This is a genomic window from Paenibacillus sp. J22FR21, assembly GCF_056269135.1.
On the sequence record NZ_JBWDNJ010000001.1, the window covers coordinates 799,856 to 856,675 of the forward strand.

General features: G+C 50.0%; 60 protein-coding genes and 1 pseudogene (2 of these 61 only partly in view). 53 read left to right on the forward strand and 8 right to left on the reverse strand.

Going from position 1 to position 56,820, the window contains the following annotated elements:
- From AC0YNS_RS04070 to AC0YNS_RS04130, 13 genes are all read left to right on the forward strand, one after another.
- Window positions 1-938, forward strand: the 3' portion of a protein-coding gene (locus tag AC0YNS_RS04070; protein ID WP_475779730.1) for a spore germination protein. It extends 607 nt beyond the left edge of the window; the window shows 938 of its 1,545 coding nt (coding positions 608-1,545); the start codon falls outside the window, past its left edge; it ends in the stop codon at window positions 936-938.
- Window positions 935-2,044 (forward strand): GerAB/ArcD/ProY family transporter, encoded by a 1,110-nt coding sequence (locus tag AC0YNS_RS04075; RefSeq protein ID WP_475779731.1) that lies wholly within the window; start codon window positions 935-937, stop codon window positions 2,042-2,044. The genes AC0YNS_RS04070 and AC0YNS_RS04075 overlap by 4 nt, the downstream gene beginning before the upstream one ends.
- On the forward strand, window positions 2,041-3,249 hold the full coding sequence (locus tag AC0YNS_RS04080; protein ID WP_475779732.1) for a Ger(x)C family spore germination protein: 1,209 nt from the start codon (window positions 2,041-2,043) through the stop codon (window positions 3,247-3,249). The genes AC0YNS_RS04075 and AC0YNS_RS04080 overlap by 4 nt, the downstream gene beginning before the upstream one ends.
- A gap of 13 nt (window positions 3,250-3,262) precedes the next feature.
- Window positions 3,263-3,484: a hypothetical protein gene (locus tag AC0YNS_RS04085; RefSeq protein WP_475779733.1), complete on the forward strand. Its 222-nt coding sequence runs from the start codon at window positions 3,263-3,265 to the stop codon at window positions 3,482-3,484.
- 195 nt (window positions 3,485-3,679) lie between these two features.
- Window positions 3,680-4,558 carry a GNAT family N-acetyltransferase gene (locus AC0YNS_RS04090; RefSeq protein ID WP_475779734.1) on the forward strand — a complete coding sequence of 293 codons (879 nt, stop codon included), beginning with the start codon at window positions 3,680-3,682 and terminating at the stop codon, window positions 4,556-4,558.
- A gap of 88 nt (window positions 4,559-4,646) precedes the next feature.
- Window positions 4,647-5,207 (forward strand): FAD-dependent oxidoreductase, encoded by a 561-nt coding sequence (locus AC0YNS_RS04095; RefSeq protein WP_475779735.1) that lies wholly within the window; start codon window positions 4,647-4,649, stop codon window positions 5,205-5,207.
- 104 nt (window positions 5,208-5,311) lie between these two features.
- The gene (locus tag AC0YNS_RS04100; protein WP_475779736.1) at window positions 5,312-6,199 is read left to right on the forward strand and encodes a LysM peptidoglycan-binding domain-containing protein; all 888 of its coding nucleotides are present in this window, start codon (window positions 5,312-5,314) and stop codon (window positions 6,197-6,199) included.
- A 121-nt stretch (window positions 6,200-6,320) separates the two neighbouring features.
- A complete protein-coding gene (locus AC0YNS_RS04105; protein ID WP_475779737.1) occupies window positions 6,321-7,046 on the forward strand; it encodes a phytanoyl-CoA dioxygenase family protein in 726 nt (241 codons plus the stop codon).
- Window positions 7,043-7,267 (forward strand): hypothetical protein, encoded by a 225-nt coding sequence (locus AC0YNS_RS04110; protein WP_475779738.1) that lies wholly within the window; start codon window positions 7,043-7,045, stop codon window positions 7,265-7,267. Before AC0YNS_RS04105 ends, AC0YNS_RS04110 begins: the two co-directional genes overlap by 4 nt.
- 70 nt (window positions 7,268-7,337) lie before the next feature.
- A complete protein-coding gene (locus tag AC0YNS_RS04115; protein ID WP_475779739.1) occupies window positions 7,338-8,195 on the forward strand; it encodes a helix-turn-helix domain-containing protein in 858 nt (285 codons plus the stop codon).
- A gap of 107 nt (window positions 8,196-8,302) precedes the next feature.
- The gene (locus AC0YNS_RS04120; protein ID WP_475779740.1) at window positions 8,303-8,965 is read left to right on the forward strand and encodes an MBL fold metallo-hydrolase; all 663 of its coding nucleotides are present in this window, start codon (window positions 8,303-8,305) and stop codon (window positions 8,963-8,965) included.
- Between the two features lie 87 nt (window positions 8,966-9,052).
- On the forward strand, window positions 9,053-9,394 hold the full coding sequence (locus AC0YNS_RS04125) for a DUF1801 domain-containing protein (protein ID WP_475779741.1): 342 nt from the start codon (window positions 9,053-9,055) through the stop codon (window positions 9,392-9,394).
- A gap of 23 nt (window positions 9,395-9,417) precedes the next feature.
- Window positions 9,418-10,074: an HAD hydrolase-like protein gene (locus AC0YNS_RS04130; protein WP_475779742.1), complete on the forward strand. Its 657-nt coding sequence runs from the start codon at window positions 9,418-9,420 to the stop codon at window positions 10,072-10,074.
- A gap of 18 nt (window positions 10,075-10,092) precedes the next feature.
- Here AC0YNS_RS04130 and AC0YNS_RS04135 read toward each other — a convergent pair whose 3' ends face one another.
- Window positions 10,093-10,803, reverse strand: coding sequence for a MerR family DNA-binding transcriptional regulator (locus AC0YNS_RS04135; protein ID WP_475779743.1), 711 nt, complete (start codon window positions 10,801-10,803; stop codon window positions 10,093-10,095).
- Window positions 10,804-11,119: 316 nt separating this feature from the next.
- Here AC0YNS_RS04135 and AC0YNS_RS04140 point away from each other — a divergent pair, with 316 nt between their 5' ends.
- The 6 genes from AC0YNS_RS04140 to AC0YNS_RS04165 all read left to right on the forward strand — a co-directional run bounded on the left by AC0YNS_RS04140 (window position 11,120) and on the right by AC0YNS_RS04165 (window position 15,773).
- Window positions 11,120-11,515, forward strand: a complete 396-nt coding sequence (locus AC0YNS_RS04140) for a MarR family winged helix-turn-helix transcriptional regulator (RefSeq protein WP_475779744.1) — start codon at window positions 11,120-11,122, stop codon at window positions 11,513-11,515.
- Between the two features lie 17 nt (window positions 11,516-11,532).
- Window positions 11,533-13,104: an MDR family MFS transporter gene (locus AC0YNS_RS04145; protein WP_475779745.1), complete on the forward strand. Its 1,572-nt coding sequence runs from the start codon at window positions 11,533-11,535 to the stop codon at window positions 13,102-13,104.
- Window positions 13,105-13,254: 150 nt separating this feature from the next.
- Window positions 13,255-13,983, forward strand: a complete 729-nt coding sequence (locus tag AC0YNS_RS04150) for a hypothetical protein (protein ID WP_475779746.1) — start codon at window positions 13,255-13,257, stop codon at window positions 13,981-13,983.
- Window positions 13,984-14,071: 88 nt separating this feature from the next.
- Complete coding sequence (locus AC0YNS_RS04155) at window positions 14,072-14,596, forward strand: DinB family protein (protein ID WP_475779747.1); 525 nt, start codon at window positions 14,072-14,074, stop codon at window positions 14,594-14,596.
- Between the two features lie 76 nt (window positions 14,597-14,672).
- Window positions 14,673-15,149, forward strand: a complete 477-nt coding sequence (locus tag AC0YNS_RS04160; RefSeq protein WP_475779748.1) for a DinB family protein — start codon at window positions 14,673-14,675, stop codon at window positions 15,147-15,149.
- Between the two features lie 27 nt (window positions 15,150-15,176).
- Window positions 15,177-15,773, forward strand: a complete 597-nt coding sequence (locus AC0YNS_RS04165; protein ID WP_475779749.1) for a YdeI/OmpD-associated family protein — start codon at window positions 15,177-15,179, stop codon at window positions 15,771-15,773.
- On the opposite strand, the gene AC0YNS_RS04170 is transcribed toward AC0YNS_RS04165, so the two are convergent.
- Window positions 15,770-16,144 (reverse strand): MmcQ/YjbR family DNA-binding protein, encoded by a 375-nt coding sequence (locus tag AC0YNS_RS04170; RefSeq protein ID WP_475779750.1) that lies wholly within the window; start codon window positions 16,142-16,144, stop codon window positions 15,770-15,772. The two genes, AC0YNS_RS04165 and AC0YNS_RS04170, sit on opposite strands and share 4 nt — an antisense overlap.
- Window positions 16,145-16,477: 333 nt before the next feature.
- Between AC0YNS_RS04170 and AC0YNS_RS04175 the strand changes: the two genes are divergently transcribed.
- The 4 genes from AC0YNS_RS04175 to rpoN all read left to right on the forward strand — a co-directional run bounded on the left by AC0YNS_RS04175 (window position 16,478) and on the right by rpoN (window position 21,677).
- Entirely contained in the window at window positions 16,478-17,278 is an 801-nt protein-coding gene (locus AC0YNS_RS04175) for a hypothetical protein (RefSeq protein ID WP_475779751.1), read from the forward strand.
- A 211-nt stretch (window positions 17,279-17,489) separates the two neighbouring features.
- Window positions 17,490-18,851 (forward strand): 4-aminobutyrate--2-oxoglutarate transaminase, encoded by a 1,362-nt coding sequence (gabT, locus tag AC0YNS_RS04180; RefSeq protein ID WP_475779752.1) that lies wholly within the window; start codon window positions 17,490-17,492, stop codon window positions 18,849-18,851.
- A 14-nt stretch (window positions 18,852-18,865) separates the two neighbouring features.
- On the forward strand, window positions 18,866-20,293 hold the full coding sequence (locus AC0YNS_RS04185; protein ID WP_475779753.1) for an aldehyde dehydrogenase family protein: 1,428 nt from the start codon (window positions 18,866-18,868) through the stop codon (window positions 20,291-20,293).
- Between the two features lie 49 nt (window positions 20,294-20,342).
- Window positions 20,343-21,677: an RNA polymerase factor sigma-54 gene (rpoN, locus tag AC0YNS_RS04190; RefSeq protein ID WP_475779754.1), complete on the forward strand. Its 1,335-nt coding sequence runs from the start codon at window positions 20,343-20,345 to the stop codon at window positions 21,675-21,677.
- Here rpoN and ablB read toward each other — a convergent pair whose 3' ends face one another.
- Window positions 21,678-22,559 carry a putative beta-lysine N-acetyltransferase gene (ablB, locus tag AC0YNS_RS04195; protein WP_475779755.1) on the reverse strand — a complete coding sequence of 294 codons (882 nt, stop codon included), beginning with the start codon at window positions 22,557-22,559 and terminating at the stop codon, window positions 21,678-21,680.
- Between the two features lie 153 nt (window positions 22,560-22,712).
- Between ablB and AC0YNS_RS04200 the strand changes: the two genes are divergently transcribed.
- From AC0YNS_RS04200 to AC0YNS_RS04215, 4 genes and pseudogenes are all read left to right on the forward strand, one after another.
- Window positions 22,713-24,044: an aspartate aminotransferase family protein gene (locus tag AC0YNS_RS04200; protein ID WP_475779756.1), complete on the forward strand. Its 1,332-nt coding sequence runs from the start codon at window positions 22,713-22,715 to the stop codon at window positions 24,042-24,044.
- Entirely contained in the window at window positions 24,041-24,766 is a 726-nt protein-coding gene (locus tag AC0YNS_RS04205; protein ID WP_475779757.1) for a CoA transferase subunit A, read from the forward strand. The genes AC0YNS_RS04200 and AC0YNS_RS04205 overlap by 4 nt, the downstream gene beginning before the upstream one ends.
- A complete protein-coding gene (locus tag AC0YNS_RS04210) occupies window positions 24,709-25,371 on the forward strand; it encodes a 3-oxoacid CoA-transferase subunit B (protein ID WP_475779758.1) in 663 nt (220 codons plus the stop codon). Before AC0YNS_RS04205 ends, AC0YNS_RS04210 begins: the two co-directional genes overlap by 58 nt.
- 21 nt (window positions 25,372-25,392) lie before the next feature.
- Window positions 25,393-26,649, forward strand: a pseudogene (locus tag AC0YNS_RS04215) (peptidase); the annotation flags it as partial.
- 695 nt (window positions 26,650-27,344) lie between these two features.
- On the opposite strand, the gene kamA reads toward AC0YNS_RS04215, so the two are convergent.
- Together kamA and AC0YNS_RS04225 are read right to left on the reverse strand one after the other, a co-directional pair.
- Window positions 27,345-28,826: a lysine 2,3-aminomutase gene (gene kamA, locus AC0YNS_RS04220; protein ID WP_475780103.1), complete on the reverse strand. Its 1,482-nt coding sequence runs from the start codon at window positions 28,824-28,826 to the stop codon at window positions 27,345-27,347.
- Between the two features lie 156 nt (window positions 28,827-28,982).
- Window positions 28,983-30,398 carry a sigma-54 interaction domain-containing protein gene (locus AC0YNS_RS04225; protein ID WP_475779759.1) on the reverse strand — a complete coding sequence of 472 codons (1,416 nt, stop codon included), beginning with the start codon at window positions 30,396-30,398 and terminating at the stop codon, window positions 28,983-28,985.
- Between the two features lie 135 nt (window positions 30,399-30,533).
- Here AC0YNS_RS04225 and AC0YNS_RS04230 point away from each other — a divergent pair, with 135 nt between their 5' ends.
- The 5 genes from AC0YNS_RS04230 (at window position 30,534) to AC0YNS_RS04250 (ending at window position 34,948) form a co-directional block, all read left to right on the forward strand.
- Window positions 30,534-30,824: a hypothetical protein gene (locus tag AC0YNS_RS04230; RefSeq protein ID WP_475779760.1), complete on the forward strand. Its 291-nt coding sequence runs from the start codon at window positions 30,534-30,536 to the stop codon at window positions 30,822-30,824.
- A gap of 143 nt (window positions 30,825-30,967) precedes the next feature.
- Window positions 30,968-32,662: a M3 family oligoendopeptidase gene (locus tag AC0YNS_RS04235; RefSeq protein ID WP_475779761.1), complete on the forward strand. Its 1,695-nt coding sequence runs from the start codon at window positions 30,968-30,970 to the stop codon at window positions 32,660-32,662.
- 184 nt (window positions 32,663-32,846) lie between these two features.
- Window positions 32,847-33,623, forward strand: a complete 777-nt coding sequence (locus tag AC0YNS_RS04240; protein ID WP_475779762.1) for an RNA polymerase sigma factor — start codon at window positions 32,847-32,849, stop codon at window positions 33,621-33,623.
- A 5-nt stretch (window positions 33,624-33,628) separates the two neighbouring features.
- A complete protein-coding gene (locus tag AC0YNS_RS04245) occupies window positions 33,629-34,612 on the forward strand; it encodes a hypothetical protein (protein ID WP_475779763.1) in 984 nt (327 codons plus the stop codon).
- Window positions 34,613-34,720: 108 nt separating this feature from the next.
- Window positions 34,721-34,948: a hypothetical protein gene (locus AC0YNS_RS04250; RefSeq protein WP_475779764.1), complete on the forward strand. Its 228-nt coding sequence runs from the start codon at window positions 34,721-34,723 to the stop codon at window positions 34,946-34,948.
- A gap of 4 nt (window positions 34,949-34,952) precedes the next feature.
- On the opposite strand, the gene AC0YNS_RS04255 is transcribed toward AC0YNS_RS04250, so the two are convergent.
- Complete coding sequence (locus AC0YNS_RS04255; protein WP_475779765.1) at window positions 34,953-35,705, reverse strand: SDR family NAD(P)-dependent oxidoreductase; 753 nt, start codon at window positions 35,703-35,705, stop codon at window positions 34,953-34,955.
- Between the two features lie 155 nt (window positions 35,706-35,860).
- Complete coding sequence (locus AC0YNS_RS04260) at window positions 35,861-36,031, reverse strand: hypothetical protein (protein WP_475779766.1); 171 nt, start codon at window positions 36,029-36,031, stop codon at window positions 35,861-35,863.
- A 157-nt stretch (window positions 36,032-36,188) separates the two neighbouring features.
- On the opposite strand from AC0YNS_RS04260, the gene AC0YNS_RS04265 reads away from it, so the two are divergent.
- The 14 genes from AC0YNS_RS04265 to AC0YNS_RS04330 all read left to right on the forward strand — a co-directional run bounded on the left by AC0YNS_RS04265 (window position 36,189) and on the right by AC0YNS_RS04330 (window position 49,795).
- Window positions 36,189-36,956 carry a gluconate 2-dehydrogenase subunit 3 family protein gene (locus tag AC0YNS_RS04265; protein WP_475779767.1) on the forward strand — a complete coding sequence of 256 codons (768 nt, stop codon included), beginning with the start codon at window positions 36,189-36,191 and terminating at the stop codon, window positions 36,954-36,956.
- A gap of 12 nt (window positions 36,957-36,968) precedes the next feature.
- Window positions 36,969-38,690 carry a GMC family oxidoreductase gene (locus AC0YNS_RS04270; protein ID WP_475779768.1) on the forward strand — a complete coding sequence of 574 codons (1,722 nt, stop codon included), beginning with the start codon at window positions 36,969-36,971 and terminating at the stop codon, window positions 38,688-38,690.
- Window positions 38,687-39,451: a twin-arginine translocase subunit TatC gene (gene tatC / locus AC0YNS_RS04275; protein WP_256208267.1), complete on the forward strand. Its 765-nt coding sequence runs from the start codon at window positions 38,687-38,689 to the stop codon at window positions 39,449-39,451. Before AC0YNS_RS04270 ends, tatC begins: the two co-directional genes overlap by 4 nt.
- 27 nt (window positions 39,452-39,478) lie before the next feature.
- On the forward strand, window positions 39,479-39,676 hold the full coding sequence (gene tatA, locus AC0YNS_RS04280; RefSeq protein ID WP_090975971.1) for a twin-arginine translocase TatA/TatE family subunit: 198 nt from the start codon (window positions 39,479-39,481) through the stop codon (window positions 39,674-39,676).
- A 20-nt stretch (window positions 39,677-39,696) separates the two neighbouring features.
- Entirely contained in the window at window positions 39,697-40,125 is a 429-nt protein-coding gene (locus tag AC0YNS_RS04285) for a cupredoxin domain-containing protein (RefSeq protein ID WP_475779769.1), read from the forward strand.
- A gap of 145 nt (window positions 40,126-40,270) precedes the next feature.
- The gene (locus AC0YNS_RS04290) at window positions 40,271-40,720 is read left to right on the forward strand and encodes a MerR family transcriptional regulator (RefSeq protein ID WP_475779770.1); all 450 of its coding nucleotides are present in this window, start codon (window positions 40,271-40,273) and stop codon (window positions 40,718-40,720) included.
- 19 nt (window positions 40,721-40,739) lie between these two features.
- The gene (locus AC0YNS_RS04295) at window positions 40,740-42,185 is read left to right on the forward strand and encodes an MFS transporter (RefSeq protein ID WP_475779771.1); all 1,446 of its coding nucleotides are present in this window, start codon (window positions 40,740-40,742) and stop codon (window positions 42,183-42,185) included.
- Between the two features lie 20 nt (window positions 42,186-42,205).
- The gene (locus tag AC0YNS_RS04300) at window positions 42,206-43,117 is read left to right on the forward strand and encodes a DMT family transporter (protein WP_475779772.1); all 912 of its coding nucleotides are present in this window, start codon (window positions 42,206-42,208) and stop codon (window positions 43,115-43,117) included.
- A 374-nt stretch (window positions 43,118-43,491) separates the two neighbouring features.
- Window positions 43,492-43,929, forward strand: a complete 438-nt coding sequence (locus AC0YNS_RS04305; protein ID WP_475779773.1) for a DUF1761 domain-containing protein — start codon at window positions 43,492-43,494, stop codon at window positions 43,927-43,929.
- 162 nt (window positions 43,930-44,091) lie between these two features.
- Window positions 44,092-46,587, forward strand: coding sequence for a WG repeat-containing protein (locus AC0YNS_RS04310; RefSeq protein WP_475779774.1), 2,496 nt, complete (start codon window positions 44,092-44,094; stop codon window positions 46,585-46,587).
- Window positions 46,588-46,738: 151 nt separating this feature from the next.
- Window positions 46,739-46,945 carry a cysteine-rich CWC family protein gene (locus AC0YNS_RS04315; RefSeq protein WP_475779775.1) on the forward strand — a complete coding sequence of 69 codons (207 nt, stop codon included), beginning with the start codon at window positions 46,739-46,741 and terminating at the stop codon, window positions 46,943-46,945.
- Window positions 46,946-46,994: 49 nt separating this feature from the next.
- On the forward strand, window positions 46,995-47,783 hold the full coding sequence (locus tag AC0YNS_RS04320) for a class I SAM-dependent methyltransferase (RefSeq protein ID WP_475779776.1): 789 nt from the start codon (window positions 46,995-46,997) through the stop codon (window positions 47,781-47,783).
- Window positions 47,784-48,261: 478 nt separating this feature from the next.
- A complete protein-coding gene (locus AC0YNS_RS04325) occupies window positions 48,262-49,098 on the forward strand; it encodes a phytanoyl-CoA dioxygenase family protein (protein WP_475779777.1) in 837 nt (278 codons plus the stop codon).
- A 73-nt stretch (window positions 49,099-49,171) separates the two neighbouring features.
- A complete protein-coding gene (locus AC0YNS_RS04330) occupies window positions 49,172-49,795 on the forward strand; it encodes a polysaccharide deacetylase family protein (RefSeq protein WP_475779778.1) in 624 nt (207 codons plus the stop codon).
- A 7-nt stretch (window positions 49,796-49,802) separates the two neighbouring features.
- On the opposite strand, the gene AC0YNS_RS04335 is transcribed toward AC0YNS_RS04330, so the two are convergent.
- Window positions 49,803-50,687 (reverse strand): LysR family transcriptional regulator, encoded by an 885-nt coding sequence (locus AC0YNS_RS04335; RefSeq protein WP_475779779.1) that lies wholly within the window; start codon window positions 50,685-50,687, stop codon window positions 49,803-49,805.
- A gap of 109 nt (window positions 50,688-50,796) precedes the next feature.
- Here AC0YNS_RS04335 and aroA point away from each other — a divergent pair, with 109 nt between their 5' ends.
- The 7 genes from aroA to AC0YNS_RS04370 form a co-directional block, all read left to right on the forward strand.
- On the forward strand, window positions 50,797-52,143 hold the full coding sequence (gene aroA, locus AC0YNS_RS04340; RefSeq protein WP_475779780.1) for a 3-phosphoshikimate 1-carboxyvinyltransferase: 1,347 nt from the start codon (window positions 50,797-50,799) through the stop codon (window positions 52,141-52,143).
- Between the two features lie 18 nt (window positions 52,144-52,161).
- On the forward strand, window positions 52,162-53,217 hold the full coding sequence (gene aroC / locus AC0YNS_RS04345; RefSeq protein ID WP_475779781.1) for a chorismate synthase: 1,056 nt from the start codon (window positions 52,162-52,164) through the stop codon (window positions 53,215-53,217).
- A 45-nt stretch (window positions 53,218-53,262) separates the two neighbouring features.
- A complete protein-coding gene (locus AC0YNS_RS04350) occupies window positions 53,263-53,829 on the forward strand; it encodes a GNAT family N-acetyltransferase (RefSeq protein WP_475779782.1) in 567 nt (188 codons plus the stop codon).
- Window positions 53,830-53,953: 124 nt separating this feature from the next.
- On the forward strand, window positions 53,954-54,982 hold the full coding sequence (locus AC0YNS_RS04355; protein WP_475779783.1) for an ABC transporter ATP-binding protein: 1,029 nt from the start codon (window positions 53,954-53,956) through the stop codon (window positions 54,980-54,982).
- Window positions 54,979-55,788, forward strand: a complete 810-nt coding sequence (locus AC0YNS_RS04360) for an ABC transporter permease (RefSeq protein ID WP_475779784.1) — start codon at window positions 54,979-54,981, stop codon at window positions 55,786-55,788. The genes AC0YNS_RS04355 and AC0YNS_RS04360 overlap by 4 nt, the downstream gene beginning before the upstream one ends.
- Before the next feature lie 2 nt (window positions 55,789-55,790).
- Window positions 55,791-56,594 (forward strand): ABC transporter permease, encoded by an 804-nt coding sequence (locus tag AC0YNS_RS04365; protein ID WP_475779785.1) that lies wholly within the window; start codon window positions 55,791-55,793, stop codon window positions 56,592-56,594.
- Between the two features lie 140 nt (window positions 56,595-56,734).
- Window positions 56,735-56,820, forward strand: partial view of a DUF2332 domain-containing protein gene (locus AC0YNS_RS04370; RefSeq protein WP_475779786.1) — the 5' portion only. Its footprint extends 940 nt past the window's final position; 86 of the gene's 1,026 nt are visible here — the first part of the coding sequence; its start codon is at window positions 56,735-56,737; the stop codon falls past the right edge of the window.

Here is a 56,820-nt window from a genome sequence, read left to right on the forward strand (position 1 = left end):
ATTCTGCCTTAGTGAGTGAGATAACTGCGCGTTTAAAGCAAATTGACGTTGACGGGATTTTGGAAAGCGGTTATCTTGAAGAATTTCTGGAAGGAAACCCTTATTCCCCGTTTCCTCAATTTATTGCTACCGAACGCCCAGACGTAACTTGCTCGAATTTATTAGAAGGGCGCGTTGCAATACTGGTGGACGGGACACCATTCACGATAATCGCGCCGACAACGTTCTTTTCCTTGCTGCAGTCGCCGGAGGACTATAATAATAGGTTCATAATCGGCACGATGGTTCGCTGGCTTCGTTACCTCTTCATCGGAATCAGTTTGTTAGGGCCTTCGGCTTATATAGCCATACTTACGTACCATCATGAAATGATCCCCACGATCTTGCTGCTGAGTATTGTGGAATCACGAGAGGATATCCCATTTCCGGCATTAATTGAGGCTTTGTTAATGGAAATCACGTTCGAGGCGCTCCGCGAAGCCGGTTTACGACTTCCCAAACAGGTCGGTCCCGCCGTCAGCATTGTCGGAGCGCTCGTAATTGGACAAGCCGCAACGGCGGCCGGTCTCGTATCATTTCCGATGGTTATGGTCGTAGCCATTACCGGAATCGCTTCTTTCTTAACGCCGCATTACACGCTGGGCATTACGATTCGAATGCTTCGCTTTCCGATTATGTTTATGGCCGGGATGTTGGGTTTACTGGGGATCATTCTCTCGCTCATTCTCATCGTGGTCCATCTGAGCACGCTGCGTTCATTCGGTATTCCATATTTGACGCCGCTCGCGCCATTCAAACCTCACGAACTGAAGGATGTGCTTATTCGTGCTCCCTGGTGGAGGATGACTACCCGTCCGTCCCTGGCCGGCGCAATAAACAAGTATCGACAAGCTCCCGGACAAAGGCGTAACAAGAAAGAAGGGGAGGGGTCGGAATGATTGAAAAAGGCAAAATATCCGCGCTGCAATTGGCTATGATCATGTATCCGGCTATAGTCGCTACCGGCGACCTCATTATTCCAGCCTTTACGGCCAGACTCGCTAAACGGGATTTGTGGATGTCTCCGATTTGGGCGATCGTTGTCGGTTTTATTGTACTATCTATCATGTATCGGCTATATAAGTTATATCCGAACGAGACACTTATTCAACAGCTCGAACGCATATTCGGCAGCGTACTTGGAAAAGCCATCGGAGCTTGTTATCTATTCGCCATTCTTCATATTAACGGAATGATCGTCAGGCAATACGCGGATTTCGTCACGAGTGTTTTTCTGCGCAATACGCCGATTCTGTTTATCATCGCAAGCATGGTGTTGGTTTGCGCGATTACCGTGCGTGGAGGTATCGAAGCGATCGCAAGAAGTGCTCAGATTTTAGTGCCGCTGCTCATCCTTTCCTGGATCATCATTCTCGTCTTGCTCATTCCGGACATGCAGCCTCTTAATCTGCTTCCCGTCTTTGCTAACGGGGTTCAACCGTCGTTGAAGGGTGCAATCCCGACAGGAGGCTGGTTTGCACATTTCGCGCTCGTATCTTTTCTGCTGCCTAATTTGGTTAATCCGCAGAAGGCGATGAAGTGGGGGACTATCGCGGCTGTAGTAATTATGGTTACGCTGGTCTTAATCACGATGGCGACCTTATTTATATTCGGAGACATCACCTCTCAGCTGCAATACCCGGTCATGATGGCCATTCGTTATATTAACGTAGCCGATTTCTTCGAACATGTAGAGGCGATTATGGTGGCAATCTGGGTTATCGGTGCGTTTATTAAAATCTCGATTTACTTTTACGTGTTCGTGCTCGGAACCTCACAGCTGCTTCATTTAACCGAATTCCGTCCGATCGTATTTCCTAGCGGTATCCTGCTGGCCCTGTTCACGCTGTGGGTCTCTCCCAATATTCAAGAGTTCGCTCATTACCTCGGAACGAGTACGCCGTTTGAGAACATGACGTTTGAATTGGTTCTTCCGGCTGGCTTGCTTCTCGCCGCGATCTTGCGAAACAAATTCCAACCGCAAGTAAGGAGGGATGGAGGATGAACGACGCAGGTCGAAGATGCTCCGGCAAATGGCTGCTCTTGTCTGGTTGCGTCATTACCCTTCTCTCTCTCTCCGGTTGCTGGGATCGAAAAGAAGTCAACGATGTGGCGGTCATCCTCGCTACGGGTATCGATAAGAATGAATCCGGCGGCCTTGTGCTGTCCGTGCAAGTTTTTGTACCGAAAAAACGGAGCGGCGGCCAGGAAAACTCGCGATCAGGCGGGGGGGCACCCTCGACTTATGTGAGATCGGCCACCGGAGTGACGGAGGCTGATGCCTTCTCAAAGTTGCAAGAAATGTTCCCTCGCGATGCCATTTGGGGACATGACAAGATTCTGATATTTAGCGAGAAGGTCGCCAAGGAAGGCATTCGCGATACCGTCGACGTCAAGATGCGGTTTCCGGATGCTCGGATGCGATTGAAAATTTTTATCAGCGACGGAACAGCGAAGAGCGTACTTGCGCAGCAGCCTCCGCTAGAACAAAGCACAGCTAGCACGCTGCGGGCAATGACCAAGCTCCATTCCGTCATGGACGTGCCGATCAAATCGTTGGCACAAATGCTGGCCGGTAAATCCGGAGCAGCCGCATTACCGCTAGTTAAGAATCTCCCATCGGAGCAACCGTCGAGCCCTAATCAGTCAACACCGTACGTGAAGGGGACAGCCGTTCTCAAAGATGGCAGGATGATTGGGAAAATTGACGATGAATTAACCAGGTCGCTTCTCTTGCTTAGAAACGAATTAAGAACGAATATCTTAACGTTTGCTCCAAAAGAAGGGAAAGGCATGGTATCGCTGTCTTTAATAAGAAGTCATACTACAATGCGGCCTCGAATCAGCAATAAGAAGTGGAGCATGACAGCCAAAATCAACATCGAGGCGAGGCTAGTCGAAAGCACAAATGCCATTTCTTATAGAAACCCGCAATTAGCAAAACAATTGGAAGGTGAACTAAGCGAATATGTTGAAGGCCAAATAAAGTACCTATTTCAGCGAGTCCAATTGGAATTGCAGTCGGACATCTTTGAATTCGCCGAAATCTTTTACAGGAAATACCCGAACGAGTGGGAGCGCAATAAGGTGAATTGGGACGAGAAATTTCCGGAAGTCCAAGTTCACGTTCAAGTGGTTTCAAAAATCGTTACGCCAGGGTTAGTGGATGCTGGCGTCAACCGACCTGAAAACGAAGTGAAGAAGAAATAAAGGGGAAACCGCCATGAAATTGGGTTCTTTATTAGGGATCACGGTAATTTTCGTCATCATGATTGTAATGGAATGGCCAAAACTGCGACACCTCCGAAGAGAAAGAACCGCATTTGCCGCTCTTACGGCCATCGGATACATGCTTGCCTTGCTGCTGCTCTATTACCCGGAGGTACCTGGTCCAACGCAAATGTTCGAAACGTTCTATAAACCTTTGATCAGCATTCTGGAATAGAAATATGGTATAAATACAGCCAATAGTTAATCCATTTTGTGTGCTATGATGGAGATATTTGGAACGCTGCTTTCCGGATAATCAATCATCGGTAGAGGTGGGAACCAATGACGATTACGATTAGGGTAAACGGGGTATTAAGAAAGAGCGAGCGAAGCCCGAGGTCCTTGACTTATTTAAGAGAGGGGTATTAGCATGATTACGTTTAACCGCTTTAGTCAGCTTCCGGCTAACGAGATCGTCACACTATGGAACAAAGGCTTCGAAGGGTATTTCACGAATGCAGCCATGGATCTTGATCGATTTATGTCACGAACGGTCAATGAAGGGCTCTCTCTGGAGCATTCGCTGGCGATGATAATTGACAGCGAACCTGCCGGATTTGTGATGAACGGCTTTCGGACTGTCAATGGAGTGAAAACAGCTTGGAATGGCGGTACAGGAATTGCTCCCGCTCATCGAGGTAAAGGGTACGGAAAACAGCTTATGGCGCACAATGTACAGCTGTATCGGGAACAGAATGTGAATCATGCCTTGCTCGAAGCGATTATACAGAATGAACCGGCGATCAAGCTTTATCAAAGTGCCGGTTATCAAATAACAGGACAATTAGTTTGTTCCACACAGGAAGACGCTTTAGATCCCAGCATACTGCTGCCTAGCTTCCCGCAACGGTTTGTAATCAGGCATGCGAAACCGCGCGACGTCAGAATGCTCTCCTTCTATAATCACGATGCAGCTTGGCAGACAGGCTGGCAAAATCAGAATGATGGAGAATGCTGCATTATCGCAGATGGAGAAGATCTGGTGGGCTATGCGCTATTCAAACGAAATTACAGCGAAGACGGATTTCTGAATTCAATCGTGCTCTATCAATGCGAAGCAGCGCCGAGCAGGTCGGATTCCGGCAAGATTCTCAAAGCATTGCTCAAAGAAGTATTCAGTCCGCTGGAAATGCCTTATAAACGAATGACGTTGAATATCAGGCATACTAATGCGGAGCTTCTCGAGCTGCTTGATCGCCTTGGCTTCAAGCCATATATCGAACAAGTTCATATGTCGCTCCGGCTATAATGGACAACTTGCAACCGCTCTATCGAATGGCTTATGATTGTTTAGAAATGCTGCAATCATCTGTAATCATATGAAGGAGTGATTATTCGTGTTTGACATTATCATTATCGGAGCAGGCCCTGCAGGAGCTAGTGCAGGATTATTCGCAGCTAAGGCTGGCAAGAAGACACTTCTGATCGACAGCGATAAGAGCATGACGAAGAAGGCATGGATCGAGAATCATTACGGTTTGCTGGAAACGACAGGTCCAGAGCTCGTGGAAATCGGCAAGAAGCAAGCGGTTAAATTCGGTGCAGAGCTGATTCAAGATACAGTAGTCAATGTTACGAAGAGTGAGAACGGATTCAGCGTAGCGACGGAATCGCAGCAATTCGAAGGCAGTCATGTTATTGTGGCGACAGGGATCTCAACAGATCTGGCTGAGAAGATCGGTTTGTCGGTAAAAGAAGGCACTGAGCCGCGTATCAAACAAGTATTCGATGTGGATGCGAGCGGTAAATCGAACGTTGCCGGCGTCTGGGTTGCTGGTACAGCGGCCGGAGTCAGTGTGCATACGATCATCACTGCAGGCGACGGCGCTAAAGTTGCTATTAACGTAATCAGTGAGCTAAACGGCACGCGTTACGTGGATCATGATTTGTTGAAATAAATGTAGCTGAACCTGATAGATAATCAACAAAAGGAACTACCCTGAGCGGTAGTTCCTTTTGTTTGTGCGCCTGAATACGTATAGGCATGAGGGGAGAGAGTCGCATGATCTATGTCGTACAAGGTGGAGACACGTTAGAGCGAATAGCCGATCGCTTCGGATCAAGTGTCGCTCGGCTGATGGAAGTGAATGTGATCTGTGACCCGCAATGGATTGTGGTAGGTCAACCGCTGCTGATCCCGGATGCAGGGATCGACTATCAAAGAGCAGGCGGATATCCCTATTATGTCGTTCAATATGGCGATACGCTAACCTGCTTATCGCCTCAGTTTCATCAAACACCGGCAGCATTTGCGGCTAGTAATCGACTTCCGATAGCAGCGCCTTTAACGGTTGGTAGTGAGCTTCTTGCTGGCTTCTCTGTGCCGGATCCGGCACGTTTAGCTTCCGAATGGGAACAAACCGCCACATCAGCAGCGTGTGATCTTAATTCCATGCAGCAGCATGGCATCTACTATATCGGTTCCTTTCAATGGGAGACACTCGGAGAATCGGCGGTTCCGTACCTTATGCCGCTGTTGAAACACGCCTGTGAGACGGTTCGGTATTACGCTGTAATGAGCTTAGGACGTATCGCAACAGGTGATGCAACTCGAGCTGCATTAGAATCGGCTGTACAAGATCAAACGCCGTATGTGTCAGAGCTTGCGAAGCTGGCTTTGCGCCGAGCGAAATTAGTGCCTGAGGTGACCAAACGGGTGCATCTCTTAACAGCGGATCAACGTTTGTATTCGGAACCTAACGGGAGTTCTGCTTCAATTCCACTTCCGGCTGGTACGGAGATCTTCTCGATGAGATGGAACATACCCAGCAGTACGAATGAAGAAGGTCCAAGAGGCGGATTGGAATATTACGATCAAGTGCAGGTTCGGAGCACCGGTCAGGTCGGTTATTTGGGCCGGGTTGGTTTCAACGATGCACAGATGATTTAATCGGAACGGGATGGTGGAAAAAGTACAATAACTACTGGAATCCGTTCATTGTCCGATATGCGCAACTCCTTGATAATAAAGGTAAACCAGCTTCATCCACTATCGAGGAGTGAAATGAACTATGCTGAATGCGGAACAGTTGAAGCAGTATCATGAACTGGGTTATGTCATCTTTGATCGCTTATTCACAGCCGAAGAAATGGACCGAATACGCGCCATTATTGACGTGTTTGATTGGGAAGGCGAAGAGGCGCTTAAGAAGGGCAGCAAAGGGTTCAACAACATTCCGAATCAAATCAATTTCACCTGTAATTTGGCCAGACGGCATGAGGAGCTTGAGAAATTTATCGGCGATCAGCGTTTTGTCGATCTGACCACTAGCGTATTAGGCGGTGACATTCGGCTGTATTGGGATCAATCCGTCTATAAACGTCCGGAAGCGAAGAAAGACTTCCCATGGCATCAGGATAACGGTTATGTACCGACTGATCCCGTTCATTATATGACCTGCTGGCTGGCGCTCGACGATGCCACGATAGAGAATGGCTGCATCTATATTCAGCCCGGCTCGCATCTGCAAGGTTATGTCGAGCATGTGCAGACGGACACAGGCTGGCAGTGTTATTTTGGCGAAGACCCCGGTCAACCGGTTCCCCTGCCTAAAGGCAGCATGGTGATCTTCCATTCGCTTCTCTTTCACCGCAGTACGCCTAATCAAAGTGACAGCACGCGCAAAGCCTATGTCATACAATATTCAGTAGAAGGCGCCAAGAATCCGGTGACGGGCAAAGTGTTCGACAATGGGCCGCTCATCGCTCAAGACGGTAGAGCGCTGATTGCCAAATGAGTGCCGTCATCGTCGTTTGTCTGCGGAATTTACAGGAGAATCGTCACGGTACAATGCTTGATCAGCTCGTCCTAGATGGCCATGATGTCTCGTTGTCTCATTGCCTGAATCAGTGCGTGGGCTGCAGAAGGGGACCGGCACTCTCCATCGATGGCTCCTGGATCGGTGCTGCCGATGAAGCGGCGCTTCGAAACGAGGTTGACGCGAGGCTGCCGAAATAACGTTTCCAAACTATACTACGGCTGGTGTAAACTAGGAGTATACTAGCTGATAGGATTGGCGGGGGAACCGGTGGAAACCAGATCGCTTACAAGCACTAGCTTCGATCAGTGGCAGGTCAACGTCTACATGGTCGATGAAGGTAAATACGAGACGCTAAATCATCAGCACATCATATATCCGAATTGGGTCATCAGCCATGTGCGGCAAGGCCAAGTGATTACAACGACGAATGGCGAACAGCACAAGGTACGTGAAGGAGGGGTTATGCTGCACCCTCCTTTTTTGCCGTTCTCCGAACGAGCGGACCAGTCCGGTTTGCATGAGTGGGTATCAGTTCAGGTTCAAACAAGCTATAACGTAGACCTGTTCCAGCTCTATCAAGTTCAGCCCGTGGTACAGCTGCTCGATGCGGAGGCGTATAGTCTCGTGTTCCAATCCATGCTTCGCACTTGGAAGAGCAGCTCATCCTTTCGCGAAGTGTCCCTCGCAGCAGACATGCTTCGATTGTCTACGATGATTCTCGAGAGCTGGGAAGCGCATGGTAGAATCGGACGCAGCGAAGCCTATTCCGCGAAGTATGACAGGTTCTTCCCAATCATTCGTTATATGGCGGACCATATGGCGATGAAGCTTTCTCGGGATATGCTGGCGGAGAGGGTACATTTGAATACGAATTATTTGGACCGGGCCTTCCATGAAGCTTACGGGATTAACCCGATGCAGATGCTCAGGCAGATGAGGCTGAATAAAGTGAAGCGTCTGCTTGAGACGACAGAAGAGCCGCTCAGCCAGCTGGCGCAATTATGCGGATTAGGTGACGCTGCCTACTTGAGCCGTCAGTTCGTGAAAACCTTCGGCATGACACCGGGCAAATACAAGCAGACGATTCGCTCCGCACAATCGAATTTTATGGCGGATAAGAAATAAAGAACCGGTGAAGCAAAAGTAACTGACTTTTGTTCACGCGGCACAAGTGGTACGATAATTAGGAAGAGTTTACAAGTTTGCAAAGTTGAGAGGAGTGGCAAGTAACAATGGAGAAATCAGGAATCAAGGCGCTTCAGCTAAATATGCTGGTGAATGCGAATGACTTCATTGTCCACGCTGCTATCGTATGGGACGAGCAGGAGCTTATCCTTGTGGATACCGGAATTCCCGGACAAGTAGACGTGATTCGTGACGCGTTGGCGAAGGAAGGCTTCAATCTGGATGATCTGACCCAAATCATCATCACTCACCAGGATCGTGATCATATTGGCTCGCTTCCGGAGCTTGTGGAATTGTTTGAGGGGCGCGTTGAAGTGCTTGCTCACGAAGTTGGAGTCCCTTACATTGCCGGTGAGCTTCCGCTTCTGAAGAGCAAGACTCTGGTGCCTCCGGTTAAGGTGAATACCGTTCTGAACGATGGGGAGCTGCTGCCTGTTGCCGGTGGTTTGCAAGTCATCTATACACCGGGACATTCGCCGGATCACATCGCGCTCTATCACATCCCAAGCAAGACGCTGGTTACAGGCGACTCGTTGACCTCAAACGAAGGCGTGCTGATGCCGCCGGCCGCAAACTTTACCCCGGACTGGGAGACGGCGATGGAGTCGGTTAAGAAATTCCAGAAGCTTGATATTGCAACAATGATCACCTATCATGGCGGCGTTTGTACGGATAATCTGCAAGAGCGATTGGCGGATATCGTGAAATGAATCCACAAATGATCATGATCATAAATTTCATTCCGTTCATACGGGGAACATGCAAGTGTCCGAATAATAGGGAGGAGATGTGTGGAAATGAATCAAGAAGTGAGCAGCTTTATTGAGGAATTGAAACAACCATGGCAGGCGGAGGCTTGTAATCAACTTCGTCAGATGGTTCATCAAACCGTGCCGGCGATCGATGAGCGTATCCAGTACAAGAAGCCGCATTTTCTGAAGGACGGCAAATACGCAGCAGTCATCAGCACGGCCAAAGATACGGTGACGTTCATGATCTTCAATACGACAAACGTTGATCTGTCTGGAGGTAAATTCGAAGGACCTGTAGAGCGAAGATGGATGAAATTTCGTGAAGGGGATCCGATTGATTTGCCACTACTAGCTAAGGTGCTGACCGAGGCGTCGAACACATTATAGGCGAGAGAGAGCGTGCACTCATCATGTATAAGGCGATATTGTTCGATCTAGACGGAACGCTTACCGATCCGAAGCAAGGAATAACCCGAGCCGTACAGTATGCGCTGGCGAAATACAAGATTATCGAAGATAATTTGGATCTGCTGGAGCCGTTTATCGGGCCGCCGCTTGCGAATTCTTTTCAAGAACGATACGGTTTCTCAGCGTCAGAAGCACGAACGGCGGTGGATTACTATCGCGAATATTTTACGGATAAAGGGATCTATGAGAATGAGTTGTATGGCGGTATACGAGAGCTGCTCGAACTGTTAGTAGAGCAGAAGAGGACTATCATCATTGCAACGTCCAAACCTACTGTATTTGCGGAGAAAATAGTAAGCTACTTCGAGATCGATTCTTATTTCGACTATGTCTGTGGCAGCAATCTCGATGGCACGATGTCGGATAAAAGTGAAATTATCGCGCATATTCTGCAATCGCAGCAGCTTACAGCGGCATCAGCGATAATGATCGGTGATCGCAAGCATGACTTGATCGGCGCTCAGCGTAACGGAGTTGCTTCTATTGGAGTAGGGTACGGCTATGGAAGCGAAGAAGAATTGCAGGCGCATTCGCCGGAGTATTATGTACGGAATGTGCGGGAGCTGCAAGAGTTGTTTCAGCATGCAACAGCCGTTTAAGTCTCGCCTTGGACTCCGTCAATCGATTAGCTTAATTGCTCTGCATAACTCAACCAACTGATGAACAGCTTGAAATTGATTCCGAATTCGCGCATGAATGCCTTGGATTGCGGTCTCCGTCAGCTTCATGGCTTGCTCGACGCTCTGGTGCTCTACGGCATGAACGATATCCTTCAAGTTACGGAGCAGATACACGGTGCTTCTCAGCGTTCTGATAATCAGGATCTGGCGGATATGCAGAGCGGTGTACAGCCGATAGCCGTTGTCTGAGTCGCGTAATGGTGTGAGGAGCTCTTCCTTCTCCCAGTGACGCAGAGCAGCTGTCGTAACGCCGGCTAGAGCAGCCGCTTCTCCAATCGACATGGGATTCTTCCTTCTTGTATCAACGAAATCCGGCAATGCCAGCTGATGAAGCAGCTCCAAGGTCTGATCCGCTGCAGTCTTATCCTGCTGCAGGAGAGCTTGCTCCTTGTTCACGAGCCAGAACGCGGCATTCATCTGGCCTGCCTGAATGTGACGAAGAACATCACAGGTGACGGCAACGCCGAAACCGGCAAACATCGTTCGTAAGCACCGGAAATAAGCCAAATGGATATCCGTATAGAGACGGTAGCCGTTAGCGCCGCGTTCCGGAGCCGGAACAACACCCCAAGACTCATAATGTCGCAGCGCGCTTGTACTGAGGTTCAGCGCTCGGGCAATTTCGATTGGTTTGTATGTTCGTTGCATCTCTTCACCTCGATTCAAGAGCGTTAATGCTCAATATTACCAGAAGCTTGGAAGACTGGCAATTGCCTGAACGGTCGCTTGAATATGCGATCGTTCAGGCTTTTTGTTTGCTCTTCAACTTGATATGTAAAAATTTTAATATAAATCTATTGACGGCAGCCTCCATTGTGTAGTATTTTCTTAAAGGCCTAATATCTTATTCAGTAAGATAATGAGCAGGTAAGCAACTGATTAAGGAACGTAACGCATTGTTCAGAGCGGAGGGAGAAGGATTACACATTCAGGCGGAAATAAACTAGCCGAGCTTCAGCTCCTCATGGAACGTTTTGCGCAGAGGGCGAAGAATCGGATTAAGCTGCTTGAGAATCCGTTCAACCTCACCAGCGGTCATATCTTCGTATTGATGTATTTGCATCGAACGGGAATTTGCCGGGTGAATGATGTCGTGAAGCTCCTCGGCATTACATCAGGTGCTGCTACGGGATTGACGGATAAGCTTGTTTCACTTAGCCTCATTGAACGGACGAGACCGGAGGATGACCGCAGAGTCGTACAATTAAGCTTAACGGAGAAAGGCAAGGAAACAGTTGAGCTCATCCGTAAACAGCGAATGGAATGGTTCACCGGCTTGATTGGACAGATGGAAGATGATCAGGTAGATCTCATCACGGATGCGTTTAAGCTGCTATTGCAAGCACTCGAGGAAAAATGACAGAAGGAAGTGGTACGATGACAAATTTAAGTCCAAAACAGCTTCGCTGGATCGTGACAGGACTTATGCTTGGCTTGCTGCTCGGATCGCTCGATCAAACGATTGTATCGACGGCCATGCCGCATGTAATTGCTGAGCTCGATGGTTTTAGTCTGTATAGCTGGGTATTTACGATTTATATGTTAACTTCAACAACGGCTGTTCCGATCTTCGGGAAGCTCGCCGATTTGTTCGGCAGAAGACTTGTGTACTTGATCGGGATGGGGTTGTTCCTTGTAGGATCGGCACTTTGCGGTCTGTCGCATAATATGACGGAGCTCATCATTTTCCGTGCGATTCAAGGTATCGGTGCAGGTGCGCTTATGCCAATCGCGATGACCATTATCGGAGACATCTATCCGCCGGACCGTCGCGGCAAAATGCAAGGTATTTTCGGCGCTGTATTCGGATTGTCCAGCGTTCTCGGTCCTGCAGTCGGCGGATTTATCGTTGACCATATTGCTTGGCAGTGGATATTCTACATTAATCTTCCGTTCGGCATATTCGCAGCCATTATTCTATCCATTGCACTGAAAGAATCAAGAAGCTCGGAGAAAAAATCGATCGACTGGGGCGGTGCATCTACGCTCACAGGTGCGGTCGTAGCTTTCTTGCTCGCTATTGAGATGGGCGGAAACGGTACATCCGAAGGCGGCATCACGAAATATCCGTGGGATTCCCCGCAAATCATTGGCTTGTTCGGAGCGAGCCTGCTGCTCATTCTGATTTTCATTTGGATCGAATCCAAAGTGAAGGAACCGATCATTCCACTGAAATTGTTTAAGCTTCAAGCGATTTCGGTTTCCAGTATTGTTGGTTTCATGATGGGCATGGGGATGTTCGGCGCGATAACGTACATTCCGCTGTATTCACAAGCAGTAATAGGGACATCGGCTTCGCACTCCGGTTACATTTTAACTCCGCTCATGCTGTCCTTGATTCTATCCAGCATCCTTGGCGGGATTCTGATTAAGAAGCTGAGCTACCGTACAATCGTAATGTCTGCTATGGCGATTATGACGGTCGGCTACCTGTTCATGTCGCAAATGGATGTGAATACAACCAGTCTGGAACTGATCCTGTACATGATTATTATCGGTTTCGGTATGGGAGCGCTTATGCCTGTACTCACAATCGCAGCTCAAAGCGCGGTTGGCCATGATCTGCGCGGTGTTGCAACTTCGACTACGCAATTCACACGCTCCATTGGCGGTACGGTTGGTGTTGCGATCATGGGCGTTATTATGACGAATCACATGACGAGCGGGCTTAAAGATATTCAAAGTGATTTCACAGATATCCCGGCAGATAAGCTTGCTCAGTTTGCCAATCCGCAATCCTTGCTTCAGCCGGAAGTGAAAGCACAAATTCCGGATAAGCTGCTTGCAGCCTTGCAAGGAATACTGAGCAATGCGATCACATCGGTGTTCGTGATCGGTATTGTAGTTGTCTTGATCGGTTTGGTTGCGGCTATCTTCTTCGGCAAGCTGCGTATGCCTAGAAGTGAAGAGAGCGCGAAAGCTGTCAAAGCTGAACTGAATATGCATTAGCTTCAAGATGGTGGACAGGTGGACAGTTGACAAAACTGTCCACTTTTTTATTTGCACCGATTCAGACACTGACGCTGTTCAAAGCTCTGTACAGAAGAAATGAGTAAAATAAGCGTTTTCCACTGAGACTAATATAGGGGTGTTTAAATATTGGGAAGTCATAAATCCAGAGCTATCCATTATGGTTGGTTAACGCTTTGTATTGTGCTGGCTTGCATTGTCTTTCTGCAGTTTAGAGCGTTGACCAATCAACGTAACGAGCAGCAAGAGATGCAGGTACTCTACGAGGAGAAAACGAATGATTATTTTCTGGAAATGCTTGCGAACTTGAACTCCTTTCAGCCGTTAGTGAAATCCTTGACCGAAATATCAGCTATCCATGATATGAAAGATCGCATTCATAACCAGAAGGTACTCGATCTCGCCAAAGAACAGGCCAGCCAAGTGACCAATCAACTTGTGCAATTGATTCAGGCTGCGGATCTCAAAGAGAAGGACCAGGAACTTCGACATCGAGTCAATAACTTGATTATGACCTCCCAGCAGCAGGAGGATGCAGCGCTTCTGGCTTTTGAAGCCGATCTCTGGAGAACCGTGTATAACACGAGCTCGAGGTACTGGTTAGGAAAGCCGCAGGTGATTGATCAACTATCACTTGAAGCTAATCGTGATGCCGCACTGGAGATGGCTAACCTGGATAAGACCATGCAGCAATTCAAAGAACGCGCGAACGAGATGAGGATGAGTGATCGATACGCAGGCATGCAAGTGGATTTCGTTACGTTATTAAAGAAGGACTTGTTGGAAGGTCTTGTCCCCCATTTGAAGAAGTTGACTGCTGTTAATGAGTCCTTCAACAAACGGAAGTCAGTGGGCTGAATGGATCAGTGGCAAAAAAATCCATACAAACCCTGCGGAAGCTGATATAATACGGCTTATTACTAATTTTCCGAAGAGGTGAGCTGCAATGTACATACCGAAACCTAAAGCGGGAGAATATAACTCCGTATGGGACAATTATTATGCAACGGTCGATGAAGGTGACATCCATCAGCTTCTCATCAATCAAGGGAAGCAAATTTGCGATTTGTATAGTTCACTGACAGAGGAACAAAGTCTGTATCGTTATGCGGAAGGCAAGTGGAGTCTCAAAGACGTGCTGGGTCATATTATCGACACCGAACGCATGATGACTTACCGGATTCTTGTTGCCGGCAGGGGCGATTTGACACCTATGCCAAGGCATGCAGATGTGTATGTGAGTTTGACGAATTTTGATCGTCGTCCGTTAAGTGAACTGATCGAGGAGTACCGCACAGTGAGAGCATCCTCTGCATCGCTGGTAAATGGACTGACGGAGACGGAGATTCAGCAATTCTGCATCCTCAATGAAGTGAAAACGTCGGCTGCTGCCGGTGTGTATTTCATTCTTGGACATGCCCAGCATCATATGAATGTTGTGCATGAACGATATTTACCTCGTTTAACTTAAACTAGGAACCGCCGCGATCATCGTTCGCGGCTTATTTATATTATCGCTAATTCCGGTCATGAAGGAGCATCGTCAAATGCTGAAACTGTTTGAGTACAACTGGCAGGTCCGTGGGGACTGGCTTACATGGTGTGAGAACGTATCTGAAGAGGAATTACTGAAGAAACGTGTAGGTGGAGCAGGCAGTATTCTCTATACGTTGTTTCATATTATCGATGTCGAACACAGCTGGATCAGCAGCTTGCAAGGCGGGACTATGCCGGAGCTGCCGCCTTTTGATGCGTATGCTTCGATCGGTAAAATAAAGGAATTTTCGGCGCAATGTCATGCTGAAATCGCCCCATTCGTATATGGTTGGAATGACAGCTTGGAAGAGAAGATTCTGTCCGATATCAATGATGAAGGTGACACGGAGCGTTTTAAATACGGCGAGATTATGAGACATGTCCTTGCTCATGAAATTCATCATATGGGCCAGTTGTCGATTTGGTCGCGTGAGCTGGGATTGAAGCCGATTACGGCCAATCTCATCCGAAGAGGACTGTTCGAGTAGTATGATGCTGACGAGGAGCGTAAGTGGATGGCCAACAGCAGATTAAATCATAAAGCGGATGTATTTATAAGCAGTTCCAAGAAGTGGCGTGAAGAATATGAGGAGTTACGAAATATCGTTCTGGATTGCGAGCTGACGGAGGATTTCAAATGGATGCATCCTTGTTACACCTTCCAGGACAAGAACGTCGTCTTAATCCATGGATTCAAAGAATACTGCGCACTGCTGTTTCACAAAGGTGCTTTGTTAAAGGATCCGCATGGCATCTTAATTCAGCAAACCGAGAATGTGCAAGCAGCACGCCAGATTCGGTTTACCAGTGTACAACAAATCGTGGCCATGGAAGCCACCTTGAAAGCTTATATTCGCGAAGCTATTGAGGTGGAGCAATCCGGCTTGGAAGTGAACTATAAGAAGAAGAACACGGAATATACCGTTGCTGAAGAATTTCAATCGAAGCTCGATGAAGTCCCGGCCTTGAAAACAGCGTTCGAAGCCTTAACTCCGGGACGACAACGAGCTTATCTACTCCATTTCGCTGAGCCCAAACAATCCAAAACACGAGCGGCGCGGGTCGATAAATATATGCAGCAAATTCTCAGCGGCAAAGGATTAAACGATTAGTTGCCTTCTTCCATGAGCTGCTTAATCAGACGTTTCGGAGCCGCGTGCAAATAGGCTTCCTTCAGCAGAAGGCCCATTTGATCCCAATCCGAAGGCGAATTCACGCCGACCCAGCCGCGATGTCCGATATACTTCGGTTTATAGAATTGATCCTGCTGCAGTATGATTTCTTGATTCTCCAGATCAGACTTAAACGTCATGCCATAATCGCTCATAATGATAAACGATTTATCTTTCACTTTGAACGTCGTATGACCATGTCCGTCGATGATTTCGGTTGTTTCGGGAAGTCGGCTGCAAATTTGTCTGACTTGCTCCAGCATGCGAATGCCTTCCGGTGTTTGCATCCCAATAGGGTGGTTCATGTTCATGTTGTTGTCCTCCTTATGTATAGTCAGGCTGTCTGTTCCTCCTAGACAAGCACTGCATTCTCCTTATATAAACATGACAGGAAAGAGTTCGCATTTCAAGCAGATCATGCTGACTGCAACCTTTTGATCCGCTATGGAGTCAGTATAAGAGAAGTGCAGCTTGACTAATGAGGGGGTTAGAGAATGAAAACATCCGTTCTCTTTATGTGTCTACTTAGTGGAGTCGTCCTGGCAGCAGGCGTGTGGAGCTATATAGTTGTTCAAACGATCTAAGTAGGTTTTGTTAACTTTATTGATATAGCAAGTGAAGAGAAGAAGGTGGCCAGTCTGCAATTGTCGACCAGATGGCGAATGATTCGAGCTTCAACCATTCTGCTGGGAATCGTCGTGATTCTCGGCGGAATGTTACTCTTGCTGGTGAGAATGCTGAATTCGCATCACACACCGAGAGTGGTTCGATATCCTGCGCATGATTATCTCTATACGGAGCGAGAAGCATCGAATGGATTCCAGCTTCATGTGCTGCAAACGCAGCCATCGAATATCACCTTCGAAACGATACGCCAGAATATTGCGTTATCCGATTATTACGGCATAAACGGTGGATTCTTCTATGAGTCCGCACTGCTCAGTATGGCGGTTGTGAACGGTAATCCGGTTGCCGGCGCATTAAATCATTATGGCTCCGGATCGGAAAATGCCAAGTACCCGCGCGGCACGCTCGTATGGGATGAAGCCGCTAATAAACTGAGTGTGCAGGTAGTATCGCATGTTTCTGAGCTGCGGGTAAGGGATCGAGCACATTTCTGGGCGCAAGGCGGAATTAGCATGAGCCTCGGTCGTGATGCAGTATGGCTGATGAATGCACAGCTTGAGCATGCACCTAATATGGACGAGGAAAGGCTTCGTACTGCAGCCGTATATGACAGCTCCGGGATGCTGTACCTAGTCGTTAGCAGTACAAAGGGAACACTTTCAGCTTTTCGATCTGCTATTATAGAGCAAATTGGAGAGGGTCAGCTGGCTGACGGGATATTTCTCGACGGGGATGGCTCATCGCAATTGCAAGCTGCCGAAACGGTGCTTTCAGGTGACAATAGGCCGGTCGTACAGATGATTAGGCTTATTCATTGAGTACTTTCCCAACATTCTACATTTACATAACGCGAAACGTGAGTATGCTAAGTTAACAGGGATTTCAATCGCAACATGAAGGAACAGACGCCGCAGTATATGAGGCGTCTTTTCTTGTTTTCGGTGAGGTTGGCATGGGAATTGCTCATTCAGCAGGTAGATGGCAAGTAGGAGATCACTGCGCGCGAAAGGCGCGGAAGGAGCGCGTTGAATGAAGAAGCATCGCATCTATGTATCCGTTGCGGAGCCGTTTCCGGGACCTAACACGAAAGCGCTGCTAGAGAAGCGAAAGCAATATGTACCGTTAGGCATTGGCAATACGACGCCGATCTTTGTACAGCAGGCCAGCGGTGCACAGATAACGGACGTGGACGGCAATGTGTTCCTTGATTTTGCCGGTGCGATCGGCACGCTTAACGTCGGGCATTGTCCGCCTGAGATTGTGGATGCTGTACAGAAGCAAGCTTCGCATTTTATCCACACCAGCTTCCATGTGGCTATGTATGAGCCCTATATCCAGCTGGCAGAGAAATTAGCAGAGATTACACCGGGGAATTATCCGAAGAAAACCATACTGCTGAACAGTGGGGCTGAGGCGGTGGAGAACGCCGTAAAGATCGCGCGGAAGTTCACGGGGAAGCCGGGTATTGTGTCGTTTACGCGGGGCTTTCATGGACGTACATTGCTCGGAATGTCGCTTACCAGTAAAGTAAGACCTTACAAATATCGAATGGGGCCGTTTGCGCCAGCTACTTATAAAGCCATGTATCCATATCCGCTGCACAGACCCGAAGGAATGACAGAAGAGCAGTATGCCGCATTCTGTGTGGCGCAATTCGAGGATTTTCTATTGACGGAAGCCGCCCCCGAAGAGCTGGCAGCAGTCATTATGGAACCGGTGCAGGGCGAGGGAGGATTCATCGTTCCTCCTGTTTCATTCGTGCAAGGCATCTATGAGGTGTGCCGCAGAAATCAGATTCTGTTTATTTGTGATGAAATTCAAACCGGCTTCGGACGAACGGGAACGATGTTTGCTTCGAGCTATTTTGGCATAGAACCGGATCTGATTACAATGTCCAAATCTCTTGCAGCAGGCATCCCGCTAAGCGCCGTTACCGGTCGAGCAGAGATTATGGATGCTCCGACTCCGGGGGAGATTGGCGGTACGTACAGTGGCAGTCCGCTTGGCTGTGTCGCGGCACTTGCAGTTATTGAGAAGTTGGAAAGAGAAAAGCTCTGCGAACGTGCTACGGAAATCGGGAAGCGGATCATCGATTGCTTCACGGCTCTGCAAGAACGAGTTCCGGTCATTGCGGAAGTGCGCGGTTTAGGTGCGATGTGCGGCGTTGAATTTATCGATCCCTCGTCCAAGACGCCGATGAAGGAATTTACAGCGAAGGTCATTCAGGCTTCCTATGAGGCAGGTGTCATCTTGCTTAGTGCGGGCATCTATGGCAATGTGGTTCGATTCTTAACGCCGCTGGTCATAACAGATGAACAGCTGCAAGAGGGGCTGGATATCCTAAGTGATATCGTGGAACAGCTCTATTCGCAGGAACAACAAATCAGTTAAAGGAGGCTTGGCGGATGTTAAAGAAGCAGCTCTATATAGGTGGAGAGTGGTTGGAGGCCAAGTCCTACACGAAGTTGACAGCGCCATACTCCGGTGAGGTACTAGCAGAAATTCCGCTCGCTGACAGAGAGGAGACGGAGCGCGCAATCGAAGCCGCATACTCAGCAAGAGGGGTCATGGCGAAGTTGCCCGCTCATAAACGGGCCGCAATATTGGAGACATTAAGCCGCCTGCTGACCGAGCGCGCAGGGGAGGCAGCCCGAATGATCGCAATGGAGGCGGCCAAACCGCTTAAAGCTGCGTTAGCAGAAGTGGATCGTACCATTCAGACGTATAAGTTTGCTGCTGAAGAAGCGAAACGGCTCAGTGGCGAGATGATTCCGCTCGATGCCGTACCGGGCGGCGAAGGGCGAATCGGGTATACGATGAAGGAGCCGATTGGCGTCATCGGTGCGATTACGCCGTTTAATTTCCCCATGAATCTGGTCGCGCATAAAGTAGGGCCTGCCATTGCTTCCGGTAACACAATTGTGCTCAAGCCGGCATCGCAAACGCCGCTGTCCGCATTCTTCTTGGCCGAATTGCTGGAAGAAGCGGGTCTTCCCGCCGGTGCGCTGAATGTGGTGACGGGCTCTGGTTCCGTTATTGGAGATGTCATTGTTAAGCACGATAAAGTGAAGGCGATCTCGTTCACAGGCAGCCCGAAGGTCGGCATCGGTATTCGCAATCATGCCGGCTTGAAGCGTGTTGCGCTTGAGCTGGGCTCGAACTCTGCATTAATTATAGATAAAGGTGTCCAATTGGACAAAATCATTCCGCGCTGCGTGGTCGGCGCGTTCTCCTATCAGGGTCAGGTATGTATCTCCTTGCAGCGTATTTATGTGCATGCGGATATCTATGATGAGTTCGTTGCTGGATTCTGCGAGGCTGCAGCTAAGCTGAAGGTAGGCGACCCGCTTGATCCGGACACCGATCTATCGGCAATGATCACGCAAGGTGACGTCGTTCGCGCACTTGCCTGGATTGATGAAGCGGTTGAGCAAGGAGCAGTCGTTGCATGTGGAGGAAGCACTTCATCCGCAAAAATTCTTCAGCCTACCGTGTTATTGGGAGTAGATCGTTCCGCCAAAGTATGCTGCGAGGAAGTATTTGCTCCAATCGTGCTCATTAACCGGATTCGATATGTGGAGGAAGGAATCGAACTCATTAACGATTCCAGGTTCGGTCTCCATGCCGGGATCTACACGGATCGTATTCATACAGCGCTCGATGCAGCGGAGAAGCTGCATGTGGGAGGCGTCATGATTAACGATATTCCTACGTTCAGGGTGGATCACATGCCGTATGGCGGCGTGAAAGAGAGCGGGGTTGGCCGCGAAGGAGTCAAGTATGCGATCGATGAAATGACGGAAATCAAAACCGTTATTATTAATCGGACCTAGCCCAACCCGAATATACTATAGGAATCCACCTTCGAAGCAGGTGATTCTTATGAACTCCCGGTACGGGTTCGGGATGTATCAGCAGCAGAAGGCGCATATGCATATGTCGCCGCAGCTGCAGCAGGCGATCAAAATTTTGCAGCTGCCGACGACTGATTTGCTTGCGTTTATTCGGAATGAGCTTGAAGAGAATCCGTTCTTGGAAGCGTGGGATGGTCAGGGAGGAGCCGGACTTGGTACGGACTTCGCACGAGGTCCGCGAAGCGCGGCTCCACTCGATTACATCGCAGCAGATCAGGGGCCGACGATGGAGAAGCACTTGAAGGAACAGCTTCGTTTCGATTCGGAGATCACAGGTGCTAGGAGGAAAGTGGTCGACTTTATCATCGGAAATTTAGATGCAAACGGCTATTTGGACTGCCCGCCGGAGCAGATTGCTGCCAAACTGAAGATACCGCTTGCTGAGGTTGAGCAAGCGTTAAGTGATGTGCAAGGATTAGAGCCCGCTGGGGTCGGTGCCAGAAATTTGGCGGAATGTTTGCTGCTGCAAGTGAACCGAACGGAGGGCTTCAGCCCGCTGGTCATCCCGTTGATTACTTCACATCTGGAAGTGGTTGCGGATTATCATATTCAGAAATTAATGCGACTGCTGCATGCCTCGCATGAGGAGATCGTATCGGCCATCGCCTTCATCAGATCGCTGAACCCAAGACCCGGCGCCGTCTATCAGCCGAAACATGCCGATTACATCATCCCGGATGTGCTTATTCGAATGGTTGGGGATCAGTTTGTCGTATCCATTCAAGAGTCGGCGGCACCAAGACTAACGATGAACACCACGTATGTAGGAATCGCGAAGGAGCTGGGGAATTCGGATGAATCAGCACGATATTTCCTGGCGAAACGAAGCGCCGCTGCATTCTTGCTCAAATGCTTGGAGCAGCGCAGGCTGACGCTATTGCGGGTGACAAGAGCGATTGTGGAAGAACAAGCTGCTTTCTTTCGCGGAGGAGCGGATCACCTCAAACCGATGGTGCTCCGGCAAATTGCGGAGAAAGTAGGCTTGCATGAATCGACTGTCAGCCGAGCGGTTGCAGGCAAATATGCACAGACGCCTTGGGGCACCTGCGAGCTCGGTTATTTCTTTCCGTCGGGCTACAACAGCGGGCAGGAAGATGCGTCAACAGCAGGGAGTGTAAAGTCGAAGCTGCGGGAGATGGTGGAGCAGGAAGCGGGCAGTACGCCGTATTCGGACCAACAGCTGGCGTTAATGCTCGAGGGAGAGGGCATTCCCATTTCCAGGCGAACGGTCGCCAAGTATCGGGAGGAGCTTGGCATTGCCTCCTCCTTCAAACGTAAACGAGCCAAAGAGCAAGGGCCATAACTAGTAGTGCTCCGGGAGTATTTTGCACCATAAATTCATATCCTCGAACTTGTCATAGATATCGCAGTTCTTCGTCAGTCGACCCTGATAGTCATAACCTAATTGAAATAACGCGGCATTCATGCCGAAAGACAGTGCGCGTGATAGGGAGTAAGCAGAGCGGATATTACGTAGCTGTAAATCCTCTTCCAGCACATGAAGCAGCTGTCGCATTAGACCATGTCCGCGATAGGCAGGCAGCGTGAGGCAGTCCGTGAGCTCTGCATTGCGGAATTTGGTGTTGATTTCGGCAGAAGCCGCACTGATGATACGACCCTCATGCTCCACAACAACAAACACTGTGCCTTCTTCCATGACATGAGCCACATACGCGGGATCATTCATTGGAATCGGATAGGTTTGAAAAATCTGTCCATATAAGGAGGCCAGCTCTTGAGCATCCTTTGCGTCAGCATTGCGAATGGAGAACGGTTCCGCTAACGGTTCTCTATCTGGCTTCGGTTGCAGGGCATACACTTGCTCCAGAATGTGATCCTCTTCGATCCAGTGATCGCTCGCGCGTCTGGCGAGGTCGGTATATTTGGCCATACAGTACGCATCTTGCCCATCAAAATATCCCTTGTAAATCCCTTCAAGCATATAGCCCTTGGCTAGCAAGCTTCGCATATCCGTTTCCCGCGCCTTAACGAACAGTTTCGTAAACAGTGGATTGCCCATTAACTCCGTGAGACGGCTGCACAATGCATCCATATTTCCCTCGTAGTTGTAATCATCGATCCGCAGCCGCATGTTGAATTCATCTCTGCATAATTGAAGGGTGAAGTTGCTGCCCTGATCGGTTTCCATCGCATAATACTGCTTATCGTTCTGATTCGATTCCATGATGAGTGATCCTCCAATCCTGTTTCCGTTATTCTACATGGTATAGATGCAAAATCAATGCCAGATTAGTGAATTCGCAGCCTTCCGGCCCAAGTTGGCACCGAAATTGCAACAAGAATGGGCGAGAAGATAGGCCGATTGGAGGGGAAGCGATTGACGCGGGAGCATTTGATCAAGCCGCTGCTAAGTGCCCACTATCCGAAGATTGACTATGGCAAAGGCGTATTTCTGTACGATGAGCATGGAAAAGCATACTTGGATGCCTCGTCAGGCGCTGTAACGGCGGGGATCGGGCATGGTGTGCAAGAAGTAATCGATGCGATGCTGGCTCAAGCGCAGAAGGTGTCTTTTGTCTACCGATCCCAATTTACGAGCGAGCCGGCGGAACAGCTTGCGAAGCGGCTTAGCGACATGGCGCCGGGCCATGATTACTGGTCATTCTTCGTGAACAGCGGCTCTGAGGCAACGGAAACCGCAATGAAGATTGCCATTCAATATTGGCAGGAGCAAGGTCGACTCGGCAAAAATAAAGTCATTTCCAGACGGATGAGCTACCATGGCATCACGCTCGGAGCGCTGTCGATGTCCGGTCATGTCACCAGGAGAAGGCGGTTTGTTCCGCTGCTTGAGGAGCTGCCGGTTGTAGCAGCGCCGTATTGCTATCGGTGTCCCTTGTCGGCGCCGAGCTGCGGGCAAGCCTGCGCGGAAGACTTAGAGACGAATATTAAACGAATTGGCGCAGAGCATATAGCGGCTTTTATTGCAGAGCCGATTATCGGAGCGGCCGGAGGGGCTGTAGTTCCGCCGGAAGGCTATTATGAACGGATCAAAGCGATCTGCGAGCAATACGATATTCTCTTCATCGCCGATGAAGTGATGACCGGCATCGCACGCACAGGAGCGATGTTTGGGATGGAGCATTGGGGCGTCGAGCCGGATTTGATCGCCCTCGGTAAAGGGCTTAGTGCGGGTTATACGCCGATAGCAGCTACGTTAGTGAAGGACCGAATCATGGAGCCGATTCTAGCCGGTTCGCGGATTGTCATGTCCGGCCATACGTTCAGTGCAAACCCGCAATCCGCGGCAACGGCCTTGGCGGTTCTCGATTACATCGATGCCGGGCAGCTCGTAGGTGCCGCTGAGGAGAAAGGCAGCTATCTGCTGCAAGCGCTGAAGAGGATTGCTGTTAACTGCGTGACGGTCGGCGATGTTCGCGGCAAAGGGCTGCTGCTCGGGTTGGAGTTTGTCGCCGACCGGGCGAGCAAGCGGGTTTTCCCGGTTGCGCTCGGTGTAACAACGCGGATCGTAGAGCGCGCGCAGAGCAAAGGGCTGCTCATTTACCCTGCGGCAGGAGGCGTGAACGGTGAGGGCGATGCCGTCATCATCGCTCCGCCGCTTGTTATCACAACCGAAGAGATGGATCTGCTGGCCTCGCTGCTTGAAGAAACAATCGTGGAAGTGATGGGGGAGGTCATGGGCGGATGACGAAACAGAAGACGATCGCTATCGATGAAGCGCTTAGGTGGATCGTTGATGGCTGTACGCTGATGTATGGCGGATTCGGCGGGATCGGAACCCCTCCGACACTAATAGAGGCGATTTTGGATAAAGGTGTAAGGGATATCACGCTTATCGGTAACGATACCGGGTTTCCGTGGATTGGCATTGGTCGCTTGGTCACCGAAGGACGTGTTCGGAAAGTTATCACGTCGCATATCGGCTCCAATCCTAATGCCGGTCGCATGATGGAGGATGGTCGGATGGAAGTGGAATTCTATCCGCAAGGCACGCTGGCTGAGAAGATCAGGGCAGGCGGAGTTGGGCTGGGCGGTATTCTTGTCGATGTGGGGATCGGTACTACTTTGGAAATAGGCAAGGAGAAGGTCGTGGTGGACGGCAAAACGTATCTGGTTGAACCGGCGCTCACGGCAGATGTGGCTATCGTTCATGCGTTGAAGGCTGACGAATATGGGAATTTAATCTACGACAAGAGCGGTCGCAACTTCAATCCGCTTGTTGCCATGGCAGGTACGCGGACGATCGCGGAAGCGGATGAGATTGTTCCGTTAGGCGAGCTTGATCCGGAGCGTATCGTGACGCCGGGAATCTTCGTTGATGCAGTCGTTGCAGGGAAAGGAGTGAACTGGCAATGGGTGTGGGAGAAACAAGCCGCGACCGGATCGCAAGGCGAGCCGCCCGTGAAATAAAGGATGGGATGGTCGTTAATTTGGGGATCGGCATTCCGACGCGAGTGGCTGATTTCATTCCCGAAGGCATCCATGTGACCTTCCATGCGGAGAATGGAATCTTAGGAACGGGGCCGACGCCGGAGGCAGGCGAGGAAGATGGGTTTCTGTGCAATGCGGGCGGTTATCCGGTAACCCTGGCGATCGGCGCATCTTATTGCGATAGTGCCATTGCTTTTGCCATGATTCGCCGTGGTTGCATCGATATGACGGTGCTCGGAGCGCTGGAGGTCAGCGAGCAAGGGGATTTGGCCAATTGGATCGTACCCGGTAAACGGACGGCGGGAATCGGCGGTGCGATGGAGCTGGCGCAGAAAGCGAAGCGCGTCGTAGCCGTGATGAATCATGTTAATCGCGACGGCAAGTCGAAGATTAAGAAGCACTGCGAGCTGCCGCTTACGGCACAGCGATGTGTCGATTATATCATTACGGAAATGGCGGTCATGGAAGTGACGGATGAGGGTCTCGTGCTGAGGGAAGTGATGTCTCCTTTCACGATTGAGGACGTAATCAGCTGCACCGAGGCCACGCTCCTCATACCGGGCAAGGTTGATTACATCACGTAGCCGATGAAGGAGGCGGACAGCATGGACCTGAAGGCGCAAATTCATGAATGGATCCAGCAGCACCGTGAGGAAGGCATTGGACTGCTGCAGAGTTTGGTCCGAATCGCCAGTACCCAAGGCAATGAACAGGAAGCGCAATTGCTCATTGCAGGCAAACTGTTCGAGATGAAATTGGATGTGGATCTGTGGGAGCCCGATGGTGCCCTGCTGGAAAAACATCCTTATTTCTATTCGCCGAGAACGAGCTTCTTCGGCAGTCCGAATGTTGTGGGCATCCTGCGAGGAAGCGGGGGCGGCCGTTCGATTATTCTAAACGGTCATATGGATGTGGTGCCTGAAGGCGATCGCTCGCAGTGGCGCAGTCAGCCATACAGCGGTGAAGTGGTGGACGGAAAGCTGTATGGGCGCGGCTCATCGGATATGAAGGGCGGCAATGTCTCGTTGCTGCTTGCGATACAAGCGATTCGCAGTTTGGGGATTTCGCTGCAAGGTGATGTCATCTTTCAAAGCGTTATCGAGGAGGAAAGCGGAGGAGCCGGGACTTTGGCGATGATTGTGAAAGGGTATAAGGCCGATGCGGCATTGATACCCGAGCCTACGAATATGCGGATCTTTCCAAAGCAGCAGGGGTCCATGTGGTTCCGAATCGTGGTGAAGGGCCGCGCGGCGCATGGGGGAACACGGTACGAAGGCGTCAGCGCGATTGAGAAAAGCATGCTCGTGGTCGCTCATGTGCTGGAGCTTGAGCAGGTGCGCAATGCGAGGATCCATGATCCGCTCTTTGCGGATAATCCGATTCCCATACCGATTAATATCGGTACTATTAGCGGCGGCAATTGGCCATCTTCTGTGCCTGACACGGTGACTTTGGAAGGTCGAATGGGGGTTGCGCCGGAGGAGTCGCTTGAACATGCCAAGGAGCAAATGGCCACTTGGTTGGAGCTGCTGGAGGAGAAGGACGAGTGGTTTCGCGCTGCGCCGCCAGTGCTGGAATGGTTCGGCGCCAGGTGGGTGCCGGGAAGCGTCGATCCGGCACATGATTTGGTACGAATCGTGGCGGAGCAATACACGTCGGTGACGAATCAACCGGCGGTCTTGGAAGCTTCGCCGTGGGGCACAGATGGCGGGCTGCTGACGGTTCTAGCCGATACGCCATGTATCGTATTCGGACCCGGCCTCACGCAGATGGCCCATTACCCTAACGAGCATATCGAGCTCGACGCCGTGTTCGAAGCCGCCGAGATTATCGCGCTCACGCTCACGGAGTGGTGCGGGGTTGAAGAGGAAGCGGCTCGGAAAGGGGATAGTGCGGGAGCAGGGGGTGTGACTGACAGAGACGAAGAAGCTGAAGCTGTTGTAGAGGTTGATGTCGGTGCGGAAGTGGCGGGAACGGTAGTGGAAGTGGAAGTGGAAGTGGAAGTGGGAGCGGAAGTAGCAGAAGTGGGAGCTGAAAATGCAGAAGCAGAAGCAGAAGTAGAAGTAGTAACAAAGGCAGAAGCAAAGCAGTAACATAGTAAGAGTAACAGTAACAGAGGCAGTCGAAGGAACAGTCGCAGAAACAGTAACAATAACTACTCGGCAATAAATGATGATGCGGTAATGTGTGGCGAAACGATACAAAATAATCTAACGAATCCCAGAGGTCTTATTCCAGCCCAATCAGCCACTAAATTATTCTAACGAATCGTAGAGGTCCTATTCAGGGAAATTCAGCAATATCGTGCTTGTTGACCCCAAATAAGACCTGTAGGATTCGTTAGCGTTTCAAATCCAGTTGTTTTGCCCAAATAAGGCTTCTCTGGTTCGTTAGCGGTTTGTATGGGGTAACACACCGCCCAGCCGGCATAAATAAGCCGCCTCAATCGCGCTTCGCGCTACTATGAGGCGGCTTATTTGCTTTTTCCACGACTATGGGTGGCAGCATTCCATTTGTTGTGAAACAGATCTGATGCCCGGCTAACGCCGTCTCACACTTACTCGCTCTTGTCCTCAGGCTCGCCCTTCGGCGCGCCATCCCCGCCAGCGGGAGCAGCCTGCTGCTTCGCGCCTTCGCCGGCAGACTGATCCTGTCGCGCGCGCATGAGCTTCTGCTTCATCTCGTCGCGTTTCTCGCGTTTGTCCTTGAGCGAGTGGTGGTCGGCCGCCTGCTCATACAATTTGCGCCTGCCGATGCGGCGCAAATTTTCCGGCACCAGGTTGAAATTTTCATCTTTGATGAGCGAGATGATGCCGGTGCTGGGCGGTTGCTTCTCTATGCCGTAGATCTCATTGAAATACGCATCCGCTCGGCCCGGCACATAATTGCTAGGCTCGGGATAACCGACGATAACGCCTTCATAGTTACGCAAGATCACCTTATCCTGACTTTGCGAAATAAGATAGTTCGGTTGAAGTGCGATTTTACCCCCACCACCGGGAGCATCAACAACGAAGGTAGGCACTGCATACCCGCTGGTATGGCCGCGAAGCGCTTCAATAATCTCCAGACCTTTGGAGACAGGCGCCCGGAAGTGGCCGATCCCTTCGGATAAGTCGCATTGATAGATATAGTAAGGTCGTACGCGGATTTTGACCAACTCGTGCATGAGCTTTTTCATGATATGGGTACTATCGTTGATGCCCGCGAGGATAACCGATTGATTACCGAGCGGTACGCCGGCATCTGCCAGCATCGCACAGGCTTGCTTTGCTTCATCTGTTATTTCCAGCGGATGATTGAAATGCGTGTTCAACCAAATCGGGTGATACTTGCGAAGCATCGTGCACAGGTTCTCCGTAATCCGCTGAGGGAATACGACCGGCGCCCGTGTGCCGATCCGAATGATCTCGACATGGGGAATCTCGCGCAAGTTTTTCAATATATATTCCAGAATCGTATCATTAATCAACAACCCGTCCCCACCGGACAACAGCACATCCCGAACCTCCGGAGTATTGCGGATATAAGCGATGGCATCGTCCATTTGCTTCTTCGGCACGCCCATGCCCACTTGGCCGGAGAACCGGCGGCGCGTACAATAACGGCAGTACATCGAGCATTGGTTCGTCACAAGGAAGAGTACTCGGTCCGGATAGCGATGCGTTAGTCCCGGGGTTGGTGAATCTTCGTCTTCAAAGAGCGGATCCTCGAGATCATATTTCGTCTTCAACAGCTCCGCAGAAATCGGAACCGACTGCAGCCGAATGGGACAGCGCGGATCATCCGGATGCATGAGGGAGGCATAGTAAGGCGTAATGTTAAGCGGAATCGTTTGCGTCGAAATGAGCACACCTGCCTCTTCGTCGGGCGTCAAATTGACCACTTGCTTCAGCTCATCCAGCGTCTTGATCGTATGCGTGAGCTGCCAGAGCCAGTCATTCCACTGTTCGTCCGTCACATCTTTCCACAACGCTACTTGCTTCCAGTGCCTCTTGCTGCTTAGGGGCACCTTGTCCGTCCTACCATCGTTTGACATGCTCATGATTGGCGCACCTCCACGGAAATTTGCTACTCACGCATATTGGTGCAAGAAACATGCCAACCTTGCCAAACGCCGCCCATTCCACGCAAAAAAGGCCTCTGCCTACAAGCAGAGGCCAACCTGTCGCCAACCATCACTTCATCCGGCCAATCAAGGTTTCTTCGTAATTCCATATCGATTCAGTTTATATTGCAAGGCCTGCCGTTTCATGCCAAGCTCTTGCGCAGTTTGACTTACATTAAAGCCATTCTTCTGAAAAGCAATTGCAATGGCCTCACGTTCCATCTGCTTCATCCGCTCGGGCAGTCGATCGTTACTACTACCACTATCCACCTCAGCGATTACCCGATCCGTCAGCAGTCCTCTGGGTAAATGACGTTCTTCTATGGTTTCCTCATCGATTTCCACCATATTAAAGGCAGATTCAATCGCATGACCCAGCTCGCGAACATTACCGGGCCAGCTATAAGCAGTCAATCGTCGCAGCGCATCAGGCGAGAGGTTCTGAATTTGCAGTCCAAACACCGGATTCAGCTTCTCGATAAAATGGCTCACCAGCAGCGGAATATCCTCTTCTCGTTGCTGCAAAGGAGGGAGCTCGATCTTCACCACACTCAGCCTGTAGTATAAATCATACCGCAGCAGCCCTTCTTCCAGCGCCTGCGCCGGATCCATATTCATTGCGGTAATGATGCGAACATCCGCCTGCTGTTCATTCATCCCGCCAATCCGCCTGACCATGCCATCTTGCAGCACCCGAAGAAGCTTTGCCTGCAAATAAACATCCAGACTGCTCAGCTCATCCAGGAATAATGTGCCGCCGCTGGCTTGCTCGAACAGACCCGCCCGATCGACCGCACCGGTAAACGCGCCTCTTGCCGTACCGAACATGATGCCTTCCAGCAGATCAGCAGGAACAGCGGCGCAGTTCTGTGCAACGAAAGGGCGATTCCGCCTGGCTCCGGCGTTGTGAATGCTTTGAGCGAACAACTCCTTGCCGGTACCCGTCGGACCGCAAATCATGACGGGGGAAACCGTTCGCGATGTCTTCTTCGCAAGGGTTAAAGCGTCTTGGAACGGTTTGCTTCGGCCGATGAGGTCGCTGAACTCGTATCTTGCCGTCCCTTTATTCTTGTTTTCCTTCTGTTTCGCCTGATAGAGCTGATGCCGAAGGTCGAGAATCTGATCGTGCAGCTGCACAATGCTCGTAATATCTTTCGCGACTTCCAGTGCACCGATCAATTGGCCATTGTCATAGAGGGGATAAGTGCTATTAATGGTCATAATCCGTTTACCTGTCACGTTGAAATAGGTTTGGATATGGGCGGGCAGCTGCTGACCGGTCTGAAGCACCTTCTCAAGCGTGCTCGTTTCCTGCGTAAGGGAAGGGTAGAGGTGCAAAATATTTTTCCCGAGCACTTGCTCCCGGTCCAGCCCGTCAATTTCAGCCATTTTATCATTGTAGAAGACGGTATTGCCTTCCTGATCAATGAAATGAACACCTACATCAATCGTGTTGAGGATCTTCTCAAAATAGTCGGACACGATGCTGTTTCGATCGGACATCGTTCGCTCGCCTCCATGCCCAGCTGCGATGATCTGAATAAATTTACACGCTATACACAAAAGTTATGCACCATGCCGAATAATCATCACCCAGAAACCAACCTAGCATACTGTGTAGGAAGGTGGTGATGATACATGACATTTACACTTGCAGCATGGGTGACCTACACGATGTGGGCAATATTTGCCCTGATGATCATTGATTTTGTTATAGCCTTTTCCAAGTCTTTCTGGAAAGGGTCTTTCGATACAACATTTCTCGGCTATTTGAAAGACATTGTCTTCTATGTACTTCCTCTGAATTTTCTGCTTTCGATGGTTTCCATCGACCCGACTACTTACACGCTGATCGTACTTTTCTTCATAGGCGGCGCTTCGGTCATCTATAAGTACGTAATGGATATCATCGGTCGATTCAAAGAGTAAAGAAAATAGAATTGCTGATGGGGCTGCGAGGGGGCAAGCCCCGAACGGCCTCTTTTGGTCTGGGTGCGTTTAGGATATAATTGGGAGGTCACACTTTGGCACTATTTAAATAATTCCTGTAAGGAAAGGTTAGGTGCGTATTCATGAAATTTAGCGAGTACCGGTACGAACGACCGGAAGTTAAAGAGTTTGAACAGAAGTTTAAGTCGCAATTGGAATCGTTCCTATCCGCGCAAACCTACGACGAGCAAGACCTTGCAATGACGCAGTTAAACCAACTTCGCAGTGAGTTCGATTCGCAGGCGCAAATCGCGAGCATCCGCCACTCCATTGATACGAATGACGAGTTTTATAAAGCCGAGCAAGATTTCTTCGACGAAAGCGGCCCGATCGTGCAAGAATACATAACCGATTACTATCGCGCACTTGTGGGTTCCAAGTTCAGAGCCGAGCTTGAGCAGAAGTGGGGCCGTCAGCTGTTTCAATTGGCCGAGCTGTCCCTCAAGACGTTCAGTCCAGAGGTCATTGAGGATCTTCAGCAAGAGAATAAGCTGACGACCGAATATTCGAAGCTGATTGCGTCTGCCAAAATCATGTTCGAGGGCGAAGAGCGGACATTGTCCCAGCTCGGGCCGTTCCAACAATCGAAGGATCGCGATATGCGCAGGCGTGCTATGGAAGCTTCATCCGGCTTCATGGCAGAGAATGAAGCCACTTTCGATCGGATCTATGATGATCTCGTGAAGGTACGCACTAAGATCGCGAAGAAGCTTGGTTTTGCCAACTATGTTGAGCTTGGATATGCACGAATGAGCCGCACGGATTACAACGCGGAGATGGTTGCTAACTTCCGTAAGCAGGTGCTTCAATACATCGTGCCGGTTGCCTCGAAGCTGAAAGCTGCGCAGCAGGAACGAATCGAAGTCGATACATTGCTTTACTACGACGAGAATTTCGTATTCAAGTCCGGCAATGCGGCACCGAAGGGTAATCCGGAGTGGATCGTGAAGAATGGCGAGAAGATGTATGCGGAGCTGTCTCCGGAAACCGACGTGTTCTTCCGTTTCATGCAGGATAACGATCTGATGGATCTGGTAGCGAAGAAAGGCAAACAAGGCGGCGGCTATTGCACGTATATCAGCAAGTACAGTGCGCCTTATATTTTCTCCAACTTTAATGGGACTTCCGGCGATATTGATGTGCTGACGCACGAAGCCGGCCATGCTTTTCAGGTGTATGAGAGCAGAAGTTTCGCTGTACCGGAGTACAGCTTCCCGACCTACGAGGCTTGCGAAATTCATTCGATGAGCATGGAGTTCTTTACTTGGCCTTGGATGGATCTGTTCTTCGAGGATGAAGCGGACAAATACCGATTCGACCATCTGGCAAGCGGATTGATCTTTATCCCCTATGGCGTGACGGTGGATGAGTTCCAGCATTTCATCTACGAGAATCCGGATGCAACTCCGGCAGAGCGCAAGCAAGCATGGCGCGAAATCGAGCGTAAATACTTACCGCATCGCAACTACGCGGACAATGCGTATCTGGAGCAGGGCGGATTCTGGCATAAGCAGGGTCATATTTTCAACAGTCCGTTCTACTATATCGACTACACATTGGCACAGATCTGTGCGTTCCAATTCTGGAAGAAGATGCACGAGGATCGTCCTGAAGCATGGGCAGACTACCTGAACCTATGCCAACAAGGCGGAAGCTTGTCGTTCACGGAGCTGGTGAAGGTTGCCGGTCTGAACTCCCCGTTCGATGATGGCTGCGTAGCTTCTGTCATTGGCAGCATTGAGAGCTGGCTGGATGAAGCGGCACCGAATGTTGAATAGGATTTGTTGGCTAGAAAACCGCCGTTTTGGCGGTTTTTTTGTGTGCAAAACAGGTTTCTGTGCGGAGGTGGGGAAATAGAATACAGAGTATTGTAGGTTTTGTTGAAAAAAGTTTGAACCCCTCAGATAGATTGCAGCTTCGGCTGGCATCTCTAGATATAGGTTGACGAAAGGAGGCAGCGAATTGTTGGTTTCTAATCATGCTGATCAGGAGCGCAAGGACGAGAAAGTGCCGGTTGGGGAAGCGGAACTGGTAGCTCTTGCGAGAACAGGTGACCCGGATGCTTTCGGGGAGCTTGTCCGAAGGAGCCGGGCCAAAGCCTTTCATCTGGCCTACTCCTTAACGCAAGATCATCATCTTGCGGAGGATGTGGTGCAGGAAGCGCTCGTGCGGGCATTTCTTCATCTGGGATCGCTCGTGGACAGCAGCCGATTCGCCCCGTGGCTCAAGACCATTGTGCGGAATGAAGCCAACATGAAGCTGCGCCGAGGAGGGCCACACCGCAGGGAGCGGCCGTTCACCAGCTGGAGCAGCAAGGAGATTGCTGCAGTTGAAAGAGCGAATGTTGCCTTCGACGATCCATATAACATGGATCATGTGCTGTTCCGCCTCGGCAAACTTGCGCTTGATGAAGCGAAGCAGGCGAATGATCCCTCGGCTGCCTTACTGCGCAAAGATTTGGTCGATGGCATTCGCGGCATGATGTACTGCTTAACCAGTCGGGAGAAGCGAATCTTCGAAGCGTATTTCTTCGATCAGCTGTCGCCGCAGCATATCGCTTCCTTAATGGACACCGCAGTCGCTAATGTGTACAACAGCATTTCGAGATCACGGCAGAAGCTGCAGCAGGAGCGAATTCGTACGCAAATCAGCATGTACATCGAGGGACGCAAGAAGGTAGGGAAACCGGCAGTGAAGCTGCTCGCTCCACCGCAGTACAAAATCACATGGAAGGAATGAGAACGATGGAAATGATAGCGAAAACCGATTGCAGCTGGAGTCATAATACGGATACGGCGGCGGTGCACAGTATTGTGCAATACACCGAGCTGGCAGGTATGACTTTGGTAGAGGTGATGGGGTACACGGCGCATGCTTTTCGAATCATTATTGACCAAGAAGCGGTAGAGGTGGGGAGTTATTCTTGCTTCGATTGGAAGCAGCATCATGAAGCAGCTTTGAACAATCTTGGATTCTCGGTTGAATATGCCGGCAAACAAACGAACAATCCTCCAACACCTGAAGAGCTTGAGGAAGGGATAGCGCTTGTGCAGCAGGCGATCGATCGAGGTATTCCCTCGCTAAGTTGGGATCTCTTCATCCCGGAGTGGGGCGTGATCTATGGTTATGACGATAATCGGCGGGTATTCCAATGCAGGGATGTTCGTCAAGATGGTGAGCTGCCTTATGAGAAACTAGGGCGAGGCGAAGTAACGGAGCTTTATGTTCTGGGGATAACGGGGTATCAGCCAGTCGATCGGAGATCCATGTTGAAGGGCGCACTGGAGCTTGCGTTGCAGCATGCCAAGGAGCCCCTGAGGGAACTGGACAAAGTGCCTCACCGCAACGGAATCGCTGGCTATGATGCGTGGATCAAAGCGTTCACGAATCGGACGGTAGAACCTTTCGGTAACAGTGTTAATGGAGTGAAAGTTTGGGATGCCCGCGAATTTGCCGTGAAATTTCTGGAAGACATCGTGGCAAACTGGCCGGAGGAGAAGGAAAGGGACTCGTCGCAGCTTCGCCAACTCGCCTCTGAAGCTGCCACCCATTATCGGATCGTGGCAGACCGTCTTGGCGCACTAATAAGCTTGTTCCCGTTCCCGCAAGGAGGCGAACCGAATCAAGAGGCGAGTGCTACTCGTGCGATTGAGCTGCTGCAAGATGCCAAAGCCGCGGAGATTCAAGGAGTTCGAGTTCTGGAGCAGATGCTGGAGACATTGAGCTGAAGTTAGTTTAGAGGCAATAAGCGGAATAGCCGCTTATTGCCTCGCATGTGATCGAACCTCTCCTACGCCTCATATAGTAGCTATATAAGCAACTAAGGAGAGTGCGGTATGGAGGAAATTTGGGAGGGGCTTCTCGAAGTGCTGGCGGGCATCGGCGTGTTGTTTTTCATCTTGAGTTCTTGGTTCTGGTTTGCGGTCGGAGGCGTAAGCTGGATTCTGTACGCAGTGTTTGTTCATGGCGATACCATGCACTATATTTGTCTGGGTATCACGGCCTGGTGGCTTATTACGCTATGTATCTCCAGTGAAACCAAAGATGGACTGTGGGGCGGATAGCGCTCTATTCGAGATAGATCATTTTGCGCGTCATTCCGCCATCGATCACTAGATTTGTTCCCGTTACGAAGTCATTTCGAGGATCTGTCAGATACAGACAGGCTCTGGCAATGTCTTCGGGTTTGCCCACCCGCTGCGACGGATGCTGGTGATGATCCTCTGGCCGAAGCTTGGCGTAATCGCCTGTCTCGATCCAGCCGGGACTGATCGCGTTTACGCGTATCCGATCCTGCCCAAGCGAGACCGCCAGCGCATGCGTAAGCGAGAGAATCCCGCCTTTGGACGCGGCATACGCTTCCGAATTCGGCTCGGACATGGTCGCTCGCGTAGATGATATATTTACGATTGCTCCGCCGTTGCCGCCGGTTTTCATTACTTTGGCCGCTTCGCGAGCACAAACAAATGTACCGCGCAGGTTCGTATTAATGACGCGGTCCCATTCCTCGATCGTAAGATCATAGACCGATTTCCATATGCCGAAACCGGCATTGTTAATGAGCACATCAAGCCGTCCCACACGCCTCGCCAACTCCTCGAAGCAGGCTTCGATGGATGCGGGTTCACTTAAATCCAGCACGCGGCTTATTGGCCGATCAAATCCTTCTGCAATTATAAGCTCCTCAGTTCCTTCCAGCGACTCCTCATTCTTATCCACGATTATGACCGTTGCTGCTTCCCGCGCATAGGCAAGCGCCACATTTCTACCAATCCCATTCCCTGCGCCGGTGACGAGCACAACTTGGTTCTGAGCACTCAAACGGATCCACTCCAATTCTGTTCTTGTAATGCTACTGTATACGATAATTAGGTTGTGTTGTCAAACACACAATGCTCCTAAACCTAACAATAGGCTGTCCCAAAAAGCGCGGAAAGCGACTTTTTGGAGACAGCCTTCTTCGCGTGTCATAAACCTCACTTCATATATTTCTGCAGAAAGGTCAACGGAGAGTAAGAATTGTCGACTTCAGACAAACCATACAGCTCACTCCAATTGTAAATGACAAGGAAAGGTAACAGCCCGATTGCCAGAACAGCAATCAAGAAACCGAACAGCAACACCCGTAAAGCCTTCGTGGCATTCATTGCTTTTCATCTCCAATCGTGAAGTCGTATTAACCCGCTCCTTATTACCTTATGCCGCCCAATCGCGCAATCGGCACTTTTCTAAATAATTGGATGTTAATTCATGTTGTGGAAAATACTAAGCCTACTTAACTCAAGTGAATAAGAAGGAGAGATCATGATGGCAACGGATTCGAAACAGCCACAAGATGAATCCAGACGAAGGTTTCTAAAATACTCCGGTACCGCTCTGGGAGGAGTTGTCCTAGGTGGTGTAATCGGCGGATTAATCGGCTCCAACACGAAACAAACAACGAAGGACGAAGAGCCGGCAGCACCGGCACCGACATCCGAAACGAAGGACTACAATCAAGCGCTGATGTTCTTCTCTCAGGATCAGTTTCTGACTGCGGAAGCTGCGGCTGAACGGATTTTCCCGAAGGATGATCTTGGACCGGGAGCCAAGGAGTTAGGCGCCGCGTTCTTCATCGACCACCAAATGGCAAGTTCTTTCGGAACCAACTCGCGAGATTACATGTCGCCGCCGTTCTACAAAGCGGAAGCCTCGCAAGGCTATCAGCTTACCTTCAAGCGCAAGGAGCTGATGGCGCTTGGCCTCGATTCGCTCAATTTGCACAGCAACTCGAAGTACCAGAAGCAGTTCGTGGACATCACCCCTGAAGAACAAGATGAGGTTCTGACCGCATTTGAGAAGGATGACGTGCATTTGAAAGGGGTTCCGGCTTCAACCTTCTTCTCGATGTTTCAGAATCTGACGATTGAAGGCGTCTATTCGGATCCGCTCTACGGAGGCAATAAGAACATGCAAGGGTGGAAGATGAGAAATTATCCGGGCAACCAAATGAGCTATTCCAAGGAGATCGAGAAGGAAGTTTTCGTCAAAATGGAACCGCTTAGTCTGGCTGATCATCTCGATATAGGTTAGGAGTGATGGAATATGGCGACTAAACTTCCGAAAGTACCTGTCGTAATCGTCGGAATGGGCTGGGTTGGCGGCATTATCGCCGCGGAATTGTCGAAAGCCGGCATTCAAGTGGTCGGGCTGGAGAGAGGGAAGGGGCGAGGGACGCAGGATTATTTTCACGTCCACGATGAGCTTCGATACGCGGCTCGCTACGAGCTGATGCAGGACTTGTCCAAAGAAACGGTGACCTTCCGAAATACCTACAAAATGCGTGCATTACCGATGCGCACTTACGGATCTTTCCTGCTTGGAGACGGACTTGGCGGGGCAGGCGTGCACTGGAATGGCCAGTATTATCGGTTTCTGCCGTATGATTTTGAAATCTACAGCAAGACGGTTGAGCGATATGGGAAGAAGAAGATTCCCGTAGGGATGACGATCCGCGACTGGGGCATTACATACGATCAGTTAGAGCCGTATTACGTGATGTACGAGCAAATGTCAGGGATATCGGGGGAGAAAACGACACCTCCGAATGTCGGTGCGATGTCCAAGCCGTTTGCAACGGAACCGATGAAGAAAACACCGGGAATGAAGTTGTTTGAGGAAGCAGCCGGTAAGCTTGGCTACCATCCTTACGTTATTCCTTCGGCAAACTTGACGGAAGTTTATAAGAATCCGGACGGTATTGAACGCGCTGCCTGCCAATACTGCGGCTATTGTGAACGATTCGGCTGTGAATACGGAGCGAAGGCTGATCCTGTCGTCACCGTTCTTCCCGTCGCTCAGGCATCCGGAAAGTTCGAGCTTCGCACGCACTCGAATGTGACTTCAATCCTGCACAACGGTTCGAAGGCAACTGGTGTCACCTACATCAACACGCCAACCGGGGAAGAGTATATTCAGCCTGCGGATGTTGTGATTTTGGCCAGCTATGTGTTCTCGAATGTACGTTTGCTGCTTATGTCCAAGCTGGGTAAGCCGTACAATCCGGACACTGAAACAGGTGCAGTCGGCCGCAACTATGCGTATCAAGTCAATGGTGCGAGTACAAGCGCATTCTATGAAGACCGAGAATTCAATCTGGCGATGGGCGCAGGGGCGCTCGGCAGCAGCTTGGACGACTTTAACGGCGACAACTTCGATCACAGCGATTTGAAGTTTCTGCATGGGGCTAATATTCGGTTTACGCAAACAGGACTTCGACCGATTCAATATCAACCGGTTCCGGCCGGCTCTCCGAAATGGGGGGCAGAGTTCAAGAAGGCTACCATTCACAACGCCAACCGAATTCTATCGGTCACCGGTCAAGGGGCGAGCATGCCGAACCGCTATCACTTTCTCGATTTGGATCCGGAATATAAGGATGCGCTTGGACAGCCGCTGCTGCGCATGACGTTTGATTTTGAAGAACAAGACCGGGAGCTTGTTAAATTCATTGCGCAGAAGACAAAGGGAATCGCCGATGGCATGAGTGCCACCAAAGTGGAGATGCATGATGCGCTTAAGCAGTATAACATCGTTCCGTACCAATCCACTCATAATACGGGTGGGACGATCATGGGCAGTGATCCGAAGACATCGGTAGTGAACAACTATCTGCAAATGTGGGATGCCGAAAATGTGTTTATCTGCGGGGCTTCCAACTTCGCTCATAACAGCGGCTATAATCCGACGGCGACGGTTGGCGCTTTTGCTTATCGGGCTGCGGAAGGGGTCCAAACCTATCTTAAGAAAGGAGGACCTCTTGTGTGAGCAGCGGTAAAGGCCAGGCGAAGGAGCTGCTGGACCGTGATTTGATCGTTCACTTGTCGGAGCTGCGCAAACGTCTGATCTATGTCGGGTTATGGTTTCTGGTCGCTTTTGCAGCCGGGTTATTCGAATCACCGCGCATTATCCGGTTCATCAAGTCGCATCTGGGCGGCATTCAAGTGGAATGGAGCGTTTTTGCCTTATCGGATGGGCTCGTTGTATACATGAAATGTGCGCTTCTGATAGGGATTACGATCACGCTTCCGTTCCTGATGTATCATTTCTGGGCTTTTGCGAAACCCGGAATGACGGAATCCGAAGCCAGAGGCACGCTGATCTATGTTCCGATGTCTGTTCTGCTCTTCTTATTAGGCGGTTCGTTCGGGTATCTGGTCGCGCTGCCGATGATGATTCGGTTCATGATCAAGCTCAATCAATCCATGGGAGCCGCCGAAGTGTATGGCATTCAGCATTACATGTCGTTCCTGATCAGCTTCCTGCTGCCGATGGGCATCGCCTTTGAAATGCCGCTCGTGATGACCTTTCTAACTCGAATCGGACTGCTTACACCGGAGAAAATGAAACCCGTTCGCAAATATGCGTATGTCAGTTTAGCGGTGCTTGGTTCTCTGATTTCGCCGCCGGATTTCGTATCCCATCTGTCTGTCACGGTGCCGCTTATTCTTCTGTTTGAGATCAGCGCACTGGGCTGCTCGATCTACTACAGACGGAGGCTGAAGATTGCGATGCAGCCGGCACAGTAAAATAACTTAACAATTGGAGGTGCTCCTATGTTTAACAATATTGGTATATCGGGGCTGATCATTATTTTCGCCATTGCGTTAATCGTGTTTGGCCCTGCTAAGCTTCCGCAGCTTGGACGGGCGTTCGGAGATACGCTGCGCGAATTCCGCAATTCCACCAAAGGAATTGTCGACGATACCCCTGATGAGAAGACGAATATTATCGAGATCGAATCCAAGCGTTAACCTATAAGGAGGAAGCTACAATGAAACTACGATTACTGGTTATCACAGCAGTATTGGCGATGGCGGCGTTCGGTCTGGCAGGCTGCGGCGGGAAGGATAACGACAACACCGGGAATAACACGAATAACGGAGCAAATGCCGGGAATAACACGGGTACAAATACGGGGTCGAACAACAGCAGCGGCGGCAATTCGATTACGGTGAAAGCCTCCAATTTCAAATTTGATCAAGAGGAAATCCATGTGAAGCAGGGCGACAAAGTGAAAATCACTTTGCAGGACGAGGAAGGCGTGCATGGTTTTGCGATTGATGATTTCAACGTCGATATCCAAGAAAATAACGGGACTGCGGAGTTTACGGCTGATAAAGCCGGCGAGCATGCGTTTCATTGCTCGATTATGTGTGGTTCGGGACATGCGAAGATGGTCGGGAAGTTGATTGTAGATTAGTTCGTGATTTGCGAAGGAAGCTGCCGGGAACGGCAGCTTTTTTGGTTTTCCGCGCCGATCGTGGATTGACGATTTCAAGTTCGTTGGGATAACATTACGTTAACGTAAGTTATTTGGGAAGAGAAGGGAGAACGCCGAATTCCGCATGGAAGGAAACCTTAAATTTACGATGGAAGACATCACAGAGCGACTAGGCATTACAGCCAGAACGCTTCATTACTACGAGGAAATTGGGTTGCTTCCTACGGTAAGTCGAACGGAGGGCAGGCATCGGGTTTATGACGAAGAGATGGTGCTTCGCATTCAACACATTCTGAGATTGAAAGAAGTTCTTGGTGCATCGCTGCAAGAAATACGTGATATTCTGCAAGCGGAAGCTGACCTTGATCGCCTTCGAGCAACGTTCTATGGGGATTCGCTTACGGAGAACGAACGAGAGAATGTGCTGGATGAAGCGACGGACCGACTACGGGACATCATCCGTCACATTGAGGAACGGATGGAGAAACTGCAGCTGTTAAAGCAAGGGTTTGCAGAACGTCTCGATCGCGCGACTCGCTTGAAACATCGCTCTTCAGCTGCGTCGGCGGATTGAGTGAAAGGGGAGAACGAACGTGGATGCTTCGCGAAAATGGTGGATATTATCCGTAACAAGCCTTGGTTCCTTGCTGTCTGCACTTAACTTCAGCACACTTATTATTGCGCTGCCGGATCTGCTAACAGGCTTACAAGCTTCGCTGATGCAAGCCATGTGGGTGATGCTCTCGTATATGGTGGCTCAGACGGTTATGGTACTCATGGCCGGCTCACTTGCCGATCGGTTCGGGCGGAAACGGATTTATATTGCGGGGATGCTGCTGTTTACTGTTGTATCGCTGATCTCAGGGTTCGCCGAGCATGCGCCGCTGCTTATTGTGTTTCGGATCTTACAGGGCATCGGCGGCGCCATGGTTATGGCCAACAGCACGGCGATTGTCGCTGACGCTTTTCCGAAGGAAGAGCTGGGCAAAGCACTCGGCATTAACATTATGGTCATCGCGGTTGGTCAAATTATCGGTCCCGTTCTTGGCGGCTGGCTGACGACGGCTTTTGGCTGGGAGTGGACCTTCTGGTTTAACGTTCCATTCGGCGTCATCGGCGTCATCTGGGGACTGGCGGTCATGGGGATCAAGGATGATAAAATTGCCGCTCCTAAAGCAGGTGGATTGGACATCGGCGGGGTGGTTACGTATGTCGTTTCTATTACTGCCTTGTTGATTGCCTTGACATGGGGTCCGATTCAAAGCTGGACGTCGCCGGTCGTATGGATATCCGGACTATTCTTTATCGTACTTTTTCCCTTATTCCTGCGGTTCGAACGGAGACATCCAAACGCGCTGCTGCATTTGCCATTGTTCACGAACAAAATATTCTCCTTCGGCATCATATCCGCTACACTAAACGCCATTGCACGGATGGCCGTCATGTTCATGCTTATCTTCTACTTCCAAGGGGCACTGGAGAAGGATGCGCTGGTGGCCGGCATCATGACGATCCCGCTCGCGGCAGGCATGCTCGTCGTATCGCCGCTTGCAGGCAGTCTTGGCGACAAATATGGGGAAACGACGCCGGCCACCGTCGGCTTGTTCCTTAGCATTATCGGCTTGGCGGGACTTGCGCTTGATACGAATCTGGCAACGCCTTTCTGGCATTTAGCGCTTTATATGACAATCATTAGCATCGGCTCGGGGTTGTTTAATTCGCCGAATTCCAGCAGTATTATGAATGCGGCAGGCGCCAAATATCGCGGCGAAGCTTCCGGGATTCGCTCCCTCACGACGAACATGGGGATGATGCTCAGCATTGCGTTCTCGATGCCGATCGTCACGCATAGCATTCCACATGAAGCGATGCTTGCGATATTCTCGGGAACACAGGTAGGCATGAAGGGTGCAGAATCGTCGTTGAATGGATTTATCAGCGGTCTGCATGCCGTATTCTGGCTCATGGCGGCGCTGATGGCGCTCGCTGCGGTCATGTCTCATCTGCGCGCGAACAAACGAATTACTAATCATGGATAAGTAAGGAGACTTTCATTGAAATGCCGGATCGAACGATATTATTAAAGCTATGGGGTGTTTCGTTGTTATGGGGCGGCAACTATGTTGCCAGTGCCTACATGCTGCGGGAGTTTTCGCCAATATTTCTGTCCTTCGCAAGACTCGTCGTCATGTCGCTGTTCTTAATCAGTGTTGCTATGATTCGCCACTCCATGAGGAAGCCTAGTCGAAGAGAGATCGGCTTGCTGTTATTGGCTGGTATATCCGGTACGCTCATTAATCAGCTGTTTTATTTTACCGGACTGCAGCATTCCACGGCAGGTAACGCCGCCCTAATTATTGCGTTGTCGCCAATTGCTACGACATTGCTGTCGCGTATTTTCTTGAAAGAAGAGATTACGCTGGTGAAAGTAACCGGAGCGATCGTAGCGCTTGTCGGCGTCGTTTGCATCGTGCTCTACGGCGGTAAGGAGCTTGGTATTTCCAAAGGTGATGTTTACCTGCTGATGGCCATGCTCGGAATGTCCGTTAGTTTGCTGTTCATTCGTAAGCTGACTGTCTCCATGTCTTCGTATGAGGTGACGATTTATTCGACTGTCATTGGTACGATTCTGATGTCTCCGGCCGTTGGCGTTGAGGCTTGGAACGGCAACTTGCATGGCAGCCATCATTGGCTGGTATGGCTGCTCCTGGTAACAGTGGCTGTAATCGGCCAAGGTCTGGCTGGCTTCTGGTGGAACCAAGGCATCGCAGTTGTCGGACCATCGACTAGCGCCATGTTCATGAACATTCCGCCATTCGTCGCCATTATCGTGAGCTTCTTTGTCCTTGGTGATCCAATCAAAGCCGCACAGATTGCCGGGGGCATTCTGATCTTAGTCGGCGTTGCCATCACCAATATGAAACGCCGTCAACCACAGGTGATAGCCGCTGGCGTTGATGTGAACGGGTAGTTGGCAAACGCGGGGCAATGATGAAGCGGGTAGTTAAAAACTGATGTAGAGCTCAAAAGAATAGCACCGCAGACATGCGCCGATTGCAAGGCCATGTCTGTGGTGTTTTTAATGTGTTCTTGGTGCTGAGAGACGGATATTCCGACTCTCAGCATCTTTTTTAAGTGGTTTTCCGATTGAGAGTCGGGTTTTCCTACTCTCGAGGCACAGTATGGTGGTGGTTGGCGACTGCGGCGGGCGACTTTGGCAGAGTCCTTCGATTGTGTGCGTGAAAGGATTGACAGGAAACCAAATGGTTGTATATAATCGGAATCGTAAAGTGAAACCAAATGGTTTCGTATTAATCCGACAATCAAATAAAGCGAGGGAATTGGATGTTGTTTAGTGACATTAATTATTGGGCGGTATTCGTTACGGGTGTACTATCTTTGGCATTGGGATTTCTATGGATGGCGGTCATTTGGAAGAAGCCGTATCAGCGGGATATGTACCCGAACGTTACAACTCAGCCAAGCAACGCTGCTAAGATGCAGTCCTTTATTATCTATATTCTCGTTTCGTTCGTGACCTCGATCGCCTACGCAGTTTGCTTACAGCTGTGGCAAGCCGGCGGACAAGCTTTCGATTATGACGGTGATTCCTTTGCCGGTGCATTCTGGTTCACGATGCTGCTGGCGGCAGGCTATACTTTACCGTTCACCATCGGCAAGAAAGTATGGCAATTCAAGAGCTGGCTCGTTGTAGCTGTCGATACGTCCTATGAAGTCGTACGCTTTACAATGCTGCTGCTCATCTTCTGGTACTGGAATTAAACGCTTCACGTGACTATACCCGGTGAAAGAGCGGATAAGCTCGCACCGGGTATTTTTGTAATACAACGGTTTTCTATTGGAATAATTACACCATGAAAGGCATATCTGCCAATGCTCCGCATACGATTAGGCGAAGAATGCGAGGAGAGGGATGATGCTGACATGGCCGCGAACGAACAGCAGCTGTCGCAAATCGCAATGGCAAATTTGCCGAGTGGTGCGGAGCTGATGTTACTCAACCAGTCTGCCGCGAATGCGGCGGTTTGTGCAGCTGATTTAAACGGAGACCGATTGCCTGAGATTGCTGCAGTATACCGGCTTCGCAACCAGCTTCATTTGGTGGTGTTGCAGCAGAAGAACGGGGTATGGGAAAGAGCAGCCGATATCCAAGGGCATGGCCACGGTGTAGCGCAGTTGATGGCGATGCCGGTGCTGCGAGCAGGTCAGAACAATCTAATCGTAGGCTGGCAGATCAACGCACAGTGGTCGAAGCTGTCTGTTTATGAATGGAGCAAGCAAGGGTTTAGAGATGTCGCGCCGTCTGGCATGAGCTACAGTTATATGGAAGCCATGGATATGCCGGGCTACCAGGGTCAAGACGGGAAGGCAGAGCTTGCAATTTGGATGCAAAATAGCGGGGAATCCTTTCACATTGACGTCCTTCGTTGGCAGGAAGGAAGCTTTGTACCTGCGCATGATGTGTACAGCTATTATTTTCCACATGTCGTCAAGTACTATGAACGCCTCGTTTGGCGGTATCCGCAATATCCGCTGTATTGGTATCATCTCGCTGATGCCCAACATCGCTCCGGACGTGCAGAACCGGCGTTGGTGTCGGTGCATCAAGCACTCGCTTTCGCTCAACCGACTCGGGATACACTTCTTGAGCTGGAACAGTCGATCCGGGATGTGCTGGAGCCTGTAAGTGCATCTCGAGCCGTGGGATTATTTCCTGCGTCGCTGAAGACGGTTAAGGGCATGAGATGGGGCTACATCGACAATAGGGGCAGGATGGCGATAGACCCGAGGTTTGACGATGCCGGTGACTTTCAGGAGAACGGATTGGCAGTGGTCTCCGAGAAAGGAAAATATGGCATCATTAACGCATCCGCTCAGTTCATCGTCCCACCCATTTACGATTCAATTGGTACATTCTCAGAGCAGCGCGCCTCTGTAATCGACAGCCAAGGGTTTAAGCTGATCAACGAAAGCGGCACGGTGTTGACGAAGAAGGCCTATCCATTTATTGCAGATATGCATAACGGCAGAGCGGTATTCTATGACACGCTTCCCGGTGCTTCAGGTGAGAGTACGATCAAATATGGCTATCTGGACGCACAGGGCAATGTTGTGATTCCGGCTCAATTTGAGGAAGCCAATGATTTTCAAGGAAATAAGGCACTTGTCAAGGTAAAGGACAATGAATATGCCTTAATCGGTCTCGATGGCCGGCGGCTTCATACCTACAATTATGCGAGTGTCGGACCGCTCGGGGATGGTTTGCTATCCTTCCAGCGCGAGCTTGCGGGTAAAACGGGCTATATGGATGAGAGCGGGAATATCGTGATTCAGCCTACCTTTTATTCCGCATTCCCATTCGAGGATGGCCGCGCAATCGTTAACACCTCCGATGATTTCAGGTCGAATTACGGGGTCATTAATAAGCAAGGTGCATTTATCATAAAAGCAGCGTATAACGACATTCGAAGCTTAGGAAGCAGGCGGTTTGCAGTAGGTAATGCCATCGATCCCCAGCAGCCTTTTATCGGTTCGATTTATGCTATCGCAGATTGGGACGGTAAGCTGCTAACGGACTTCAAGTACAGTGATGTCGCTGATTTCAAGGATGGCTTGGCTTCCGCATCGGATGTGAAGCAGACCTTCTTTATCGATCTCACCGGCCAACCGGCTGCAGGTTATCCGCGCGTTAACGGCAGCGGTACGCTTACTCTGGAAGAAGGCGGATTGATCAAGGCTTACGTGGATCAGCGGCTCTCCTATCTGGATCGCACCGGTCGAATCGTCTGGAAGCAAAATACGATTATTCCTCTGAAGGAGCCTTACTTCGTCAAGGAAGAGAAGTATAAACCGAATCGAGATTATCTGGTTTATTATCCGCAGGTGGAAGGGATAGCTGACCAAGCCGCGCAGAACAAGGTTAATGCGAAGCTGCGGGAGCTATCTCAAGTAAAGCCGATTCCGGAGAATCAGAAGCTGGATTATTCGTACTCCGGCGATTTCGATGTCTCCTTCTACAAGCAGCAGCTGCTTCAGCTTGAGCTGACCGGCTATAATTTCCCGTTCGGAGCCGCGCACGGGATGCCAACTAAGAAATTCGCCATTATCGATCTCACGACCGGCCAAATGTTCGCGCTCAAGGATTTGTTTAAGCCCGGCAGCAACTATGTGTTGGAGCTTAGCGAGATTATTGGCAAACAAATCAAGGAAGATCCGCAATATTCGTACGTGTTTCCGAATACCTATAACGGCATTCGTCCGGATCAGCCGTTCTTCGTCTCCGAGAACGCCCTCCATATTTATTTTGAACCCTATGAAATTGCGCCGTATGCGGCGGGATTCCCAACGTTCACGATTCCTTTTGCCCAGATCAGATCGATTCTCGACACGAACGGAGCGTTCTGGAAGTCGTTTCATTGATCGAGTTGATGCATGCTGGAAGAGTCGCGATTTCTTCGCGGCTTTTTCTTTTGTGTAGAAGGAGGTTGGATCTGTAAAATGGAATGTATAGAGTTCGCTTAAAGGTTAGTACGGTGAGTAGAGATAGATCGAATAGGATTGGTGATCAGGGATGAAGGATGACGTGTTGCAAGCGAAAGAGTGTCCCATTTGCCAGAAGCGGAATCACTGTGAAGGAAGCGAAACCTGCTGGTGCAGCAGCGTTGTGTTTCCTAGTGGGATATTTAAGCTAGTGCCAGCTGACCAGCTGAATAAATCATGTATTTGTTTGGATTGCTTGAACGAGTTTAAGAAGGCGAATGAGGAAATAGAGAAATAGTCGTTGGGAGCCTACTAGGCCATTATCAAATTGGAGGGGACTATAGCTTATGTTTCCAGAGATAACGAAGCATCCGGACTATTTAAGGCCGCAATCGTTCGCTTGGTGTAAGGAACTGGCAGCAAGGACAGGTAAATATGAGTTTACTTGGAACAGCGTAGTTGATGGCGTGTCAGGGGAAGCTGTGCTGACGGAGAAGCTTGCTGCAGTTATTGGCGGAAAAGTGCTCGATGTTGGATGTGGACACGGCGAATACACCAATCGTTGGGCAGCTGGTGTTGAAGAGATTGTAGGTTTGGATGTAACGGCGGGATTTCTGGATACGGCGAATCTCCATCGGAAACCGAATGTCCGTTATGTTCAAAGTGATACGCATCATTCATTGCCATTTGCAGATGATGCGTTTGATGTGGCTTACACGAAGAAAGGACCGAGCAGCTGGTATAAAGAGGGGAACAGAGTCGTTCGTCCCGGCGGTAAAGTAATCCTCTACCATCCGGGTGATGGAAATGGAGAGGGCGGAGAGCTTGGATTGTGTTTTCCGGGAATCTTTCCGACGCCGACGGTGGGTACGCCGATCTTGGATCGCGTGATGGAACGGCTGGAAGCGAGCGGGCTTGCCGTCATTCATATGGATCGGATTAGAGAGACGGTTTGGATTCCATCTGCCGAAGATGTGCTGAACATGCTGTGTTTCGGCCAGCGGGACAGCTACTCGAAGTATGTGCGGGAAACTTGCTATGCGGATATAGCTTCGCAATTCGATAAGCATGCCGCTGTGCAGGGAATCCGCACGACCGGATTTTATTATTTGATTGAGGCTGTTGCTTCTGGTTAGAGGGGCGACGTTAGGGGAGTAGTTGAGAGTTCGGGGCGGCTGGCTGGCTTACCCGGCGGCTGCCGATGACCGAATGTATCAAGCGCTTTCACTTGTTTTTCGTGCAAATTCCGACATATGCACCCGAAGATAGGTTGCTGTGCGCCAATGCTGATCACGCTGCGCATATAGCTCCCCGACGATGTTGGCTACAATATCCAGTCTATTTTTCCGGAATCAGAATGAGATACAGCTTTACAGCCATACTAATTCAGGGCTCTCCGAGCACTCATGCACGAAACTGCCGGTGCGACAGTTCAATCTGAACCCTAGTTTCAATGTCGTATCTGAGAGAAACGTCAGGATTTCATCCGACAATATCTTGCAATGTGTTGCATCAATCGGAAGATAAGTTTAGTATTTCTGAATCAATAGTGATATTTTAGAAAAGATACTAGCAGTCTACTCTATCGACATCCATTACGTGAGGTGAATCATTGTGAAAGTTAGTCAACATGAAATCGACACTCTAACGCTAAGTGAAGAGAATATTCAACTTGCCGAAAACCTGATCCGCGTTAACGGATATGTAATCCTTGAAGGCGTCCTGCCGAAGGAGAAAGTCGCCGAACTTAAGAAAGCGTTCACAGACGCGATGAACTGGTTCATCGATAAACACGGTAAAGAGATTTATTTGAATAAAACGGGCTTCAACGAAGGCACGAATCACTTGGGTATTTTCCTTCCGTTCGAAGCGCCATTCAACGATTCCTTGGTTATCGAGCATCCTTTTGCGATTTCCATCATGGATCGTATTCTTGGCAAAGATTACTCGGTTACGCTGTTCTCCTCGAACACATCGCTGCCTGGCGGTCAGAAATCGCAGCCTGTTCACCCGGATTACGGCGCTCGTTTCGGCGATTTGTGCACGACGCACCTGCCGATTACGGATCTTGTGTTCAACATTCCGCTCGTCGATGTTCACGACGGCAATGGCCCAATGGAAATTTGGCCGGGCGGTACGCATTTGCTGCCGGATAACTACTACGGTCCAAACGGCCCGGATCCCGAGAAATTGGCACCGCATATGCATTCGATGAAAGTCCATATGCCTGCAGGCTCCATCCTGCTTCGCGATGTACGTATGTGGCACCGTGGAACACCTAACCGCGGTAACGAAATTCGTCCGAACCTTGCTCTTATCTACAGTGCAAGCCATCGCGATAACCGCGTTCAAATTCCGCAAGAAACGTACGAGCAAATGTCGGATCGCGCCAAGCACCTATTCCGCTGGCAGAAGATCGGCTTCCCGGCTATCGAGCCAACTCACGAATAATTTGAAGAAGGACTACAGAATCGTTATGATTTGTGTAGTCCTTTTTTTAATTCCAACAAAGGGGGAGATCAAGATGAAAGCTGCACAAATTTACAATGAAGTAACGACATCGGACAAGCTAATCGCAATTACATTCGATGATGGACCGAATCCGGAATGGACGCCGCAATTTATACAAGTATTCAAGGAGCATGGTGCGAAAGCAACCTTCTACGTACAAGGGACGAATATGGAGAAATATCCAGATGTCGCGAAACGAATGGACGCGGAAGGGCATGAGTTCGGCAATCACAGCTACACTCATCCGCATATGGCAAGTTTGAGCAAAGAGGAGCAGTCGGAGGAGCTTCGTCGCGCCGAACAAATCATTATCGACGTGATTGGCAAACGTCCGACCACGTTTCGGCCACCTTATCTGGAATACAATGACGACCTTATCGCCGTATGCGAGCATTTCAGGTATCCCATCATTCATGCGACGAATCTCGATACCCGTGACTGGGACATGCCGGGAACGGATCACATCGTGAATGTTTCACGCGCTGAGATTCGAGAGGGAAGTATTCTCTTGTTCCATGACGGATTCGGAGATCGGTCGCAATCGCTTGCGGCCATTCAAATCCTGGTACCGGAGTTAATTGAACAAGGGTACAAGCTTGTTACGATTAGCGAACTACTAGCTGCAGAGATCAAATAACCATCCCTCACTCCGCTTCGCGAATACGCCGAACGAAGCTTTCCGCTGCAACGGAGAGCTTCTTATCACGCCTCACTGCAAACCCAATCTCCCGAGTCGGAAGAGACACATCCAACTTGAGCTCGAGCAACCTCCCGCTGCGCAGCTCCTCCTCTACAAAAGACCGGCTGATCAATGCCGCCCCATAGTTCAAACTTGCGAATTCCGCCAATAAATCAACGCTGCCCAGTTCAATATCCGGCCGCACCGTTACCCCTTTTGCGGCAAACCATTGATCCACAAAGTTACGTGTACTGCTGCCGGGTGAGAGCAAGATCAAAGGCAGCTCAGCCAGCTCTTGAATGGAAAGTGTCCGCTCGGCCAGTTCCTTATAATCCTCTCCGACAACAAAACAATCCTCGATCGTTGCCATCGTATGAATCAGCAGCTGTGGATTCTGTATGGGCAAATGCAGCATCGCGCAATCAATCTCACCATCCAGCAGGCGCCGAGTGATGTCGGGCGTTTTGCCATGAGAGAGACGGATTCGAATGCCCGGATGCTCCCGGTGAAAGGTATTCAGATGCGGAAGCAGCAGATGTTTGATGAGTGAATCGCTCGCACCGATCCGGATTTCACCGGCATGTAACTGCTTCAGATTGCGCAGATGCTTCTGCGCGGAATCCAGCATCGAGAAGGATTGCTCGACATAGTCGAGCAGGGCCTGACCTTCGGCCGTGAGCTCGACGCCTTTGGATAATCGGTGAAAGAGCTGCACGCCAATCGCTTCCTCCATCTGCTTGATGGCATAGCTAATTGATGGCTGCGTGACATGCAGCTCTTGTGCGGCTTTCGTTAAATTTCGGTGACGCGCCGTATGCAGAAAGATCCGATACCACTCTAAATTGATCATTTTGACATAAACCACCTTTATGACAACAATCGAATATTCCGATTTCATTTATTCCAAGTATCTCATTATAATCGGGATAGATCAATTACTCCTAAAGAGGTGGACGGAAATGGTAACGATACATCCGGATTTAGAAGCGCGTTCTCCGTGGTCGGCGAATAACGATCGACTTGAGGTAAGAATCAGTCCTCCGAAGTCAGCGGTTGAAGGTACGATTCGAGTGCCTGGTAGTAAAAGCCTCACCAACAGAGCGCTTATTATAGCAGCGCTTGCCCAAGGGAAATCCGAGCTGCACGGCATTCTGAAGAGTGACGACTCGTATTGGTGCATCGATTCGTTAAAGAAACTTGGCGTAGCTGCGGCCGTTCAGCAAGAGACGGCTTCCATTGAAGGCTGCGGCGGAGAATGGCCGAATTCATCAGCGAATTTATATGTCGGCGCTGCTGGAACGGTGGCAAGATTCTTGCCCGGCGCGCTTGCGGTCGGTCATGGCAAGTGGACAGTGAGCGGCAGCAAGCGGATGAGTGAGCGACCGCAAGCTCCTTTGCTTGCTTCATTAACCAAGCTCGGTGCGAAATTCGAATACACGATGGCCGAACATAGTCTTCCCTACATGCTGGACGCATCCGGTCTGAATGGCGGCGAGGTTACGATTCCCGGCAACACATCCAGTCAATTTCTAAGCGGGTTGTTAATCGCTGCCCCCTACGCGAAGGAACAGCTAACGATACGCATTGATGGAGAAGTTGTTCAGAGAGACTACGTTCAGATGACACTGGATATGATGGCTGACTTCGGTATTGAAGCTGATGTGGCAGCGGATGGTCAATCCATCACGGTTCCTCAAGGAAATTATGAAGGAAGAACCTATCAGCTGGAGCCGGATGTCTCCACTTGCTGTTATTTCTGGGCTATTGCAGCACTGACCGGAGGCCGAGTTCGGACTGAAGGCATCCATGCAGCGAGAACAAGTCAGCCTGATATCGAGATGCTGCAGATTTTGGAGCAGATGGGATGCACGGTTACACATGGTGAGAATTACGTTGAGGTGCAAGGAACGGATCAGCTTAAAGGCGGGTTCACGCTAAGCATGAAGAAATGGTCGGATCAGACTCTTACGGTTGCGGCGATGGCAGTGTTCGCAGATGGTCCTATTACGTTAAAAGATGCTGCGCATATCAGGCATCATGAATGCGATCGTATCGCAGCGATTTGTGCAGAGCTAACTAAGCTGGGAATCCGGGTAGAAGAGCATCAGGATGGTTTAACGGTTTATCCGGGCATGCCGGTGCCGACGTTGGTAGATTCCCATGACGATCATCGGATGGCCATGGCGCTCTCACTTATTGGTCTGCGGGTTCACGACATCCGAATTTCCGATCCCGGCTGTGTCTCCAAGACTTGTCCGGGGTATTTCGAGCAGCTGGCCGGACTTGGTATCCAAGTCGACTATTAATAGAGGGAGGCCAATCTAATGGCAGGCAATACATTCGGTGAACGGTTCAAAATCACTACCTACGGAGAATCGCACGGCGCTTCAGTTGGCGTCATTGTGGATGGCGTTACGCCAGGCGTTGAAATCGATGAAGCTTATATTCAGAAGCAGATGGATCGGCGTAAACCGGGACAATCTTCCGTGACTTCGCCTCGCAAGGAATACGATATCGTTCATATTGAGTCCGGTGTGTTCGAGGGCCGAACAACAGGGACACCGCTCTTCATCATTTTGCATAATCACGATATGAAGCCGGAGGCGTATGGCTCGATTCAGCATGCTTTTCGCCCCGGACATGCGGACTTTACGTATTTGCAGAAATACGGCATTCGCGATCATCGCGGCAGCGGGCGTGCTTCAGGCAGAGAAACAGCGGCCCGTGTAGCCGGAGGTGCAATTGCACGCAAATTGCTTGAGCGACGCGGTGTTGACGTCATTGCATACTCACGCGAAATCGGCGGCATTAAATGCAAAACCTTCGATGAAACCATCATCGAGCAAAATGCGGTTCGTGCCTGCGACCCAGAAGCTGCGAAGGCAATGATTCGCAAAATCGAACATTTAGCTTCCGTTGGCGATAGCTGCGGCGGAATCGTGGAATGCCGCATTCGCGGGGTGATGCCCGGTCTTGGCGAACCCGTCTTCGACAAATTGGATGCCGAGCTGGCAAAGGCGATGCTGTCCATCGGCGCGATTAAAGGGATTGAATTTGGCGCAGGCTTCGAAGCGGCTGTGATGCTGGGCAGCGAGCATAATGACGGCATGAACAGCGGCGGTTTTACAAGCAATCATGCAGGTGGCATTGTGGGCGGAATCAGCAACGGACAAGACATCGTGTTTCGGGTCAGCGTCAAACCGACATCATCGATATCCGTTCCTCAGCAGACGATTAACGTGGACGGCGAGGAACAAGAGATTCAAACGATCGGTCGACATGATCCTTGTATTTGCCCGAGAATCGTTCCGGTTGTAGAAGCAATGGCTTGCCTTGTTGTGGAGGATATGTATAAGCGACAAGCGGCTATGCTTGGCTGAGAATTAATGGTAAGATACGCCTGAGAACGAGGGAGGCGAGCAACCATGATATCCTACGTGTGGGAAGGCAGTAAGGTCAGACTGAGGCCATTGGAATTCGGCGATTGGGAGGACTATCATCAGAATGACCGCGATTCTGAAGGTGCTCGGCTTAGCGATATGATTCATTTTCCAAGAACCGAAGAGGGTACGAAGGCATGGGCGGAGGAGAAGGTCGACCATCCGGTGGAAGGCGACAATATATGGCTCTCCATTGAGACACTTGATGGAGTGCTGGTCGGAAGTCTGTGTACGAGCAATTGTGACCAGCGAAATGGCACCTTCAAGTACGGCATTGCGATCTTCCGCGAGCATTGGCGTCAAGGCTATGCGTCGGAGGCGGTTAGGCTGATTCTTGGTTATTATTTCGAGGAGCTGCGCTATAACAAGGCTAATGCCCATGTTTATGCATTCAATAACGGTTCCGTTGCGCTGCAAGAGCATCTGGGCTTTAAACAAGAAGGCCGCCTGCGTGACATGATCTTCACGAAAGGCAAACATCACGATGAATATATCTACGGGCTCACGAAGAGCGAGTATGAGGCATGGCTGCAGGAGAAATCAACGATGTAATAATGCATCGTTGATTTTTTTTATTGACTTGTCATCCTTACCCATATGATAATCGAGTCACTGCTGGTAATTATTAGAATTTGTAGTAGTCATTAGTCTTTTCAGAGGAGAAAAGAGGGATGGTATGGCTGTCATTCAAGTGGAAAATTTGCGCAAAGAGTTCAAGCGCAACAAGAGCAGAGAAGGGTTATGGAACAATGTCAAAGGGCTTGTCTATCGCGAGTATGAAACCAAGACGGCCGTTGATGACATTTCGTTCACGATCGATAAAGGGGAAATTGTGGGATATATCGGCCCAAACGGGGCGGGCAAATCCACCTCGATCAAAATGCTCGTCGGAATTCTCGTACCAACAAGCGGTCGGGTTATCGTAAATGGCATTGAGCCTTACAAGAATCGTGAGCTGAACGCGATGCGCATTGGTGCCGTCTTCGGTCAGAAAACGCAGCTATGGTGGGATACGCCCGTCATCGATTCACTCAAGCTGATGCGATACATGTACGATATTCCACTCGCCAGATTCAACGAGAATATGGAGCGCTTCACGGATATTCTTGGTTTGGAGGAGTTCAAGCATGTAGCCGTAAGGCAGCTCAGTCTTGGACAGCGAATGCGGGCGGACTTATGCGCTGCACTGCTGCATGACCCGGATATTATCTATCTGGATGAGCCAACCATCGGACTGGATGTGGTGGTCAAGGAGAAGATCCGTAACTTTATCCTCGAAATCAACCGTGATCGCGGAACGACAGTTATACTCACGACCCATGATATGTCCGATATTGAGAAGCTTTGCAGCCGCGTCATGGTTATTGATCAAGGCAAGCTGATGTATGACGGGAACCTGGAACAATTGAAGAACGACTTTGGCACCGGCGAACAGATGGTTGTGGAAACGGATCGGATATTCGAGTCCTCTCAAGAGCTGAGCGAGCTCGGCGTGACGAGCGTCAGTGTTGACGGTAAGAAGACGCAGCTGGTCTATGACAAGAAGCTAATCAACTCCTCGATGCTGATCAAATGGATTATGGACAGGTACGAAGTGAAAGACTTTGTCGTCAAGGAAACAGACATCGAAGAGATCATTCGTACGATGTATGTCGAGCGGCTTCCGCTTGAGGCTGCTGCGGATCGGGAGCGTGTTTTCGTATGAGACTCGCCCTCTATCGGGAATTGACGCTGAATTCACTTCGTCAAAATATGGCTTATCGGATGGAAGTATTCATGTTTCTGTTTGGCCAGCTGATTAAGGTTTTCGTGCAGGTTTACATCTGGTATGCCGTATTTGCCGGACATGCGCAGGTGGATTCCGGTGCAGGCAGCATCTCTGTAAAGGAGATGGTCACCTATGTAGTCATCAGCTCGTTCATCTCCGTATTCGCAACGAATAATGTCATCTTCTGGGTCGGGAGAAAAGTAAGGAACGGCGAAATTGCGATGGAGCTGCTGAAACCGGTGAATTTTCGCTTCGTCGCATTCTTTCATTCGCTTGGACAGAACGTATACCGCGTACTCTTCGAACTCATTCCGCTCCTATTGATTAGCTTGTATTTCTTTCGATTAGAGCTGCCGACCGGCTGGAATGCGGTGGCTTTCGCAATTATGCTCTTCAATGCCTTTCTACTCAACTTCCTCATCAACTACATCATCGGTTTAATTGCGTTCTGGTATGTCCTCGTCTGGCAAATTAATGTGCTGCTAAGCGGGCTGATTCGCTTGTTCTCCGGAGCCTTCATCCCAATCTGGTTCTTCTCCGGAACGTTGACGACAATTTCCTATTGTCTGCCGTTTCGGTTGATTTACTATGATCCAATCTCCGTTTATTTAGGCAAAACGAGCGGGTTAATGGACGTTGGCTTCGTTATTTTGCAGCAGGTGGGCTGGATCGTCGCGTTGCTTCTTCTGGAACGGCGGATGTGGGCAAGTGCGGTGAAAAAACTGGTCGTGCAGGGAGGCTGAACATGCGGTTTCTGAAATTATATGCCCGTTTTATCCCGATCTATTTCAAAAGCAAATCGGAGTACGGCATCATGTTTTACTTGGATTTCCTCGGATTCGCAATGGGACATATCGTCAATTTCTTGATCATCTGGGTCATGCTCGACCGATTCAACACGATTAATGGCTGGGGAATGTACGAGGTCATGCTGATTTACACGATGAATATGTTTACGTTCGGCTTAGCTTCGATTTTCTTCTCGTTCCAGATGTGGGAAGTAGAAGACATGGTCGCACAAGGCACATTCGATGTCATGCTCGTCAAACCGGTTAACCCGTTCGTCCATATGATTATACGGACATTCGGGCATTTCTACTTAGGCGATGTGATCATCGGGATTACGATGTTCATCGTGTGCTTCAACCATCTGAATGTACATATGGGATTCACCGAATTGCTCATCCTTGCTGTCGTTCTGCTCGGGGCAACCCTTGTGCAAGCGGCTTTCATCGTAATTACCGGCTCGATGTGCTTCTGGTTCACTCGTTCCGGTGCATTGATGGACATGGTTGTGCACGGGATTCGTTCGTTTATGGATTATCCCATATCAATCTACAACAAGTTTATTCGCATTCTCGTTACCTTTGTCGTTCCCTATGCTTTCGTCAACTTCTATCCGTCACAGCTGATCTTGAACAAGACGGGGGAGACACTGTTCTCGCCGATGCTGCCTTATGTCGCACCGGTTGTCGGACTTGCGCTGTTCGTGCTCGCCTACGCAGTTTGGAACAGGGGACTTAATAAGTATCAGGGGACAGGAAGTTAACTGTTGTTCTCAAGGCTGCCTTTGGCAGTCTCTTTTTATGTGATAAATAATACTTATTACAAGTATAGAATAATGAAGGTTCTGTTTATCTATTTGGGATGCTACACTCTAACTGAGCGATTATTGTTGGAGGTGGACGAATGGAGATTTCGAGCATATCCGAGAGCTTCAGAAGATTTGCCGAGAAAGAATGCAAAGGGTCAAGCAGCTTGTATGAGCAGCTTTC

Excerpts from the sequence above, each read along its gene's own strand:
- AC0YNS_RS04075 (WP_475779731.1), top strand. The coding sequence starts at position 935 with ATGATTGAAAAAGGCAAAATATCCGCGCTGCAATTGGCTATGATCATG.
- AC0YNS_RS04080 (WP_475779732.1), top strand. The coding sequence starts at position 2,041 with ATGAACGACGCAGGTCGAAGATGCTCCGGCAAATGGCTGCTCTTGTCT.
- AC0YNS_RS04085 (WP_475779733.1), top strand. The coding sequence starts at position 3,263 with ATGAAATTGGGTTCTTTATTAGGGATCACGGTAATTTTCGTCATCATG.
- AC0YNS_RS04090 (WP_475779734.1), top strand. The coding sequence starts at position 3,680 with ATGATTACGTTTAACCGCTTTAGTCAGCTTCCGGCTAACGAGATCGTC.
- AC0YNS_RS04100 (WP_475779736.1), top strand. The coding sequence starts at position 5,312 with ATGATCTATGTCGTACAAGGTGGAGACACGTTAGAGCGAATAGCCGAT.
- AC0YNS_RS04105 (WP_475779737.1), top strand. The coding sequence starts at position 6,321 with ATGCTGAATGCGGAACAGTTGAAGCAGTATCATGAACTGGGTTATGTC.
- AC0YNS_RS04110 (WP_475779738.1), top strand. The coding sequence starts at position 7,043 with ATGAGTGCCGTCATCGTCGTTTGTCTGCGGAATTTACAGGAGAATCGT.
- AC0YNS_RS04120 (WP_475779740.1), top strand. The coding sequence starts at position 8,303 with ATGGAGAAATCAGGAATCAAGGCGCTTCAGCTAAATATGCTGGTGAAT.
- AC0YNS_RS04125 (WP_475779741.1), top strand. The coding sequence starts at position 9,053 with ATGAATCAAGAAGTGAGCAGCTTTATTGAGGAATTGAAACAACCATGG.
- AC0YNS_RS04130 (WP_475779742.1), top strand. The coding sequence starts at position 9,418 with ATGTATAAGGCGATATTGTTCGATCTAGACGGAACGCTTACCGATCCG.
- AC0YNS_RS04135 (WP_475779743.1), bottom strand. The coding sequence starts at position 10,803 with ATGCAACGAACATACAAACCAATCGAAATTGCCCGAGCGCTGAACCTC.
- AC0YNS_RS04140 (WP_475779744.1), top strand. The coding sequence starts at position 11,120 with ATGGAACGTTTTGCGCAGAGGGCGAAGAATCGGATTAAGCTGCTTGAG.
- AC0YNS_RS04145 (WP_475779745.1), top strand. The coding sequence starts at position 11,533 with ATGACAAATTTAAGTCCAAAACAGCTTCGCTGGATCGTGACAGGACTT.
- AC0YNS_RS04155 (WP_475779747.1), top strand. The coding sequence starts at position 14,072 with ATGTACATACCGAAACCTAAAGCGGGAGAATATAACTCCGTATGGGAC.
- AC0YNS_RS04160 (WP_475779748.1), top strand. The coding sequence starts at position 14,673 with ATGCTGAAACTGTTTGAGTACAACTGGCAGGTCCGTGGGGACTGGCTT.
- AC0YNS_RS04165 (WP_475779749.1), top strand. The coding sequence starts at position 15,177 with ATGGCCAACAGCAGATTAAATCATAAAGCGGATGTATTTATAAGCAGT.
- AC0YNS_RS04170 (WP_475779750.1), bottom strand. The coding sequence starts at position 16,144 with ATGAACATGAACCACCCTATTGGGATGCAAACACCGGAAGGCATTCGC.
- gabT (WP_475779752.1), top strand. The coding sequence starts at position 17,490 with ATGAAGAAGCATCGCATCTATGTATCCGTTGCGGAGCCGTTTCCGGGA.
- AC0YNS_RS04185 (WP_475779753.1), top strand. The coding sequence starts at position 18,866 with ATGTTAAAGAAGCAGCTCTATATAGGTGGAGAGTGGTTGGAGGCCAAG.
- rpoN (WP_475779754.1), top strand. The coding sequence starts at position 20,343 with ATGAACTCCCGGTACGGGTTCGGGATGTATCAGCAGCAGAAGGCGCAT.
- ablB (WP_475779755.1), bottom strand. The coding sequence starts at position 22,559 with ATGGAATCGAATCAGAACGATAAGCAGTATTATGCGATGGAAACCGAT.
- AC0YNS_RS04205 (WP_475779757.1), top strand. The coding sequence starts at position 24,041 with ATGACGAAACAGAAGACGATCGCTATCGATGAAGCGCTTAGGTGGATC.
- AC0YNS_RS04210 (WP_475779758.1), top strand. The coding sequence starts at position 24,709 with ATGGGTGTGGGAGAAACAAGCCGCGACCGGATCGCAAGGCGAGCCGCC.
- kamA (WP_475780103.1), bottom strand. The coding sequence starts at position 28,826 with ATGTCAAACGATGGTAGGACGGACAAGGTGCCCCTAAGCAGCAAGAGG.
- AC0YNS_RS04225 (WP_475779759.1), bottom strand. The coding sequence starts at position 30,398 with ATGTCCGATCGAAACAGCATCGTGTCCGACTATTTTGAGAAGATCCTC.
- AC0YNS_RS04230 (WP_475779760.1), top strand. The coding sequence starts at position 30,534 with ATGACATTTACACTTGCAGCATGGGTGACCTACACGATGTGGGCAATA.
- AC0YNS_RS04235 (WP_475779761.1), top strand. The coding sequence starts at position 30,968 with ATGAAATTTAGCGAGTACCGGTACGAACGACCGGAAGTTAAAGAGTTT.
- AC0YNS_RS04245 (WP_475779763.1), top strand. The coding sequence starts at position 33,629 with ATGGAAATGATAGCGAAAACCGATTGCAGCTGGAGTCATAATACGGAT.
- AC0YNS_RS04250 (WP_475779764.1), top strand. The coding sequence starts at position 34,721 with ATGGAGGAAATTTGGGAGGGGCTTCTCGAAGTGCTGGCGGGCATCGGC.
- AC0YNS_RS04260 (WP_475779766.1), bottom strand. The coding sequence starts at position 36,031 with ATGAATGCCACGAAGGCTTTACGGGTGTTGCTGTTCGGTTTCTTGATT.
- AC0YNS_RS04265 (WP_475779767.1), top strand. The coding sequence starts at position 36,189 with ATGATGGCAACGGATTCGAAACAGCCACAAGATGAATCCAGACGAAGG.
- AC0YNS_RS04270 (WP_475779768.1), top strand. The coding sequence starts at position 36,969 with ATGGCGACTAAACTTCCGAAAGTACCTGTCGTAATCGTCGGAATGGGC.
- tatA (WP_090975971.1), top strand. The coding sequence starts at position 39,479 with ATGTTTAACAATATTGGTATATCGGGGCTGATCATTATTTTCGCCATT.
- AC0YNS_RS04285 (WP_475779769.1), top strand. The coding sequence starts at position 39,697 with ATGAAACTACGATTACTGGTTATCACAGCAGTATTGGCGATGGCGGCG.
- AC0YNS_RS04290 (WP_475779770.1), top strand. The coding sequence starts at position 40,271 with ATGGAAGGAAACCTTAAATTTACGATGGAAGACATCACAGAGCGACTA.
- AC0YNS_RS04300 (WP_475779772.1), top strand. The coding sequence starts at position 42,206 with ATGCCGGATCGAACGATATTATTAAAGCTATGGGGTGTTTCGTTGTTA.
- AC0YNS_RS04305 (WP_475779773.1), top strand. The coding sequence starts at position 43,492 with ATGTTGTTTAGTGACATTAATTATTGGGCGGTATTCGTTACGGGTGTA.
- AC0YNS_RS04310 (WP_475779774.1), top strand. The coding sequence starts at position 44,092 with ATGGCCGCGAACGAACAGCAGCTGTCGCAAATCGCAATGGCAAATTTG.
- AC0YNS_RS04315 (WP_475779775.1), top strand. The coding sequence starts at position 46,739 with ATGAAGGATGACGTGTTGCAAGCGAAAGAGTGTCCCATTTGCCAGAAG.
- AC0YNS_RS04320 (WP_475779776.1), top strand. The coding sequence starts at position 46,995 with ATGTTTCCAGAGATAACGAAGCATCCGGACTATTTAAGGCCGCAATCG.
- AC0YNS_RS04330 (WP_475779778.1), top strand. The coding sequence starts at position 49,172 with ATGAAAGCTGCACAAATTTACAATGAAGTAACGACATCGGACAAGCTA.
- AC0YNS_RS04335 (WP_475779779.1), bottom strand. The coding sequence starts at position 50,687 with ATGATCAATTTAGAGTGGTATCGGATCTTTCTGCATACGGCGCGTCAC.
- aroA (WP_475779780.1), top strand. The coding sequence starts at position 50,797 with ATGGTAACGATACATCCGGATTTAGAAGCGCGTTCTCCGTGGTCGGCG.
- aroC (WP_475779781.1), top strand. The coding sequence starts at position 52,162 with ATGGCAGGCAATACATTCGGTGAACGGTTCAAAATCACTACCTACGGA.
- AC0YNS_RS04350 (WP_475779782.1), top strand. The coding sequence starts at position 53,263 with ATGATATCCTACGTGTGGGAAGGCAGTAAGGTCAGACTGAGGCCATTG.
- AC0YNS_RS04355 (WP_475779783.1), top strand. The coding sequence starts at position 53,954 with ATGGCTGTCATTCAAGTGGAAAATTTGCGCAAAGAGTTCAAGCGCAAC.
- AC0YNS_RS04360 (WP_475779784.1), top strand. The coding sequence starts at position 54,979 with ATGAGACTCGCCCTCTATCGGGAATTGACGCTGAATTCACTTCGTCAA.
- AC0YNS_RS04365 (WP_475779785.1), top strand. The coding sequence starts at position 55,791 with ATGCGGTTTCTGAAATTATATGCCCGTTTTATCCCGATCTATTTCAAA.